Raw genomic sequence first — 44634 nt, 5'->3', positions numbered from 1 at the left:
TTTATTTGTTTTCCAAAGCTCCGTTTTTCGGATCAGCGAAAAACTCCACAATGGCAAACAGGGCTTTGCCCTAACAACAAAAAGTGAGGCAGGCATATGGAAGAAATTCTATATGCCTGCCTCACTTTTTTATAGATTCGTTTATTCTTTTACTCTTCTGTACTGTCCGTTTCCTGAGAATCTGTATTCTCCTCTTCGGATGTATCAGAATCGTTTGTTATGCCGGCTGTTTCAGATGTACTGTCATCGGACTCTTCTATGCTCTCACCTGGCATATCTGTTGAATCTGATTTAGTATCATCTGTTGTTGCTTCGTCTGAATCTGTCTTATCTGAACTATCTTCTTCTGTTCCAACAACTGATTCAAATGCTGTGAACAGTTCTTTTACATTCATCTTATTTACGAGATATACTTTATTATCCACCACTGCTGCATAATAGTTTGTATCGTAGCTATAGTATGCAACTTCCTGTATATCACCGTCTTCTTCTGTAAATGTAGCTGTCAGTTCTGCATCACCGTCAGGTTCATATTTATCTGTCAGACGTTTCTGAGCCGTCATGTTGATCAGTTTATTGTAGAATGTTGTAAATGTTGTTTCATCCAGATCAGAACCATTCAGTTTATAGGTAACTGTTTCTGTATCGTTTCCATCATCATCTGTGGATGTTTCACGTGAAACATTTACTTTATAATCACTGCCCTGATAATTTACTTTGAGGCTTCCGAGGCTGTTTAAAGATACATAACTTACTGTCATATCCCAGAAGTCTTCTTCTGATTTATCAGTGAGCGCGGACAGAGTATCCGTTGACATCGTATAGACTTCATTGCTGTCATTTACCATGACATATCTGCTGCTGTCATCTGTTTCATTTCCAACAAGAATTGTAAGCTGCTTATCTGCCATCTTAGTTTCTTCTTCCGAAGAATCCTCATTGTCTGATGCACTGTCTGAGTTTTCTGATGTTTCATCTTCTGCTTCTTCACCGTCAGTATCTTCAGCCTCAGATGTTTCATCCGTAGTTTCACTTACACTTTCGTCTGATTCTGTATCCTGTTCAGCATCGTCACTGTTTTCTTCCACAGATGAAGCATCTTCATCTGCCGCCTCACCGGAAGCTGTCGTATCATCTTGTGTGTCTCCATCAGTGTCATCATCAGCAACTTCTTCCTGATAATCTACTGTGATTGTTGCATATGGTTTATCCAGACCATATTTGCTCTTGTCGTCGCATTTATAATCTGCAAGTGAACTATATGCCATGCTTCCGAATGAGGATACCAGAGAACTTACGGTAGCTGAGTCTGCTTTTTCTTCATCCTCGCTGCCTTTTACTGACCAGGTACTTGTATCTTCGTCTTTTGATAATTCATAGGAATTATCGCCGTCTACAGAAATTTTTGTAATGGTATCTGTATTGGAAATTGCAGGGAAATCTTCCATCTGCGCATAATCATTCAATGATTTGGTAAACGGCTCTACGCAGGAAGAATCTATCAGGTATACTGTCTTCTCATCATCATCTTTTCTTACATAATACTGACTGGTGGAGGAATTTTCATCTCCCACATACAGTGTAGTTGTTATGTCATCGCCATCTTCCTCATCAGATTTTGTTACAATCTTAATCGTGTTTGACGGAGAGTCCAGACCATATTCTGAAAGATCATCTACGTCCTCCAGAACTCTGTCTGAATCGACAGATGCAATAGCAGATGCTGCACTGTCCAGAGTAGTCTGATTTACCGGAAAATCTGTTTCGTCTTTCTTTACCCAGCTGTCATCATCTTTTTCAAATGTTGTCTCTGTATCATCAACCATAAAATCCAGAGATTTAATGTTATCTGTTGATGCAGTAAATACAGTTGTGCTTTCTTCAGAATCTTCTTCGGATTCTTTCTGCTCCTGATGGGCTACGTAGGTTTTTACACCTGCGTAAGCCCCGCAGCAGACACCAAGAACTACAACTGCAAGAACCATTTTTACAGTTTTATTCTTCATTTAAGCTTTTCTCCTCTTCATCCAGACTGCAAACCCTACAACAAGGAAGAATCCAGGAATCAGACCGATGGTGCAGATCTTCCAGAATGCAGCATCATAGTCTGTAAGTGTCAGATAAGATACAGACAGGCTCTTGGATGGGATAGATACGGTTGCACTGTCTTCTGTGTCTGTCATCCACTTCAGGGATTCGATGATCAGCTTCTCATTTCCGCCGGATACCATCTGGTTTACCTGTGATTCCATCAGATTGGATGTTGAATAGTATACGATCTGCGTTTCTTTGTCATCATCCAGAGTCTCTGTGATGCTTACTCCCAGATCAAATGGGCCAGCTTCGTCTCCGTCTTCTTTCTCCAGAGTATCACTGTTCAGATCTGTCTTGGAATATGCCTGGTCTGATGTGGTGAGGATACTGTTGATCGTTACGGTATCTCTTACATCATCCATTTTTTTGATTCCCTGTGCATATGGTACAAGTACATAATATCCTCCGGAAACAGTCTCAGAGCTTGCATCTGTGCTGTTTATAGTCGGAACCAGATAATATGGCATCTGCATTGCATAATGCTGATTATCACCTTCAAATACGATTCCAGCTTCTCTCTGAACACCATAGTTTTCCAGAACTGCATCAAAGTTTGGCAGGTCTTCTGTTGTATAATCAGAGAAAATCATCGCCTTTCCGCCATTTTCAAGATAATCAATAATAGCAGTCTTTTCATCTTCTGAAATATCTGTGGACGGGGAATCAATGAACAGGCAGTCTGCATCATCCGGAACACTTCCCTCTGTAAGAAGATTCAGAGACTGAATATCCATGTTTGCCTTCTCGATGTCTTCTTTGATAGTAGAATCCATCTCCTTCTCACCATGTCCCTCGAGTGTATAAAGAATCGGGAGATCTTCGGATGTTACATATCCAATCGCACTTGTGATCTGACCTTCACCGTCGAAACCAGTGGTCTGAGAGCTGTAGGTCTGATAGTCCATTGTACTCTCATAAATATTGTTGTAATCAATGACTTTGTTTCTGTCACCGCATACAACGATCAGACTGTTTGCAGAAAGATCATCACTTGTATATTCTGTTACAAATTTAGGATTTACTACAGGATCCTTCTGCTCTACTTTAATATGCTTGGATTCATCTTCATATTTCTTAAGCAGATTGGTAATATTCTCATCTTCAGAACCGCTCTGTGCAATCTGATAAATTGTTACGTCCTTGTCCAGATCTTTCAGCATTGCTTTTGTATCATCACCAATACTGTAGAGTTTCTGGCTGCTGATATCAATTTCTGAATATTTGGACGGAATCGCATTTACGATCATGTTGAGCACTACAACTACTGCAATAAATATCACTGACATAACCATTGTGTAAGAGCCGTTTTTGATATGCTTCTTACTGATGGTGCCAATCAGTTTCTTTTTGTCAAATTTTTTATGCTTATTATTTTTCATCTTTTCTTTCAGTTTCATTTTCTTTCACCTCCCCACTAATTCCAGCGTCTCTTCAAAATAGACTGTGTTGTAAGGAACAGGCATACTGCGATCACAGAAAGAAAATATACAATTCCTTTTATATCAAAGATGTTACTTGTAAAATTATCAAAGTGTCCGCTCAGATTAAACACATCCAGGACTTTCTGAATACCGCCCTCAAAAATACTGGATTTTACTACATAAATAATAATCAGTGCCACTTCTCCGATCACACCGATCACTGCTGAGATCAGAATATTCTTGATCATGGTATAGATAATGATGGCTGCTGCCAGGATCAATAACCCAAATGTCACGCATGTCGACATAGATGTCTGAGAGAAGAATGAAGAAATACCATTCATCATGTAAAATGCAAATAAGAAAACAAATGTGAGTACCGCTGCAATTACCTGGCTCTCAGTTAATGCTGACATAAATACACCGATTGCAATATTTGCACATCCCAGGAGAAAGAATCCCAGGACTGCTGTATATGCAGATGCAAACTCTACTGTGCCAAACCTGGACATAATCAGCGGATAAGTACACATAACTGCCATCGGAACAGCAAATACAGTTACCAGTGCAAGATATTTACCTATTACAATACCGCTCACAGAAACCGGTGCTGTCAGAAGCAGCTGATCTGTTTTCTGTTTTCTTTCCTCTGCAAGTACACGCATAGTCAAAATCGGTACTCCGATCAGGAATGCAAAGGTAATTGCACTTAAGGTGTATTCAAATTTCGGATATGCTGCTGAAAGCTGATATGCTGAAAAATAAATACCTGTCAGTACAAGAATGAAAAAGATAAATAAATATCCTACCATGGATGTCAGGTAACTTTTCAGCTCTCTTTTATATATAGCTGTCATGGTTATTTCTCTCCCCCTTTATCATTATTCTGTTCTTCCGGTATTTCTGCTGATGTCTGTTTTACGTTTGTCTCGTTTGATTTACCGGCATCAGTATCTTTATCTTCAGGTGTATTTGGGACTTCGTCTGCAGATATTGGTTTATCGGATGCAGTAAGTTCAAGGAAGATTTCCTCCAGTGATACTTTCCTGGACTTCATCTCATAGATTGGGCTGTTAATCTCCGACATTTTGTAGAATACTTTTTCCCGAATGTCATTCTGCTCCTCTGTTGAAACTTTCACACTCCAGAGATTCTGTTTCTCATCTTTTTCCATTGTTACGCTGTTGACTCCCTCGATTCCCTCGAGAGCCTGCCTGATCTGTATTTTTTCACCTTTAATAAGCATCTCCAGAGTATTAGATCCCTCTGCAAGTTTTCCAAGATTCTCAGGAGTATCGCTTGCTACCAGTTTTCCATGAGAAATGATCAGCACGTAATCGCATACCGCACTTACTTCAGAAAGTATATGCGAGCTGAGAATAACGGTATGTTTCTTTTTTAATTCTTTAATTAAGGTTCGGATTTCAATAATCTGTTTAGGGTCAAGACCTACTGTCGGCTCATCCAGGATGATCACCTCCGGATACCCCATAATCGCCTCAGCAAGACCAACTCTCTGTCTGTAACCTTTTGACAGGTTCTTTATCAGACGGTTTCTCATGTCTGAAATCTTTACCATATCCATGACTTCTTCGATCATGTTTGCTTTTTTATCTTTTGGGATTTTCTTGAGATCTGCCACAAATTTCATGTATTCCAGGACAGTCATATCAAAATAGACCGGCGGCTGTTCAGGCAGATAACCGATACATTTCTTTGCCGCTTCCGGTTCTTCGAGGATATCGTGTCCGTCAATTTTGACGGTTCCTTCGGTGGATGCGATGTATCCGGTTATCATATTCATTGTAGTGGATTTTCCTGCACCGTTTGGTCCCAGAAATCCATAGATTTTGCCTTTCTCTATTTTAAAGGAAAGGTGGTCAACTGCCGTATGGTTACCATATCGTTTAACCAGATTGTTTACTTCAATCAATGTGTTCTCCTCCTCTTAATTTTTGCCAAAATAAAATATAGAAAATGTCCCCAGGTGAAACAGAGAATGGGGGAACCCGAGGACATCTCTATAAAAATAGTTTATGATGAAGTTGTGATGAAATTAGGATAAAAGTGTGATTATTCTGTGATGTTTGTTTGAAAAAAATAGCTGTCCCGAAATCTCGGCATTTTTTGCCAGAAGATTTCATGAGACAACTATACATAGATTTATTATGACAATGGTTCTTTTAATGGTGTTCCTGCTTTACGCGGATACTTTCCAGGTGTAGATTTTTTCTTATTTATAATGACAAGGGATCGGTCAATCTCAGAGTCCGGCAATTTAAAGTATGTGATGTCTTTCACCTGACCACCGAGGATATTGATTGCTTTCTCTGCTTCTTCTGCCTCTTCCTGTACAGTTCCTGATTTATAGGAAATGAAAGTTCCTCCTGTCTTTACATAAGGAAGACAATATTCTGACAGAGTTGCAAGGTTTGATACTGCCCTGGATACACAGAGATCATATTTCTCACGATACTCTTTATTTTTTGCATACTCTTCTGCTCTTCCATGAATCGCCTTAATCCCTTCTAATCCAAGAAGCTCAAAACTTTCCTCAAGGAAGTTTACCCTCTTTTTCAGAGAATCCAGCAGACATGCCTCCAGATGTGGAAAAGCAATTTTCAAAGGCACACCTGGAAATCCGGCACCTGTACCGATGTCCATAATTGTTTTTACTTTTGTCATATCAATGGCTTTTACACATGCAAGACTGTCAAGAAAGTGCTTTGTAAGTACTTCCTCAAACTCAGTAATACCTGTCAGATTCATAACCTTATTTTTTTCTACCAGAAATTCATAAAACTGGATAAACTGATTTTTCTGCTTCTGGCTCAGCTCTATACTCAGTTCTCTGCATCCATTTTCCAATGTCGTCAGATTATACGGCATGTATTATTCTCCTTTTTCTATCTTTATTATTTTCGCACACCTTACAGGGTTATTTTATGTGCTTTTATGTTTTTATTCGTCATTTAAAGTCCGTCATTCTGTTCTTTCGTATGTTCTTTTGTACTATTTTAATATTTTTCCAATTTTCCGTTTTTATAAGTACATTAAAACGTATTCTATTAATCATTTCGTACTGGAAAGATACACCAGTAAAACTGATATATCAGCAGGAGAAACTCCTGAAATTCGGGAAGCCTGTCCGATTGAAATCGGTCTGTATGCTTCCAGTTTCTGACGTGCTTCGATTCTCAGGCTTCCAACTTTCTCATAATCAAGATCTGTCGGGATTTTCTTTGATTCCAGTTTCTTAAACTGTTCTACCTGTTTTAACTGTCTGCGGATATATCCATCATACTTGATGTTAATGTCAACCTGTTCCTGTACATCCCATGGCAGTTCCGGACGTTCTTTATCAAGTGGTTTGATTGCTTCATAAGAAAGTTCCGGACGGCGGATCAGTTCTGCCAGAGTAGTTCCGGATTTCAGCGGTGTGCTGTTATAGCTTTCCAGAAGGGTCTGAACCTCTTTGTTTGCTCCGATATTTGTATGTTCTACTCTGCTGATCTCTGTTTTTATCTGTTCTTCTTTCGTAAGGATTTTCTGATAATCCTCTTCACTGATGAGCCCTGCCTGATATCCCTTTTTACGAAGTCTCAGATCCGCATTGTCCTGTCGGAGAAGTAATCTGTACTCCGCTCTGCTGGTCATCATTCTGTATGGCTCATGGTTTTCTTTTGTTACCAGATCATCAATAAGAACACCAATATAAGCCTCAGAACGGTCAAGAATCAGCTGTTCCTGACCTTTAACTTCCAGAGCAGCATTAATTCCTGCGATCAGTCCCTGCGCCGCTGCTTCTTCATACCCTGAACTTCCGTTAAACTGACCACCGCTGAACAGTCCTTTGATTTTCTTAAATTCCAGTGTAGGATATAACTGACGTGGATTAATACAGTCATATTCAATGGCATATGCATTTTTTACGATTTTTGCATGTTCCAGTCCCGGTACGGAATGATACATTTCTTCCTGCACATCTTCCGGCAGAGAGCTGGACATTCCACCAATATACATCTCATTTGTATAGAGACCTTCCGGCTCAATAAATACCTGATGACGATTCTTATCTGCAAAACGGACTACTTTATCTTCAATTGACGGGCAATAACGCGGACCGGTTCCTTCGATCATACCGGAATACAATGGAGAACGGTCAAGGTTTGCACGAATGATCTCATGAGTTTTCTCATTTGTATATGTCAGCCAGCAGGATTTCTGCTCTATCTGAACATCTTCCGGATTAGTTGAGAATGAAAATGGTACAACTCTCTCATCTCCAAACTGTTCCTCCATTTTACTGTAGTCAATTGTATTTCCGGCAATACGGGCAGGTGTTCCTGTTTTAAAACGGAACATTTCAATTCCCAGCTCTTTCAGAGAATCAGTCAGGTAGTTGGCTGCCTGCAGTCCGTTTGGTCCTGTATAATTACTTACATCACCGTAAATACATCTTGCTTTTAAATAAGTTCCTGTACAGAGGACCACTGCTTTACAGTTATAAGTTGCACCGGAATATGTTTTTACCCCTGTAATCTTTCCGTCCTCGACCAGAAGTTTTGTTACTTCTCCCTGTTTAATAGTCAGATTAGGTGTATTTTCAAGCGTTTTTCTCATTTCATTGCTGTATGCCTGTTTGTCAGCCTGCGCACGTAAGGAGTGCACTGCAGGTCCTTTGGAACAGTTAAGCATTTTGGACTGGATAAAGGTCTTGTCAATATTTTTTCCCATTTCACCGCCCAGGGCATCAAGCTCTCTTACCAGATGGCCTTTAGAACTGCCGCCTACGTTCGGGTTACATGGCATTAATGCGATACTGTCTACACTTACAGTAAACATCACTGTATTCAGGCCCAGGCGCGCGCCCGCAAGTGCTGCTTCACATCCGGCATGACCGGCACCGACTACAACAATATCATAATCTTCTACTAACGTTCTCATTTTGTCTCCTTTTATTTTACAACTGCTCATCCTATTCTTTCAAAAATCGCCGAAGGCGATTTTTTGATTTTTATTTACCCATGCAAAACTTGCTGAATATCTCATTTACCAGATCTTCACCAACAGACTCTCCGAGGATTTTACCCAGATTTTCATATGCATTCATAAGATCTATAGAAAAGAAATCTTCCGGCATTCCCATTTCGATACTGTTTCTAACCAGATCAAGGCTTCTGTCAGCCTCTTCCAGTGCTGCTTTATGACGGGCATTTGTAATATATACCTCATCATTAAAGGAAATCTCTCCTCCAAAAAACATTTCTTTAATCTGTTCTTCCAGTTCTGTAATGCCTTTTTCTTCTTTTGCAGAAATCGGAATTACAGGATGTCCTGTTTTTTCTTTCAGGATTTCCGGCTGGATTTCCGGCTGAAGATCAGTTTTATTATACAGGATAATCGCCTTTTTTCCAGTAAGCATTTCCATGATTTCTTCATCATTTTCGTCAAGCGGAACAGAAGAATCCACTACATAAAGAATCAGATCTGCTTTCTGTGCCATTTCTCTGGCTCTGTCTACCCCTATTTTTTCCACAATATCCTTTGTTTCCCGGATTCCGGCTGTATCAATAATCTTCAGAGATATTCCATGAAGTGTGACATATTCCTCCAGAATGTCTCTGGTCGTTCCTGCAATATCTGTCACAATAGCCCTGTTTTCTCCGATCAGAAGATTTAACAGTGAGGATTTTCCGGCATTTGGTTTTCCGAGGATAACTGTCTGGATTCCCTCCTGGATCATCTTTCCGTCAGAAGAAGTTTTCAACAGGCGCTTCACTTCTTTCTGTTCATTATCCACAACTTCCAGAAGTTCCTGGGGATATCCATCCAGACTGATATGTTCCGGATCATCCAGTGCCGATTCTATATATGCAATGTGATAAATCAGCTTTTCTCTGATATCTCGGATTGCTTTCTGCACAGAACCTCTTAACTGATCCATGGAACTGCGAAGCGCATATTCATTTTTCGCCTGTATAACATCCATAACAGCCTCTGCCTGGGACAGATCCATCCGTCCGTTCAGGAAGGCACGTTTGGTAAATTCTCCTGGTTCTGCAATTTCGGCACCATTTTTCAGCACTGTATCCAAAACCCTCTGCATAGCATATACACCACCATGACAGTCTATTTCTACTGTATCTTCTCCTGTAAAAGTCCTCGGTGCATGCATGATCATTACCAGAACCTCATCAATCAGTTCCTCTCCATCATAAATATATCCATAATGAATGGTATGAGTCGGAACTTCTTTTATTTTTTTCTTCCCGCCTTTTGATCTGTAGATACGGGAAATCACATCCATGGCATTCTCGCCGCTGATACGGATGATTCCGATTCCGGACGCACTCATGGCTGTGGAAATTGCTGCGATTGTTGTTTCCATTTTTTTCTCCTCACTTGCCTGTTCTATAATAGTTCCGCCCCTGCGGAACAGTAGACTGTTACAATAATTCTGTCATCTTATATACATAACAGGAAAATCACACTGACTACTGTTATTTTTTTCTGCAAGTGTGTAATCTCTCTAGTATATATACAAGACTTTCCGTAAAATAAAAATGTTACTCCAGGCAAAAGTACACACGCAAAGTTACGTGTTATTCACGCTTTCACCTAGAATAACATTCTTTTTTCATATCTGCAATGAAGCAGTCATATTATTAATTTCTTTTTAATTTTACCACTACATGACGGTAAGGCTCTTCACCCTCACTGACTGTCTCAACGAATTTATTTCCCTGAAGAGCAGAATGGATAATTCTTCTCTCATAAGGATTCATTGGCTCAAGAATAACCGGCTTGCGGGTTTTTCTTACTTTATAAGCAATACCTCTTGCAAGGTTCTCAAGAGTTTCTTTACGGCGCTTGCGGTAATCTTCTGTATCAAGTTTTACACGAATGTAATTTGATTTACCTTTATTTACCACAAGACTCGTCAGATACTGAAGAGAATCCAGAGTCTGGCCTCTCTTGCCGATAAGGATTCCCATATCTTCACCTTCAAAGTCAACTTCCAGACTTCCGTCCGTTGTGTTATATTCAGATGTAATCTCTACTTCTCCAAGATTCATGGACGCAAATACATCACGAAGGAATACCTTTGCTCTGTTTTCTACTTCTTTAATCTCTTCCGGATCTGTAAGGATCTCAACAGGCTTTGCCGGTTTTACCGGTTTAGCCGTCTTTTCTCTGATTTGTTTCTCTTTTGGCTCTCTGAATTCTCTCGGCTGTTTTTCTTTTGCAGCCCTTTCCTTTACAGGTTTTGGCTGTCTTGGTTTCTCAGAAACAGCTTTCGGCTCTTTGATTTCTTTCTTTACCGGTTTTATAGCTTCCGTTTTCTTTTCTTCCTGAACCGGGGTTTCCTCTTTGAAGGAATCGAGTTTCACTGTCTCTACGATCTCCTTCATTTCTTCTTCCTCAGAAACCGGCTCAATCTTACGAACCTTAATTACTGCAGGCTTGCTTCCGATTCCGAAAAATCCGTTGCTGCCTTCACTTATTACCTGAATCTCAAGCTGGTCACTGGATACGCCAAGCTCGATACATGCTTTTGTAATTGCTTCACTCTTTGTTTTCGCTGAAAACTGGATATAATCCTCCATGCCAACCCCTCCGTTCCTGACTACTTCTTCTTATTACGCTCATCAAATGCTTTTACCAGATTGGCCTTTGCAGTAATGCTGCCAGGTTTTGCATTCGCAGCGTCTTTGTAAGCTTCTTCAACCTTCTTGGCTCTTGTCTCAACATTTGTATTGCTGCTGCCTTTTTCAATCTTATTGATATTCTTGGCGCTCTGATGGGCCTGATTTGTAATCTTCTGAGGTGGAAGTCCCGCTTTCTCACGCTTCTTTTCCATCTTCTTCATATTCTCACTGATCAGGTCTTCAATCTGGATCTTATCCATCTTTTTATTGATAACAACCTGCTGCACACTTCTTACTGCAGCACTTGCTACCCAGTAAATACCAAGACCTACAGGGAATGTGAAACAGAATACTGCTGACATCAACGGCATTACCATATTCATTGTCTTCATGGAGTTCATCATTGCATCCTGCTGTGAATCGCCGCTCTGCTGTGCTGCCTGAGGCATCAGTTTTAAGTTGATCATCTGTGTAGCCCACGCAAGAATCGGGATAAGAATCGCAACGATAGCAAGAAGAACAGATCCACCTACAAAAGCTGCTTTAATATAAGTCAGTGGCTGATCAGCGATATTCAGACCAAAGAAATTCTGCACATGCGAAATCTCTTTTGCAGTGCTGTTCAGTGTATCAGTAAATCCTGCAAACTGGCTTGTCTCAGCAAGTGTTTTCCACTGAGAAGGTGATAATGCATACAAAAAGTCTGTGACTGAATTACTTGTAGCTTTACTTCCATCCATAATAAGCTGAACTCTTGTCATCTTATTATCTGTGATAAACTGCTGAAGGATATCTGTATATCCGTTTACACCTGTAATACTGGTAACTGCAGATGCAAGGATATCCCTTACACTTCCTACATATGCCGGAATTTTATAAATTACCTGATATAAGGCCATCAAAATAGGGAACTGGATTGCAAGCTGTACACAGCTTCCTGTAGGAGATACGCCGTATTTCTGATATACAGCCTGTGTTTCCTCCTGCATTTTCTGCATTGCAGCAGTATCGTTGTTTTTTCCCTTGTACTTCTTTTGAATTTTCTGAAGTTCCGGCTGCATGATCGCACTCAGCTTAGAGAATTTCTGCTGTTTAATCTGCAGTGGGGTCATAAGAGCATAAATAAGGATACTGAAGATGACAATACAAATACCGATATTCTGAATTCCAAAGATATTCAGCAATCTGTAAATACCATCCATGATCCATCCCATAACGGTCGCAAGCTGACCAATGATAGGAGTGCTGCTCTTTGTCGCTAAAATCATTTCCAAGTTCATTTCCTCCTAGAATCCATAAATGACAGGAGGTTCCTTCGATCGATCAATATTCAATTTTCAAGTACATTCCTGTCTTTACGGTACAGGGTCATAGCCTCCGTGGGAAAAAGGATTACAGCGAAGTATCCTCCATACCGCAAGAAGACCGCCCTTTAATGCACCATATTTTTCGATTGCTTCTAAACCATATTGAGAACATGTGGGAATATAAGGACATTTTGTTCTCTTCATCGGTGATATATACTTTTGATAGAGTTTAATTATTCTGATCAGAAACTTCTTTATCATTGTTCTTACCTGCTATGCAGTGCTTTCCCGCCAGATGCATCAGCGCACTCTCTATCTCTTGATAGGTCCTGTCCTTTGCCTGTGGGCGTGCAACTACTACAATGTCCAAACTGTTTTCAAATTCCGCTTCATTCAACCGATAACTTTCTCTTATCAATCTGGTGAGTCTGTGGCGAACCACACTATTCCCTACTTTTTTACTTACTGATATTCCCAGACGATTCTTCATGTACTGATTTTTCAGTACGTACATCACCAGATACCGATTACCTTTTGATGTTCCATTTCTGTATACTTTTTGAAAATCTTGATTTTTTTTTAAGGACTCTGATCTTTGCATAGAATCCCCTTTCCTGATCTCTTTTTTAAGAGAAGAAAAGACCACATAATTGCGGTCTTATTCTTAGGCTGATAAATGCTTTCTTCCTTTTAATCTTCTGGCAGCTAATACTTTACGACCACCCTTTGTGCTCATACGAGCTCTGAAACCATGAACTTTTGCTCTGGATCTCTTTTTTGGCTGAAATGTCATTTTCATAGGTAAAGCACCTCCTTTATCTATTATCCATGTTAAATTTTGTAACTTTTTAAGTATGACAGACACCGGATTCTACAGCTCTCCTGCCCGCCAACTTTACTTATTAGAACATCATTTCAATTATATTCATAAAGGGTGGATTCGTCAAGTATTATTTACACAAAGATTTAAATGGTTTTTTATGCCATTGTGGATTACATAATTGGTTTACGTAATATTATCCACATTTTGTGGATAACTTGTGGATAACTTGTGGAATACCTATATATCTTTCCACTTTCTCCTGTCTATTTTACACATATCTTCAAAAAAATGCTTTTATTTCTACTTTTCTTACTGTGCATAAAATTATCCCCATTTTTTATCGTTTTTAAAAGAATAACGTCACATTATGGTAACCGGAATTGGCTTTTCCACTGTTATCCACACTAATCCACATAAAAAGTGGGGATAACTTTTTTCCACATTTCCCTCAAATATACATTGCGAAAACAGGCATTTTATTATAATATATATAAGGATATTTATGTCTTTTTTAAGAATACGGTCAGAGTTTGTGGAAAACTCAATATTATCAATACACACTTAATATAGAAGTAATACGAACCGGGAGAACCAGAAAATGAACAAAGTTGTGGAAAAATGGGACGAAATCCTGCAAATCGTCAAGACAGAACATGATCTGTCCGATGTTTCTTTTAATACCTGGCTAAAACCACTTACTGTTTACGAAGTAGTTGACAATGTTGTCACTATTATCGTGCCTTCAGAGCAGGTAGGTCTCAATTATATAAGTAAAAAATACAAACTTCCACTTCAGGTAACGATCAGTGAAGTTACCGGAATGGAAAACTGTGACATCAATTTCATATTGCCGGAAGATGTTCCGAAAAAAGAGGAAGTTTCTCCAAAAGCGCAGTCTCAGGATGCACGCTGCGAGGAAGCTCATTTGAATCCAAAATACACTTTTGATACCTTTGTAGTCGGAAGCAATAATAAATTTGCCCAGGCAGCAGCTCTTGCAGTTGCCGAATCCCCGGGTGATACCTACAATCCGCTCTTTATCTATGGCGGTGCAGGTCTGGGAAAAACTCATCTGATGCATTCTATTGCTCATTTCATTATTGATCATGATGAAAACAGCAAAGTACTTTACGTTACCAGTGAAGAGTTTACCAACGAACTGATCGAAACAATCCGTAATGGAAATAACTCGGCAATGACCAAGTTTCGTGAAAAATACAGAAACATTGATGTTCTTCTTGTCGACGATATTCAGTTTATTATAGGAAAGGAATCTACACAGGAAGAATTTTTCCATACCTTTAACAGCCTGCACAGTGCCAAAAAACAGATTATTATTTCGTCAGATAAACCTCCAAAAGATATGGAAATCCTGGAAGAACGTTTCCGTTCACGATTTGAATGGGGCCTGATCGCAGATATCACACTGCCGGATTACGAAACCCGAATGGCAATTCTTCATAAGAAGGAAGAAATGGATGGATATGATATTAACGAGGAAGTAATCAAATACATTGCAAACAATATTAAATCCAATATCCGCGAACTGGAAGGCGCGATCAACAAGGTGATGGCTTTTGCCAAACTTGAAAAAAAGGAAGTTACACTTGAACTTGCCGAACAGGCGTTAAAGGATATTATTTCCCCTGATGAAAAGAAAGTCATCACGCCGGATTATATTATTTCCATGGTTGCTGAACATTTTGATGTTACAGTGGATGACCTCTGTGGAAATAAGCGTAACTCCAAAATTGTAACCCCCCGCCAGATTGCCATGTATTTATGCAGAGAAATCATCTCAACTCCGCTGAAATCTATCGGAAAATGTCTTGGAAATCGTGATCATACTACCATTATGCACGGCATCGACAAAATTGAAAAAGAAATCAACAACGATGAAAACCTTAAAAACACCATTGAAACTTTAAAGAAAAAAATTAATCCACAGGGATGAGGATAACTGACTGTATAACATGTGTATAAGATGTTGATTGAATGTGTATAAGTGTGTATAACTTTTCGCCGCTTTTTGGGCGCTTCGGTTATACACAAGTTATACACATACTTTAAGCACACCTTTACACGAAGTTATCCATATCCGAACTCCTTGAAAAATCAACCTTCAATGGAGTTTTTCACATATTCACATCCCCTACGGCGGCGACGACGGATTCCTTTTATATATTTATCTATAAAAAACCACATCACCCAAGAAAGGAAGTTATACACATTATGAAAATCATTTGCCAGAAAATCAACTTGCTCAAAAGTGTAAACATCTCACTGAAAGCAGTTCCCTCTAAAACAACAATGCCAATTCTAGAATGTATTCTGATTGATGCTACTACAAACCAGATCAAATTTACTACTAATGATATGGAACTCGGTATAGAAACAATTGTTGATGGAATCATTGAAGAAAAAGGAATCATTGCGCTGGATGCAAAAATTTTCTATGAAATCATTCGTCGACTGCCAGACAATACGGTAACTATTAAAACAGATGAGAAACTTACTGCCACCATTACCTGTGAGAAAGCAAAATTCACGATACCTGGTAAATCCGGAGAAGATTTTGCATATCTCCCACTGATTGAGAAAGAAGAAAGTCTTACTATCTCTCAATTCACATTAAAAGAGATGATTAGACAGACTATTTTCTCAATTGCCTCCAATGAAACCAATAAGCTGATGACCGGTGAACTTTTTGAAATCAAAAATAACTACCTGAAAATAGTATCTCTCGATGGACATCGTATTGCGATCAGACGTATGGAACTGAAAAAAGATTATGCTGACCGCAAAGTGGTGGTACCTGGCAAAACACTTAATGAGATCAGTAAGATTTTATCCGGTGAAATTGATGATATTGTAAATATTTATTTCTCAAAAAATCATATTTTATTTGAGTTTGACCAGACTATTGTTGTTTCCAGATTAATCGATGGAGAATATTTCCGTATTGATCAGATGCTTTCCAGCGATTACGAAACTAAAATTAAAATTAATAAAAAAGAATTTCTGGACTGTATCGACAGAGCCACTCTGTTGGTAAGAGAGGGAGAAAAGAAACCGATCATTATTGAAATTACAGATAATTCTATGGAATTACGTATTGATTCTGCAATGGGTTCCATGAATGAAAATATTGATATTGATAAAGAGGGCAAAGATATCCTTATTGGCTTTAATCCAAGATTTCTGATCGATGCACTCAAAGTAATTGATGATGAAACAATCAGTATCTACCTCGTAAATCCAAAAGCACCATGTTTTATCAGGGATGACGAGGAAAATTACACATATTTGATTCTGCCTGTAAATATCAACCAGAATCAGGCAAGATAGGGAGTAAATGAAAATGGAAGAAATTAAAATCAGAGATGAATTTATAAAACTGGGGCAGTTACTGAAACTTGCAGATATGGTTCAGGACGGGGTTGAAGCGAAATATGTGATCACTGACGGACTGGTAAAAGTAAACGGAGAGGTAGATGACCGTCGTGGCCGAAAGGTTTATGAAGGTGACATCGTTTCTTATGATGGAAAAGAAATTAAAGTGATCAGGTGAATAAATGTATATTGAATCTGTTCAGTTAAAAAATTTCAGAAATTATGATTCTCTGGAACTCGATCTGGCACAGGGGACGAATATATTTTACGGCAATAACGCTCAGGGAAAGACCAATATCCTGGAGGCACTTTATCTTTGCGGAACTACAAAATCGCATAAAGGAAGCAGAGATAAGGATATGATTCAGTTTGGAAAGGATGAATCTCATATCAGGATGATGGTAAAAAGAGATGAGCTTTCCTACAGGATTGATATGCATCTTAAAAAGAATAAAGCAAAAGGCGTTGCGATCAATGGTCTTCCTATCCGGAAGGCCAGTGAGCTTTTCGGAGTAGTTAATCTGGTGTTTTTTTCTCCTGAGGATCTGAATATTATAAAAAATGGTCCGGGTGAGAGAAGGAGATTTCTTGATCTGGAACTGTGCCAGTTAGATAAAATATATCTTACAGATCTGGCTTCATATAACCATATTGTAAATCAGAGAAATAAATTGCTGAAGGATCTCAGTGTTCAGCCTTCACTTAAAGATACACTGGATATCTGGGATATACAGATGGCTGAATATGGACGGAAGATTATTGACAAGCGCAGTGAATTTATTAAAGAACTAAATGAAACGGTTCGAAAAATACATGGTAATCTTACAGGGGGATTGGAAGAACTGAACGTTATTTATGAACCGGACTGTACAGCAGAGAAACTGGAAAGTACCATTTGTGCCAACAGAGAAAGAGATATGAGGATGAGACTGACATCCGCAGGCCCACACAGAGATGACCTGTGTGTAATGGCAAATGGGATTGATATCAGGAAATACGGTTCTCAGGGACAGCAGAGGACAGCGGCACTTTCACTTAAATTATCAGAAATATATATAGTAAAGAGAAAAATAAAAGACACACCGGTTCTGCTTTTGGATGATGTTCTGTCCGAGCTGGACAGCAGCAGGCAGAATTATCTTCTGGACAGTATCAGTGATATCCAGACATTGATAACATGTACAGGGCTGGATGATTTTATCAGTCATCAGTTTCAGATAAATAAGGTATTTCAGGTAGTTCAGGGAACAGTATCACAGCCTGTGTAAGAAGAAACAATCTTTTGACAAGGGTACGGGCTTATGATACACTGAGCGTAATTATGGAAAGTTGGTGAATGCATTGGATAAAGAAGAATTTCGGATAAAACTTGAAGAGATTAATAAGCTGGTTCAGGACAAAGATTATAAAGGTGCCATGAACATTGTAGACAGCATAGACTGGAGACGCGTCAAAAATGTCCGCACCTTATGTGTTGTCGGTGAAATATATGCAGCAAACGGAAGATATGAGGACAGTAAGGAGATTTTCCTTCTTGCATATCATAAGGCATCTATTGGAAAAAATATTCTTTACCGTCTGATTGAGATCTCTCTGCGAATGGATGATATCAATGAAGCAGAAGAATTTTTTGAAGAATATAAGCAGGTGGCTTCGAATGACAGTACACAATATATTCTGCAGTACAAGATTGCAAGGGCAAAAAATTCTTCATTAAATGAGCAGATCAGAATCCTGGAAGAGTATAAAGAACAGGAATTTACAGAGAAATGGTCATATGAACTGGCAGCCCTGTATTACAAAGCAGGAGAAAAACAGAAATGTCTGGATTTATGCAATGAAATCATTCTCTGGTTCAGTGAAGGCAAATATGTTATGAAAGCCTATGATCTTAAAATGAGAATGGGTGAGCTGACAGGTGCTGAGAAAGCAAAATTTGAGAAACAGTTTGTTCCGAAACTTCTTACACCAGAGCAGGCGAAAGAACTGGAGAAGAAAAAAACGGAAACAGAAGTAAAAGCGCAGGAAGAGCCTGAAGCTGAAGAAGTGGAAGAAACGACAGAAAACAATGAGCCGGAAGTTCAGGTCAGCATGGAAGGCATTCAGGAAAAGATTTCAAAGGGGATCAGGGATGTCTTTGGAGGTAAGACTCAGGAAGAGAAAGAAGAGTTTCCGGAAGAATCCATGGATATGGTTAACGAGGCCGGTATCACTAGGGAAGATGAGATTCCGGAAGAAATCATAAAGAGTGATGCGTCACAGAAAGAACCTGAAAATGTTCCGGAATTGGAGGCAGAACCTGAAAAACCGGGGGCAGAACCCATGGCTGCAATTAAGATGCCTGAATTAAATATTCCGGAATCCATGAAAAATATGGAACTGAGCAAACCGCCGAAAGTTGAGGAAGTTGCTGAGACGAAACTGAATATGGATTCTTTTGATCTGGAAGGGAAAGAGTTGAATCTGGAGGATACGATCCTTGCTGCTGCCAGTGCGCAGGGAATTGAGATTCCGAAGGAAGAAGAGTCAAAAACAGAAGAAGTACAGGAAGAAAGTTCAGAAACTGATGTTGATGATAAAGAAATAAAAGCCCATGATATTTCAGAGGAACTGGAAGAACCGGATTTCCTCAGCGGAGATATACAAGATATAAAGGTTGCTGATCCAAAGCCGGATGAAGAACCGAAAAAGGAAATACCGGTGCAGCCGGAAATAGAAGAAGCTGAAGAAGAAGATGAGGTTACAGAAGAAGATCTCAGAAGAGCTGAAGAGGAATTTCTCCATGGACCGATGGGGAATACAGATCTGAATCCGGAAGATGATACAGAGGGAACGGAAGAAGCCCAACCCCTGACAGAAGAAGAGGAGCTGGAACGTTTTATAGAATCTATCCAGCCGGAAAATGGAGCAGATCCAAGGGATATCGTACCAAGAGAAAAAGAACTTACAGATGATGAGAAGCAGTTATTTACATATTTTGTAAAGGTTCCGGGTATGAAAGAGCAGCTTGTGGATACTTTATATGATGTACAGATGGCTGCAGCAGACAAGACTTCTAAAACTGGAAATATTATTGTGATGGGCGGTAAGGAATGCGGAAAGACCAGACTGATCTCAGGCCTGATTCCGGCAATCTGTAAAGAACTGAATCTGGAAGCGTCAAAAGTAGCATATGTTTTTGCAGATCAGATCAACGGAAAAAATATTTATAAGATTTTTTCAAAGCTGGCAGGTGGCTTTCTTGTGATCGAAAATGCAAATCAGCTGACACCGGAAACAGTAGAGATGCTTGACAAAGCCATGGAAGTTAACACAGACGGACTTACAGTAATCGTGGAAGATGAGAAGATTGGTATGCGAAAACTGATTGCCAGATATCCGAAATTCGCAAAGAAGTTTACTTCAATGATCAATATTCCTGTGTTTACCAATGATGAACTTGTCAATTTTGCAAGGGTTTATACAAAAGAGAATGGTTATGCTATTGATCAGATGGGAATGCTTGCGCTGTATAATCTGATTGGAATTAACCAGAAAGAGGATTCTCCTATGAATGTTGGCGCAGTAAAAGAACTGATAGATGCTGCGATTGCAAAATCACAGGGAGGAATCCGTAAATTTAAACGAAATGTATCTAAGAAACGTATAGACAGAGATGGATATATTGTTCTGTACGAGAAAGATTTTACTAAATAATGCGTATTTGTACAGTTACAGGTAATAAAGAAAAAGGAGTAAAGATTATGCCCAGACCGTATCTAGGAGATCCAAAGTATACCATAGAAGTGCTTCAGAAGTATAATTTTGCATTCCAGAAAAGGTTTGGTCAGAACTTTCTGATCGATACTCATGTTCTGGATAAGATTATAGATTCTGCACAGATCACAAAGGATGATTTTGTATTGGAGATTGGACCGGGAATCGGAACCATGACACAGTATCTGGCTGAAGCAGCAAGGGAAGTGGCAGCAGTTGAGATTGATAAAACACTGCTTCCTATTCTGGACGACACTCTGAAAGATTGGGATAATGTGACAGTCATCAACAACGACATCCTCAAAGTAGACATCCGCCAGCTTGCACTGGAAAAAAATCAGGGGCGTCCGATCAAGGTTGTTGCCAATCTGCCATATTACATTACTACCCCGATCATCATGGGATTGTTTGAGAATCAGGTTCCTGTTGATTCTATTACTATTATGGTACAGAAAGAAGTTGCGGACAGAATGCAGGTAGGACCCGGAACAAAAGATTACGGGGCGCTTTCACTGGCTGTGCAATATTATGCGAAACCAAAGATCGTGGCAAATGTACCGCCCAACTGTTTTATGCCAAGACCTAAAGTGGGAAGTGCGGTAATCAGACTGGAACGATATGAAAAACCGCCGGTTGAGGTAAAGAATGAGAAGCTGATGTTTCGTATTATCAGAGCATCTTTTAACCAGAGAAGGAAGACACTGGTGAATGGTCTGAAGAATTCACAGGAGATACCATTTTCTAAAGAACAGATTGAGCAGGCGTTGGGGATGTGTGGACTTTCCCTGAGTGTCAGAGGAGAAGCACTGACACTGGCACAGTTTGCACAGCTGGCAAATGCATTTACAGAAATTTCATAAAAAGATAAATATAAAAAGCATCCGGTGGCTAAGCGGATGCTTTTTATATTACGTTCAAATTTATTTTTTAAAAGGAAGGAGAGTTAATTGCCTCTTCCGGCAATCAACATATGAAAAAGAAATTTTATAAAAATAACGTTGGCTTTATTATTTTTATGGCTTTAGTATATCTTGCAATTATGAGAAAATCGTGTTTAAGATGTGAAAAAAATTTGAACAAATGTCGAAGGAATTATGAAGACAGAAATTGGGATATTTATTTTACAGAAGGCATAAGATTTCTGATATAATGAGCCGGTAAATGAAAATGCCTGTTCATTGTCTGTAATCTGCTGACAGTGAAAAGACAGAGACTTATTATTGACTGGCAAAAGTATGGAGGTAATTAAATCATGAGAATAAAAAAAGCAGGAATATTTATTATTGCGGCAGCAATTACATGTACGACACCGGCAGTACCGGCGATGGCAGCAGATACTTCGGAATCTGTACAGGAGATTATTTCTGATAATGAGATTGATTCTCTTGTATCAGATCCGGACAAAGTAGTTGATATCATTATGTATGTGAAAAATGAGGCAGCAAAACAGGATATTTCAGATGATCAGATCAGATCGCTGATCCAGACTGCGGAGAGTACTGCAGGAGTTAGCCTTTCGGAGGAAGAAGAGAACAGAATCATAAAGATCGTTAAACAGATCAAGGATTCTGATATTGATGAGGAACAGCTCAGGAGTGCTGTGACGAAGGCATATGATAAACTGGAAGAAATGGGGATTGGTAAAGAAGAGGTAAAAGGAATCCTGCATAAACTGGCTGATTTTGCAAAGAGTCTTTTTGAGTAAAATCTGCTCATTCTCAAATCGTAACTGTGAAAAGACAAAATAGTTATGGAAGATTATGGGAGATATACAAGATAGACAAGCATAAAATAAAACAAGAACTATAAATATGTGGTAATTCTATAAAAAAATATTAAAAAATATAAAATAATTGTGCAAATAAACGAAAAGTTAACTGCGAGTTCATAATTTATTCATAAATGATTGCTACTATATAGATAGTTCGAAAGAACCTACGAAAGACGTTGTAATGTGTTATCATTACACATAAATTTTTTTCATAATAATAGCCCCGGTAAACCACTGCCGGGGCACTCCTCGTTTTACGGGGATTTTTTATTTTTTATCTGATAATTTTCCATATTTCTGGATTTCATTATTGAGTTCTTCCATGCGGGTATCCAGTTCTGCTACATATCGCGCACATTCTCTTAATTCTTTTGTGATATAGTCAGGTCCGTCTCCCTCAAATTTGTAATGCATCTTATGCTCCAGAGTCGCCCAGAAATCCTGTGCAACTGTGCGGATCTGAATCTCTACTTTGGTATCAATGATACTGTCGGAGAGAAAGACCGGTGTGGTAACCAGCATATGATAACTGCGGTAACCGCTCTTTTTAGGATTTTTCATATAATCACGTCTTGCAAGGATCGTCAGGTCATTTTGTTTGGAAATCATATCTGCGATCAGATAGATATCAGATGTAAAGGAACAGCTGATACGGATTCCTGCGATGTCATTTACATAGCGTACCATGTTCTCGATACTGGATTCATATCCATGTCGTTTCAGTTTTTTTACAATGCTTTCCGGAGTTTTGATTCTGGATTTTACATGTTCGATCGGATTGTATTTATGTCTGTGCTGAAATTCACCGTTTAGAATATCAATCTTTGTTTCTACCTGTTTAAGGGCAGACTGATAGACAAAAATAACTGTCTCCCAGTCATTCAGTTCTTTAAAATCCCTCAAGGGGACAGAATCATAATTCATGTATAATAATATCCTTTCCTGATACAGGCAGTTCCCCGTTGATTTTTGTAATCTCACAGGGGACTTGTTTATAGATTTGCTATAGTTGGTTGATGATATTATTGTAACATATAAATATCCGTTTGTGTGAACTATCTGTATGAAAATTCAGATTTCCATTATTAAAGTGATTGTGTTATAATGTTTGAAAATAGCTGACATGATATACTTTATTTGTAACTGTTCAGTATCCTGTAACAGATGGAGAAGAGTTACATTTATTCCAGGCAAAGGAGAAAACAGATAATGGCTGAATCAATGAAAGATTACGAAACAGAACTGGAAGCCTCTTTTAAGAAAATTGAAGAAGGGGATATTCTTACAGGAACTGTCATCAGTGTAGATGAAAAAGAAGTTGTGGTAGATCTGAAGTATTATGCGGAAGGCATTATTCCGGCAGAGGATTACAGCAGAGAACCGGGATTTTCTTTAAAGGAACAGGTGAATGTGGGAGATGAAGTTTCTGCGACTGTTGTGAGTAAAGACGATGGAAATGGAAATATTCTGTTGTCCAGAACAGAAGCAGCAGATGTGCTTGCATGGGATAAGCTGAAAGAATTAAAGGATTCAAAAGAAGTAATTGATGTGGTGGTAAAAGGCATTGTAAATGGCGGCGTAATCGCCTATGTAGAAGGTGTACGTGGATTTATTCCCGCCTCAAAGCTTGCCCTGAATTATGTGGAGGATACAAACGAATATCTGAACAAACCAATCCAGGTTCAGGTTTTCGATATTGATAAAGAAAAAGGAAGATTAATTCTCTCTGCAAAGGAAATATTAAGAGAAAAAGCAGAAGAGGAGAGAAAAACAAAAATCTCCAATGTGCAGGTCGGACTTGTAACAGAAGGTGTTGTTGAGAGCTTACAGCCATATGGTGCATTCGTAGATCTGGGAAATGGTCTGTCAGGTCTGGTTCATATTTCACAGATCTGTGAGAAGAGAATTAAGAAACCGTCAGAAGTTCTGACAGTTGGAGATAAAGTAAAGGTAAAAGTAACTGCTGTCAAAGATGGAAAATTAAGTCTGAGCATCAAAGAGGCAACAGATATGATGGCTAAGGAAATTGAGGAGGAAGTGATCGAGCTTCCGGATTCAAAGGAAGAGGCTTCCACATCTCTTGGCGCACTTTTTGCAAACATTAAATTAGATAATTGAGGTTAGAATCTGTATGAGAAATCAGGAAAAAATATTTGTAATAGGTCATAAGAATCCGGATACGGATTCCATCTGTTCAGCAATTGCCTATGCGGACATCAAAAACAGGACTTCTCAGAAGGTGAAATACATTCCAAAGCGTGCAGGACAGATCAATGAAGAGACAGAATATGTGTTAAATCGTTTCGGTATGCAGCCGCCGGGATATCTGTCTAACATTGGAACACAGATAAAAGATATGGATATCCGTATGAGTCCGGAAGCTGATAAGAGTATGTCCCTGAAAAATGCATGGGATCTGATGATGGAGAAAAGTATCGTATCTCTTCCGATCAGAGACAGAGAAGGACAGCTGGAAGGTCTGATCACAATCGGTGATATTGCTAAGACTTATATGGATACAACGGACAGTTATCTGCTGTCAAGAGCGAAGACACAGTACAGAAGAATTGCCGAGACAATTGCAGGTACCGTAGTAGAGGGAAATGAGCATGGATATTTTACAAAAGGAAAAGTTCTGGTGGGAACTGCAAATCCGGAAATGCTCAAAGCCTATATTGAACCGGATGACCTGATAATCATGGGAGACAGAGAAGAGGATCATCTTCAGGCGATTGCGCAGAATGTTAGCTGTATTATCGTTGGTATGGGAATTGAAGTCAGCGAAAAGGTGATAAAGCTTGCTCATGAGAGAGAAATTGTAATTATTATGTCTCCGTATGATACATTTACGATCGCAAGACTGATCAACCAGAGTATTCCTGTACGGTATATTATGAAAACAGATAATCTGGTTACTTTTAATACAGAGGATTTTACGGATGATATTCAGAATGAGATGATCAAACACCGTCATCGTGCGTTCCCTGTAATTAACAAAAAGGGAAAATGTATCGGAACAATTTCCCGAAGAAATTTTCTGGATATGCACAGGAAAAAAGTAGCACTTGTGGACCATAATGAGAAAGATCAGGCAGTTGACAATATCGATAAAGCTGAAATCGTGGAGATTATTGACCATCATAAACTGGGTTCTCTGGAAACTATGGTACCGATTTCTTTCAGAAATCAGCCGGTCGGATGTACAGCAACGATTCTGTATGAAATGTATGGGGAGCAGAAACTTGAGATTTCACCGAGTATTGCGGGGCTTCTCTGTGCTGCGATTATTTCAGATACACTGATGTTTCGTTCACCTACCTGCACATTATCTGACAAGATGGCGGCAGGTGCGCTGGCACTTATTGCAGGAATCAATATTGAGCAGTTTGCAAAAGAGATGTTTAAAGCAGGAAGTAACCTGAAAGACAAATCACCGGAAGAAATTTTCTATCAGGATTATAAGAAATTTATTGCTGAGGATGAGATCAACTTTGGTGTTGGACAGATCAGTTCTATGGACAGCGATGAGCTGGCAGAAATCAAAGAGCGTCTGGTTCCGTTTATGGTCAGCGAGTGTGGCCGTCATGGTGTTACCCGCGTATTCTTTATGCTTACCAATATTATTGAGGAATCTACAGAGCTTCTCTATTATGGTGAGGGAAGTGAGGAAATGGCACGTATTGCTTTCCATATGGAGCCAAAGGATGGTGTATTTGATCTGAAAGGCGTTGTTTCACGTAAGAAACAGCTGATTCCGGCACTTATGGAAGCTGCACAGGCCGGATAGAACGATTACAACTGATGGCAGCAGACAGAATAGCTGAGGATAATAAGAAATGGAAAAAGAAACCTGGAAAGCAGGAAATATGCTTTATCCACTTCCGGCAGTTATGGTAAGTGTTTCTGACGGAGAGGGGAATGACAATATTATTACAGTTGCATGGGCAGGAACTGTCTGCACGAATCCGTCGATGGTGTCTATTTCTGTGCGACCATCCCGTTTTTCCTATGATATGCTCAGAAAGACGGGAGAATTTGTAATAAATCTGACAACAGAGAAACTGGCATATGCAACGGATTACTGTGGAGTCCGTTCCGGCAGGGATGTTGATAAATTTAAAGAAATGAAGCTTACCAAAGAGAAGGCGGATTTTGTGAAAGTTCCCATGATCGCAGAATCTCCGGTGAGTATTGAATGCAAAGTAAGGCAGGTTCTGGAATTGGGTTCCCACCATATGTTTCTGGCGGATGTGCTTGCAGTTCATGCTGATCCGCAGTATATGGACGAGAAGAAGAAATTTCATCTGAATGATGCGAAACCTCTGGTGTATTCTCATGGTGAATATCTGGGAATTGGTAAAAAACTGGGAACATTTGGATACAGCGTTAAAAAAAAGAAGAAAAAATCCGGAAAAAAGAAACAGTAACCCGCAATTTGCAGACGCAGACAATGTATGATAAAATGAAAGGACATAAACATGAATAATGTGACATTAATAGGAATGCCCGGTTCAGGGAAAAGTACAATAGGAGTTATTCTTGCAAAAGCATTGAGATATGAATTTCTGGATTCTGATCTTCTGATACAGAAACAGGAGAAAAGAAAGCTTTCAGAGATCATAGAGCAGGACGGACCGGAAAAATTTAAGGAAATTGAAAATCAGGTTAATGCAGACATTCATGTGACAGATACGGTCATTGCACCCGGCGGAAGTGTTATTTACTGTGATGAGGCAATGGAACATCTGAAGTCCATAGGTAAGGTTATATATCTTAAATTATCACTGGAATCTTTATCCAAAAGACTGGGAAATCTGAAAGGCCGCGGAGTTCTGTTAAAGGACGGTCAGAGCCTGAAAGATCTGTATGAGGAACGTGTACCTCTGTACGAGAAATATGCAGATATTACCATTGATGAAGAGGGGAAAGATTTGGATGAAAGTCTTCGGGCAATTCTGGAGATAATACATATCAAAGAGCAGGGAAAGTGATTATTACAGCTCGGGAAAAGGACAGTGGTAAATAATTTTTGTTTACAAATGATAAATATATGATATAATATACAACTGACTTTAAAATAGGATGATCGTTTAGTATAAACATATATGCATTTGAAACAGAAGTTACATGTTCGCAGAAAACGAAAAACAGAGTGAACAGTGACCATTAATTCTGCTCATGGAGTGAAAATAAATAAGAGGTGTGATATGGAACAGTATGTTATAAAAGGAGGCAACCCTTTAGTCGGTGAAGTTGAGATTGCCGGTGCCAAGAATGCGGCACTTGCTATTCTTGCAGCAGCCATAATGACTGATGAGACGATTCTGATAGAGAATTTGCCGGATGTAAGGGATATCAATGTATTGCTTGAAGCGATCGCTGGTATTGGAGCACAGGTAGACCGTATTGATAAATCTACTGTGAAGATTAACGGATCTACAATTGGAGATGTAAGTGTTGATTATGAATATATCAAGAAGATCAGAGCTTCCTACTATCTGCTGGGAGCACTTCTTGGTAAGTATAAACATGCAGAGGTACCGCTTCCAGGTGGATGCAACATCGGAAGCCGTCCGATCGACCAGCATCTGAAGGGATTCAGAGCGCTTGGTGCAGATGTAGATATCATGCATGGAGCAATTGTTGCGAAAGCAGATGAACTTCATGGAAGCCATATTTTCCTTGACGTTGTCTCTGTAGGTGCAACGATTAATATTATGATGGCAGCCTCATTGGCTCCGGGACGTACTATTTTGGAAAATGCCGCAAGAGAACCGCATGTAGTTGACGTTGCCAACTTCCTGAACAGTATGGGGGCAAATATTAAAGGTGCAGGTACAGATGTGATCCGTATTAAAGGTGTGGAGAAGCTCCACCGTACAGAGTATTCTATTATTCCGGATCAGATCGAGGCAGGTACATTTATGTTTGCTGCGGCAGCAACAGGCGGAGATGTAACAGTTAAGAATGTAATTCCGAAGCATCTGGAAGCAACTACGGCTAAACTTGAAGAAATTGGATGTGAGGTTGAGGAATTTGATGATGCAGTTCGTGTACGTGCACCAAAGAGACTTCACCGTACTCATGTAAAGACTCTTCCATATCCCGGATATCCTACAGATATGCAGCCACAGATTGCTGTAACTCTGGCACTTGCAGAGGGAACCAGTATTGTAACAGAGAGTATTTTTGAGAACAGATTCAAGTATGCGGACGAACTTTCACGTATGGGAGCAAACATCAAAGTTGAGGGAAATTCAGCAATTATTGATGGTGTGAAGAAGCTTACAGGTGCGAGAGTAAGTGCACCGGATCTGCGTGCAGGTGCAGCCCTGGTGATCGCAGGTCTTGCAGCAGATGGAATCACAGTTGTTGATGATATCGTATATATCCAGAGAGGATACGAGAATTTTGAAGATAAGCTGAGATCTCTCGGTGCTGAGATTGAGAGAGTATCCAATGAGAAAGAAATCCAGAAATTCCGTCTCAGGGTGGGATGATAAAAAATACCAAAAAATTACTTGACATTTGTGAGGGTTAAGTATATTGTATGGTATGCAGCAATCTTAATTAATGCAAGTTAATAATTAGTAATAGCCTTTTATTCAGAGTGGTGGAGATACAAAGGATCTGCGAAGCCACGGCAACCCCTGTTTGTGTAGGAAGGTGCCAACCTGAGCGAGTGATCGAACAATAAGAGGATTGTTGAGATAATCAGACAGTCCGATTACTTCGGGCTGTTTCTTTTTGTTAACGGAAAAGTATCAGCGGAGAGAAATAATCTGTTGATACAGTACATAAATGGCTGCGGGTTATTCTGTGGTCGGGAAACAATTGTAAATGAATAAAAAAGGAGAACACAATGGAGAAAATTTTATTTACTTCTGAATCTGTAACTGAAGGCCATCCGGATAAAATGTGTGATGCTATTTCCGATGCTATTCTTGACGCTCTTATGGAAAAAGATCCTATGAGTCGTGTTGCATGTGAAACTGCTACAACTACAGGTCTTGTACTTGTTATGGGTGAGATTACAACAAATGCATATGTTGATATCCAGAAAATCGTAAGAGATACTATCCGTGAAATCGGATATACACGTGGAAAATATGGATTTGATGCTGATACATGTGCAGTTATCACAGCAATCGATGAACAGTCTGCTGATATCGCTCTTGGCGTAGATAAAGCTCTTGAAGCAAAAATGGGTGAAGATGAAATTGATGCCATCGGAGCAGGTGACCAGGGTATCCAGTTTGGTTATGCTTCCAATGAGACAGAAGAGTATATGCCATATGCCATCAACATGGCACACAAACTTGCACGTCAGTTAACGAAAATCCGTAAAGACGGTACATTAAAATATTTAAGACCGGATGGAAAAACACAGGTTACTGTAGAATATGATGAAGCCGGAAAACCAAGCCGTATCGATGCAGTAGTATGCTCTACACAGCATGATCCGGATGTAACTCAGGAGCAGATCCATGAGGACATTAAGAAATATGTTTTCGATGAGATCATTCCGGCAGATATGGTAGATGAGAACACAAAATACTTCATCAACCCAACAGGACGTTTCGTGATCGGCGGACCTCATGGTGACAGCGGACTTACCGGACGTAAGATCATCGTTGATACTTACGGTGGAACCGGACGTCATGGCGGCGGTGCTTTCTCCGGTAAAGACTGTACAAAGGTAGACCGTTCCGCAGCGTATGCTGCACGTTATGTTGCAAAAAATATTGTTGCAGCAGGTCTTGCAGATAAATGTGAGATTCAGCTTTCCTATGCGATCGGTGTTGCTCATCCGACATCTATCCACGTAGAAACATTCGGAACCGGTAAACTTTCTGATACAAAGCTGGTTGAGATCATTCGTGAGAACTTTGACCTTCGCCCGGCGGGAATTATCAAGATGCTTGATCTGAGAAGACCGATTTACAGACAGACAGCTGCTTATGGACATTTCGGACGTACGGATGTAGACCTTCCATGGGAGCATCTGGATAAAGTTGATGACCTTAAAAAATACCTTGCTTAAATAAGAAAATCGTAACTGTTCAGTATTTGCACAGACAGTGGAATGCTGAATAATTACAGAATATCACAAAAATTGCAGTGCAATGGGATAAAACAGGAATTATCTGAAAGAACAGGACAGATGATTCCTGTTCTTTTTATAGAAAATTTAGATATGTAAAACAGACTTTATGATATAATGCTTGCAGAGGGCAAAATTATAGAAACCTTATAAATCAACAGATAAAGGATGATCGGGATGAAGTTAAAAACAAGGATTATAGTTGGATTCGGTATGAGTATTCTGGTTCCTCTGCTTTTATTTTCGGCAACTTTGTACGGATTAGGTCATACAAAGTTTGCACAGCAGACAAAGGATTCCTCGGAAGTGGTGTATGATATTTCAGTAGGGGAATCCACCCACAGCCAGACACAGGTAAGGATTATTGCAAAAGATCTGCTGTTTACTGCGACGGTAATATTAGTATTCACAGCTTTATCTATTGGATTATGGATTTACAGAAGTATTGCCACACCGCTAGTTAAATTAAAGAAAGCCACTCAGAATATCAAAGAGGGAAATCTTGATTTTGTTCTGGAAGTAGATGGTGACGATGAGTTTTCGGAACTTTGCCGGGATTTTGAGGAGATGAGAAAGCGGCTGAAGGAATCGGCAGAAGAGAAAGTTCTTATGGATAAAGAAAATAAAGAACTTATCAGCAATATTTCTCATGATCTTAAGACGCCGATCACAGCGGTAAAGGGATATGTAGAGGGGATTATGGACGGCGTAGCGGATACGCCGGAGAAAATAGACCGTTATGTGAAGACTATTTATAATAAGACGAATGAGATGGATCATCTGATCAATGAACTGACTTTTTATTCAAAGATTGATACCAACAGAATTCCATATACTTTCAGTAAACTGAATGTAGAAGATTATTTCAGTGATTGCGCAGAAGAAGTAGGACTGGAACTGGAAACGAGAGGAATTGAACTGGTATATGCCAATTATGTTGAGGATAATGTGCAGGTGATCGCAGATGGAGAACAGATTCGGCGTGTTATTCATAACATTATCAGCAATGCTATCAAATATATGGATAAACCCAAAGGTATCATCCAGATTCGCATAAAGGATGTGGGAGATTTTATTCAGGTTGAAATTGAAGATAATGGAAAGGGAATTGCAGCAAAGGATCTGCCGTCTATTTTTGATCGTTTTTACAGAACAGACGTGTCGAGAAATTCATCCAAGGGAGGAAGCGGAATCGGTCTTTCCATTGTAAAAAAGATCCTGGAGGATCATGGAGGAAAGGTCTGGGCAACCAGCAGGCTTGGAATCGGCACAATCATGTATTTTGTACTTAGAAAGTATCAGGAGGTACCAATGAAATGAGCAGAATTTTAATTATAGAAGATGAAGAGGCAATTGCAGATCTGGAGAAGGATTATCTGGAGCTTTCCGGATTTGAAGTTGAAATCTGCAACAGAGGAGACACCGGACTGACGCGTGCGCTGAATGAGGAGTTTGACCTGATTATTCTGGATCTGATGCTTCCGGAAGTGGATGGCTTTGATATCTGCAGGCAGGTAAGACAGGAAAAAAATACTCCTATCATCATGGTATCTGCAAAGAAAGATGACATAGATAAAATCAGAGGTCTGGGACTGGGGGCAGATGATTACATGACAAAACCATTCAGTCCAAGTGAACTGGTAGCCAGAGTCAAGGCACATATGGACAGATATAATCGTCTGATCGGTTCCAATGTACGCAAAAATGATATTGTGGAGATCCGCGGGATCAAGATTGATAAGACTGCACGCCGCGTATGGGTAAACGGAGAGGAGAAAACATTTACTTCCAAGGAATATGATCTGCTTACCTTCCTTGCAGAGAATCCGAACAGAGTGTTTACCAAGGAAGAGTTGTTCCGGGAAATCTGGGATATGGAATCTGTGGGAGATATTGCAACAGTCACTGTCCATATCAAGAAGATCCGGGAGAAAATTGAATTTAATACTGCAAAACCTCAGTATATTGAAACAATCTGGGGCGTAGGATACAGATTTAAAGTTTAACTGAATCAGGGAAGTTCCATATTTCAGGCACGAAAAGGCAATAATCAGTGGGAAATTTGGAACGAGTATTGGAAATTATAGCAATATGCATTATTTATGAGGATTGCTATAGTATAAAAAGGAAAAAAATGGAAAGATTATATAAAAAATTAGAAAGCTATGGGCAGTCTGACTATTATCCGTTTCACATGCCGGGGCATAAGAGAAACCGGGCATCTTCAGCAGATGATTTTCTTTTTGAGAGAGATATTACAGAGATTTCAGGATTTGACAATCTTCATCATGCGGAAGGAATTTTGAAAGAAGCACAGGAATATGCAGCTCAGATTTATGGGACAAAGAAATGTTTCTTCAGTGTAAATGGAAGTACGGCGGCTCTTCTGGCAGCAGTCAGTGCAAGTGTAAATAAAGGTGGGAAGATACTTGTCGCGAGGAACTGTCACAAGGCTGTTTACCATGCATTGTATTTACGTGAGCTTCAGCCGGTCTATATTTATCCACATGAAGACCAGAGACTGGGGATAAACGGAGGAATTTCCCCTGAACGTGTGGAAAGATATCTGGAAGAAAATACGGATGTGCAGGCTTTTCTGCTTACTTCGCCTACCTATGACGGCGTTGTGTCTGATATAAAGACAATTGCAGAAGTTGTACACAGACATAAGATTCCTCTTATTGTGGATGAAGCACATGGTGCACATCTTCATTATTCTAAATATTTTCCGGTGTCTGCTGCTGATCTGGGAGCTGACATTGTAATACAGAGTTTCCATAAAACGCTGCCATCTATGACTCAGACGGCGGTGCTTCATATATGCAGTGATATGGCAGATGTGGAAAAGATAAAGAGATTTATGGGGATTTACCAGACCAGCAGTCCGTCGTATATTCTGATGGCGAGTATGGATGCATGTATGGATAAACTGAGAAAAGACGGGCAGCAAATGTTTCGTGAATTTACCTTCAATCTGGAGAAGGCCAGACAGCGTCTTTCAAAGTGTGAAAAAATAAAACTGATCGAAGGTTCTATGATCGAAGGCAGTGGAATCTATGATTTTGACAGATCCAAGCTGTTGTTCTCCACAGTCGGAACTTCTGTTAACGGACACCTTCTCCATCAGATACTTCGTGACAGATATCACATTGAAATGGAAATGGCGGCTGAGAAATATGTTCTTGGAATTGCAGCAGTGGGAGATACAGAAGAGGGATTTGAGAGACTGTGTACTGCAATTGAAGAGATTGATGCAGAGATACAGCAAACAGATGAGTCGGAGGAATCGCAGTATCATACTTCTCATGCGAGAATGACACAGCTTATGACAATTTCTCAGGCAGTGGATGCGCAGCAAAGGCGATATTCTCTGAAAGAAAGTGTTGGCAAAGTCAGTGCAGAGTTTGCTTATCTGTATCCGCCCGGAATTCCGATTATTGTGCCGGGAGAGCAGATAACTGGACAATTTGTAAGAAATGTGAGAAGATACATGGAACAGGGGCTGGAAGTACAGGGACTCAGTGATACATCTGCTGAAACAATCTGCGTAGCTGCCCGAAATGAAATTGGACAGGAAAAATACAGTCCGGCAAAGGAATAACATAACAGATATGGGAAAGATTTTTTACATCATGGGAAAGAGTGCATCCGGAAAAGACAGAATCTATTCACTTCTGGCCGCACATAAAGAATTGAATCTGAAAACACTTATTCTGTATACAACCCGCCCGATCAGGGCAGGAGAGCAGGATGGAAAAAATTATTATTTTGTAGATGACGGAAAACTGGAAGAATTCAGAAAAAACGGAAATCTTATCGAGGAGAGAGCATATCATACGGTTTATGGGATATGGACTTATTTCACTGCAGATGATGGTCAGGTGAACCTTGCAGATTCCGATTATCTGGGAATCGGTACTCTGGAGTCATTTAAAAAGATGCGTAAATACTATGGGGAAGATGCAGTCTGTCCTGTTTATGTCCAGGTAGAAGATGGAGAAAGACTGAGTCGTGCTCTTAATAGAGAGAGAGAACAGGAAAATCCAAGATATGAGGAAATGTGCAGAAGATTTATTGCAGATCAGTCGGATTTTTCAGAGGAAAATATTCTGAACGCAGGGATAGAGAAACGTTTTCAGAATATAAATCTTGATGACTGTGTGAAAGAAATCGCAAATTATATAAAGTCTGTGCAATAGTTCTTCTTTTATGGTATAATATCTTACAAAACGGACTGGTGAGGTGATTCTTATGATGGGATTTAACAATATTATCGGACACGAAGAGATTATCGGACATTTAAAAAATGCAATAGAATCAGGAAAAATATCGCATTCTTATATTTTTACCGGCGAACCAGGTTCTGGTAAAAAGCTCCTCGCAGGGACTTTTGCGTCAACACTTCAGTGTGAGGCCGGAGGTACAGAACCCTGCCAGAAATGCGACTCCTGCAAAAAGGCGATGGGTAAGAATCATCCGGACATTATTATGGTCAGTCATGAGAAACCCGGAACGATCACAATTGACGAGATCAGAGATCAGGTGATCAATGATATAGATATCAGACCATATTACAGTCCTTACAAGATTTATATTATTGCAGATGCAGATCTTATGACACCACAGGCACAGAATGCTCTTCTTAAAACAATTGAAGAGCCGCCGGAATATGCAGTGATTCTTTTGCTGACTAATAATATCGGGGGACTGCTGCCGACTATTCAGTCAAGATGTGTTCGTCTTGATCTGAAGGTAGTGGATGACGGTCTTGTAAAGAAATATCTGATGGAGCATCTTCATGTTCCAGATTACCAGGCGGAGATTGACGCATCCTTTGCACAGGGCAGTATTGGAAGGGCAAAAGAAGCAGCTACTTCTCAGGAGTTTGCAGAGATGACTCAGAATGCACTGAGGATTCTTAAATATGCAAACACCATGGAAGTTTATGAACTGTCAGATGCGATTAAGAGTCTTTCTGAGGACAAACAGAATATCAACGATTATCTGGATATTTTCCAGTTCTGGTTCAGAGATGTCCTGATGTTTAAGGCAACACAGGAGATTGACAATCTGGTATTTAAACAGGAAATTAATTTTATCAGAGAACAGGCAAAGCAGCGTTCCTACGAGAATCTGGAGAACATTCTGGATTCTATTCAGAAGACAAAGGTACGTCTGAAAGCAAATGTTAATTTTGATCTGGCATTTGAATTGCTGTTCCTGACGATCAGGGAGAAATAGAATGACAAAAGTAGTAGGCGTGAGATTTCGTAATGTAGGCAAGATTTATTATTTCAGTCCTAAAGATTATGAAATTAAAACAGGCGATCACGTGATCGTGGAGACAGCCCGGGGAATTGAATACGGGAAAGTCGTACTTGCACCAAGAGAAGTAGGTGAGGAAGATGTTGTTCACCCTCTCAAAGAAGTTCTTCGTGTGGCAACAAAGGAGGACGACGAGAGAGAGGCACAAAACAGAGTCAGAGAGAGAGAGGCATTTAAAATCTGTCAGAAGAAGATTCGTGAACATGGTCTGGAAATGAAACTGATAGATGCAGAGTATACATTTGATAATAATAAAGTGCTGTTTTATTTCACTGCTGACGGCAGAATTGATTTCCGCCAATTGGTAAAAGATCTGGCAGCAATTTTTAAAACGCGTATCGAACTTCGCCAGATTGGTGTTCGCGATGAGACAAAGATTCTGGGAGGAATCGGTATCTGCGGAAGATGTCTGTGCTGCCACACATATCTGTCTGAGTTTGCACCGGTATCCATAAAGATGGCAAAAGAGCAGAATCTGTCCCTTAACCAGACAAAGATTTCCGGTGTGTGCGGAAGACTGATGTGCTGCCTGAAGAACGAGCAGGAAACATATGAAGAGCTGAATAAAAAGCTTCCGGGACTGGGAGATACAGTTACAACTCCGGATGGGCTTACCGGAACTGTACACAGTGTAAACGTGCTTCGTCAACGTGTAAAGGTAATTGTAGAGATCAATGACGAGAAAGAAATTCAGGAATTTCCGGTAGATGACCTGAAATTCAGACCGAGAAAGAAGAAAGTCAAAGTCTCTGAAAAAGAATTAAAAGAACTTGGAAATCTGGAAGATAAAAAAGGAGATTCCAAATTAAATGATTGATCAGCTGGTAAAAGATAATGAACGTATAGATGATCTTCAGAACGGATATTATGTGATACAGGATCCGGATAAATTCTGTTTTGGGATGGATGCAGTTCTTCTTTCCGGCTTTGCAAAAGTAAAAAAGGGTGAGACTGCTCTGGATCTGGGAACAGGAACGGGAATTATCCCGATCCTGCTTAAAACCAAAACAAATGGGAAACACTTTACAGGTCTTGAGATTCAGAAAGAGTGTGCAGATATGGCCGGACGCAGTGTCAGATATAATCATCTGGAGGACGATGTTGAGATCGTACGGGGTGATATTAAGGAGGCTGCTGATATTTTTGGGGCAGCTTCTTTTGATGTAGTGACAAGTAATCCGCCTTATATGATCGGACAGCATGGGCTTCGCAATCCGGATATGCCAAAAGCAATTGCCAGACATGAAGTACTCTGTAATCTGGAGGATGTGGTGAGCCAGGCATCAAAGGTTCTGAAAGAACGTGGAAGATTTTATATGGTTCACAGACCGTTCAGACTGGCTGAGATTATGAATGTTCTCACAAAGTATCGTCTGGAACCGAAAAGGATGCAGCTTGTATATCCATACATAGACAGAGAACCAAACATGGTTCTGATCGAGGCATTAAAGGGAGGAAATTCCAGAGTTACAGTGGAACCTCCTCTGATCGTATATAAAGAGCCGGGAGTCTATACAGAAAATATACTGAAGATTTATGATATGATTTAACCGAATTTTATTTGCAAAGTAATATGAGAGGAAACAAATTATGAGTGGTAAATTGTATTTATGTGCAACACCCATAGGAAATCTGGAGGATATTACACTCCGGGTACTTCGAACATTGAAAGAAGTGGATCTTATTGCAGCAGAGGATACCAGAAACAGTATTAAACTGCTGAACCATTTTGATATAAAAACACCTATGACCAGTTATCATGAGTACAACAAAATTGATAAGGCATATGTTCTGATCAGTAAAATGCAGGAAGGGCAGAATATTGCACTGATCACAGATGCGGGAACTCCGGGGATCTCAGATCCGGGAGAGGAGCTTGCGGCAATGTGTTATGAAGCGGGGATTGAAGTAACTTCTCTTCCGGGACCTGCTGCCTGTATCACTGCCCTGACTCTGTCCGGACTTCCAACCAGAAGATTCGCTTTTGAAGCATTTCTTCCGGCAGATAAAAAAGAAAGAAAACTGATTCTGGAAGAACTGAAGAATGAAACGAGAACTATCATTCTCTATGAGGCTCCTCACAGACTGGTAAGAACTCTGGAGGAATTGAAGGAAACTCTCGGAAATCGCAGAATGACTCTTTGCAGGGAACTGACGAAAAGACATGAGACTGCATTCCATACGACTATCGAGGAGCTGATCCTCTATTATCAGACAGAGAAGCCGCTTGGAGAGTGTGTGCTTGTGATTGAAGGCAGAAGCAGACAGGAGATGGAAGAGGAACAGAAGGCATCCTGGGAAAAAATTACCATAGAAGAACACATGGAAATCTATGAAAATCAGGGACATTCAAGAAAAGAGGCTATGAAAATGGTAGCAAATGACAGAGGAATGACGAAGAGAGATGTCTATCAGTACCTCATCAATAAAACCGAAGAATAAGATTAACATACAGAAGAATTCCCGTTTTCGGGGATTCTTTTTTATTCAGGCTGTGGAAAGGAACGGGCTTTTGTGCTATAATAAATTTGTATTATTATGTCCAGATACCAGAATATATTTGAAAACCTGTCTATAATTTTCACGCAGGGGTTTTCAGATATATTCTGGTGATAAGTATATATAACAGGAGGAAAGAAATGGGCGGAGAAAATACAGAATACGGAGCGGATCAAATCCAGATTCTGGAAGGTTTGGAAGCCGTACGAAAGAGACCAGGTATGTATATCGGAAGTACATCCGGCAGAGGTCTTCATCATCTGGTTTATGAGATTGTAGATAATGCGGTTGATGAAGCACTGGCAGGATTTTGTACAGAGATTCAGGTAGTCATTAATCCGGACAACTCTATCACAGTTGTAGATAACGGACGTGGTATTCCGGTAGGAATCAATCATAAAGCAGGGATTCCTGCTGTAGAAGTAGTATTTACCATTCTTCATGCCGGCGGTAAATTTGGAGGCGGAGGGTACAAGGTATCCGGTGGTCTTCACGGAGTAGGTGCGTCTGTAGTAAATGCACTTTCCACATGGCTTGAAGTAAGGATCTATCATGAAGGTAAGATTTATCAGCAGAGATATGAACGCGGTAAAACTATGTATCCTCTGAAGGTTGTGGGAGACTGCCAACCGGATAAGACCGGAACAACAGTTGTCTTCCTTCCGGATAAAGAAATATTTGAGGAAACAGTATATGATTATGACATTCTGAAACAGCGTTTGAGAGAGATGGCATTCCTGACAAAGGGATTGAAGATTTCTCTTAAAGATACCAGAGAAGGAATGGAAAGAGAGAAAATTTTCCATTATGAAGGTGGTATCCGTGAATTTGTAAGCTATCTGAACAGAAGCAAGGAAGCGCTTTACCCGGAAATCATTTACTGCGAAGGACAGCAGAACGGTGTGTCTGTAGAGGTTGCCATGCAGCACAATGACTCTTATACAGAGAACTGCTATGGATTTGTAAATAATATTAATACACCTGAGGGTGGTACTCATATTGTAGGTTTCAGAAATGCCCTGACAAAGACGTTCAATGATTATGCCAGAAAGAACAAGCTGCTTAAAGACAGTGAACCCAATTTGAGTGGCGATGATATCCGCGAAGGTCTGACTGCAATCGTCAGTGTTAAGATTGAGAATCCCCAGTTTGAAGGTCAGACAAAACAGAAGCTTGGAAACAGTGAAGCAAGAGGGGCTGTTGACAGCGTAGTGAGCAAGCAGCTTGAGATTTTCCTTGAGCAGAATCCAACAGTAGCGAAAACTACAGTAGAGAAATCAGTTCTTGCACAGAGAGCACGTGAGGCTGCACGTAAGGCTCGTGATCTGACCAGAAGAAAATCAGCACTTGATAATATGTCACTTCCTGGAAAGCTTGCAGACTGTTCAGATAAGAATCCTGAGAACTGTGAAATCTACATTGTAGAGGGAGATTCCGCCGGTGGCTCTGCAAAAACAGCCAGAAATCGTGTAACACAGGCTATCCTTCCACTGAGAGGTAAGATCCTGAATGTAGAGAAAGCACGTCTGGATAAGATTTATGCAAATGCAGAGATCAAAGCTATGATCACAGCTTTCGGAACAGGAATTCATGAAGATTTTGATATCAGTAAACTTCGTTATCATAAGATTATTATTATGACTGATGCCGATGTCGATGGTGCGCACATCGCAACCCTTCTGCTGACTTTCCTGTATCGTTTTATGCCTGAGCTTATCAAACAGGGATATGTGTATCTTGCACAGCCGCCATTATACAAGGTGGAGAAGAACAAGAAAGTATGGTATGCATACGACGATGATGAACTGAATCAGATTCTGACAGAAATCGGACGTGACGGAAATAACAAGATCCAGCGTTATAAAGGTCTTGGAGAGATGGATGCAGACCAGCTTTGGGAGACGACAATGGATCCTGAGAAACGAATCCTGCTTAAGGTTACCATGGATGAGGCTGCGACTTCTGAGATTGACCTTACATTTACTACACTGATGGGTGACAAGGTAGAGCCGAGACGTGAATTTATTGAAGAGAATGCAAGATTTGTAAAGAATCTGGATATCTGATAATAGGGAGAATAGATAAATGGAAGATAATATTTTTGACAAAGTCCACGAGGTGGATCTGGAAAAGACCATGAAGGACTCTTATATTGACTATGCCATGAGCGTTATCGCTTCCAGAGCACTGCCTGATGTAAGAGATGGTCTGAAACCGGTTCAGCGACGTGTATTGTATTCCATGATAGAACTGAATAATGGTCCTGACAAACCGCATCGTAAATGTGCGCGTATTGTCGGTGATACAATGGGTAAATATCATCCACATGGTGACAGTTCTATTTATGGAGCACTTGTAAATATGGCACAGGAATGGTCTACCAGATATCCGCTGGTAGACGGACATGGAAACTTTGGTTCCGTAGATGGTGACGGGGCAGCGGCCATGCGATACACTGAGGCACGTCTGAGTAAGATTTCCATGGAAATGCTGGCAGATATTAACAAAGATACTGTTGACTTCCAGCCAAACTTTGATGAAACAGAGAGAGAGCCGGTTGTACTGCCGTCCCGTTATCCGAATCTTCTGGTGAACGGAACTTCAGGTATTGCAGTAGGTATGGCTACCAATATCCCTCCTCATAATCTGAGAGAGGTTGTGGATGCTGTTGTCAAGATTATAGACAATATCATTGAAGAACAACGCGAAACGACTATGGAAGAGATTCTGGATATTGTAAAAGGTCCTGATTTTCCTACAGGTGCGACGATTCTTGGAAGAAGAGGGATTGAAGAAGCATACAGAACAGGTCGTGGTAAGATTCGTGTACGTGCAGTGACAAATATTGAGACTCTTCCAAACGGAAAGTCCAGAATTATTGTCACAGAGCTTCCGTATCTGGTAAATAAAGCGCGTCTGATCTCAAAGATTGCAGAACTTGTAAGAGATAAAAAGATTGACGGAATCACAGACCTGAATGACCATTCCAGTCGTGAGGGAATGAGAATCTGTATTGATCTGCGCAAGGATGCAAATGCAAATGTAGTTTTGAATTTACTGTATAAGCATACGCAGTTACAGGATACTTTTGGCGTAAATATGCTTTCACTTATTCCGAATAACGGAAGTCTGGAACCGAAGGTATTAAACCTGAAACAGATGCTGGAATATTATCTGGCTCATCAGGAAGATGTAGTGACCAGAAGAACGAAATATGACCTGAATAAAGCAAGAGAGCGAGCTCACATTTTAGAAGGTCTGCTGAAAGCACTGGACAATATTGATGAGGTGATCCGTATTATCAGAGCTTCGCAGAATGTGCAGATCGCAAAACAGGAGTTAATGGATCGCTTTGAACTGACAGATGTTCAGGCACAGGCAATCGTAGATATGCGTCTGCGTGCTCTGACAGGTCTGGAAAGAGAGAAGCTGGAAGCAGAGTATGCTGATTTAATGGAAAAAATCCGTAAATACGAGGCTATCCTTGCGGACAGAAGTCTTCTTCTTCGCGTGATTCGGGAAGAAATTCTTGCAATTGCAGAGAAATACGGAGACGACAGAAAGACTTCTATCGGATATGATGTATACGATATTTCTACAGAGGATCTGATTCCGAGAGAGAATACAGTGATCACAATGACCAAACTTGGATATATTAAGAGAATGACAGTAGATAATTTCAGAAGCCAGAACAGAGGTGGAAGAGGAATCAAGGGAATGCAGACTCTTGAGGATGACTACATTGAAGAACTTCTGATGACAACTACCCATCATTATCTGATGTTCTTTACAAATACAGGAAGGGTATATCGTCTGAAGGCATATGAGATTCCGGAGGCAGGACGTACTGCAAGAGGAACTGCGATTATTAATCTGTTACAGCTTATGCCGGGGGAATGCATCACTGCAGTAATCCCGCTCCGCAAATTTGAAGATGGTCATTATCTGATGATGGCTACGAAGAATGGCCTGATAAAGAAAACACCGATTAAAGAATATGCGAATGTGCGTAAAAACGGACTGGCAGCTATCACATTGCGTGATGATGATGAACTGATCGAGGTTAAGCTTACAGATGATAAGAAGGATATAATACTTGTTACAAAAGATGGTATGTGTATCCGTTTTAAAGAAACAGATGTAAGAAGTACAGGCAGAACTTCTATGGGCGTACGCGGTATGAATATCGATGATGGAGACGAAGTGGTAGCAATGCAGCTGAATTCTCAGGGAGATTGCCTGCTGATAGTTTCTGCAAATGGTATGGGTAAACGTACTTCTATGGGTGAATTTACCTGTCAGAATCGTGGCGGTAAAGGTGTAAAATGTTATAAGATTACCGAGAAAACCGGTGATGTAATCGGAGCAAGAGCTGTAAATGAAGATAATGAAGTAATGCTGATCACTACGGAAGGTATTATCATCAGAATCGCCTGCGCTGATATTTCCATTCTTGGAAGAATTACATCGGGTGTAAAACTGATCAATCTTACAGAGGGTGTCACTGTAGCCAGTGTAGCTAAAGTGAGAGATAAAGAAGAAAAAGATACAAATGCACAGCAGGCAGCAGTGGAAATTACGGACAGTGCAGAAACAGAAGAATCTGATCAGCCGACAGATCAGGAGATACAGGATGAGAACAGAGGGGAAGAGGAATAACCATGAAGAAATGGTACAGATATCTTGCAGCCGGAGTGTTGGTATTACTGACACTCTGTGTGGCAGGATGCGGGGGAGTGAGTCATAAATCACCGGAAAAAGTAACAGAGGAATTGATTCAGTCCTATACTGACGGGAAAGAAAAGAAAGTGAAGGAGTGCTATAACCAGGCAGATAATACAGAAGCAGATCTTCAGGCAGAGATTACAGCAACACTCAAATATTTTGCGGCACATAATCCTAAGAAAGTATCTGTTCAGGATTGTGAGATCCTTTCTGAAAATGACAAGTACAGTTATGTATACATAACCTACAATCTGATCCTGGAGGATGATCAGGAATATCCATGTGTTGGAACTTATATGGTTGGTAAACAGGATAAAACTTATTATATCATGGCACCATCACAGATCACAGATGATATGAAAACTCAGGCGGCTACAGCATATGTCCAATTTATGAAGACAGATGCTTACAAGACGTATACCAAAGCATATGAAACATTTATCAAGAAGAATCCGGGATATGAAGACAAAATTTCGGAAAAAGCAGGAGTGTAATATATCGAGGGCAAAAAAATGAAAAGAATATTACTGATGGTATTTAGAAATCTCTTTTTTGTTCCATATGGATGGTTTAAGTTATGCTGGTATGCATCGCATGCAGAACGTTACAGTGAAGAACAGAGATATCAGCTTCTTAAATATGTAGATAACAGAGCAGTGAAAGGCGGTAATCTGGTAATTGACGGTCATGGTATGGAAAATATTCCAAAAGAAAATGGGTTTATTTTCTTTCCCAATCATCAGGGATTATTTGATGTACTTGCAATCATACAGGTGTGTCCGGTACCTTTCTCGGTAGTGGCAAAAAAAGAGCTGACAAACGTACCATTTCTGAAGCAGGTATTTGCATGCATGAAAGCGTTTATGATTGACCGTGATGATGTCAAACAATCTATGCAGGTAATCATTAATGTTATCAAAGAAGTAAAGGCAGGAAGAAACTATCTGATTTTTGCCGAGGGAACCAGAAGCAAAGACGGCAATCATCCGCAGGAATTTAAAGGTGGAAGTTTTAAAGCTGCAACGAAATCAAAATGTCCGATCGTACCCGTAGCACTGATTGATTCTTATAAAGCGTTTGATACGGGATCTGTCAAAAAACTTACAGTGCAGGTACATTTTCTGGAACCCATATACTATGATGAGTATAAAGATATGAAAACAACAGAGATTGCAGCAGAGGTAAAAAAACGTATCGAAGCGACAATAACACAGTATACTTCTTGATGGAAGTATGAAATTTGCAAGTCCTGAAACCGGATTTTAGGGTAAAAATAAAAAATATGAAAAAAAGTAAAAAAACCTGTTGACAAAACAGGTTTTTTTACATATAATTACAAATGCGCTTCGGGAGATTCCAAAGTGCATTCGAATTTAATATTGAACTATTAGTTCGGAGTCTGGAGAAGTACTCAAGAGGCCGAAGAGGTGCCCCTGCTAAGGGTATAGGTCGCTAACGCGGCGCGAGGGTTCAAATCCCTCCTTCTCCGTTTTTATTTTTTGGAAAACAAAAAATAAATAAAAAAAGATGTTGACAAACACTTGAAACTATGATAAAGTAAACAAGCTGTCAACAAACAGTAAATCGGTTGAAAAAGATTTGAAAAAACTTAAAAAAGTTCTTGACAAATCAAAAACAACATGATAAAATAAACAAGCTGTCGCAAGACAGACAACCTTGATAACTAAACAGTGAAACACATACGATTCTCGAAAATTCTTTACATTTTTAAGAACGGTTTGAAAAACCAAAAACAGTAAAACG

The 44634-nt window shown here is 39.9% G+C and carries 38 protein-coding genes, 1 tRNA gene and 1 riboswitch; of the genes, 26 read left to right on the top strand and 13 right to left on the bottom strand.

Annotated elements, in window-relative coordinates:
- Window positions 1-149: 149 nt before the first annotated feature.
- The 12 genes from I4V44_RS14550 to rpmH form a co-directional block, all read right to left on the bottom strand.
- Window positions 150-2006, bottom strand: a complete 1857-nt coding sequence (locus tag I4V44_RS14550) for a DUF4340 domain-containing protein (protein WP_243097796.1) — start codon at window positions 2004-2006, stop codon at window positions 150-152.
- The gene (locus tag I4V44_RS14545; RefSeq protein WP_055200605.1) at window positions 2007-3491 is read right to left on the bottom strand and encodes a GldG family protein; all 1485 of its coding nucleotides are present in this window, start codon (window positions 3489-3491) and stop codon (window positions 2007-2009) included.
- A gap of 17 nt (window positions 3492-3508) precedes the next feature.
- Window positions 3509-4372: an ABC transporter permease subunit gene (locus tag I4V44_RS14540; RefSeq protein ID WP_025578455.1), complete on the bottom strand. Its 864-nt coding sequence runs from the start codon at window positions 4370-4372 to the stop codon at window positions 3509-3511.
- Between the two features lie 2 nt (window positions 4373-4374).
- Window positions 4375-5448 (bottom strand): ABC transporter ATP-binding protein, encoded by a 1074-nt coding sequence (locus tag I4V44_RS14535; protein ID WP_118587942.1) that lies wholly within the window; start codon window positions 5446-5448, stop codon window positions 4375-4377.
- 233 nt (window positions 5449-5681) lie between these two features.
- Complete coding sequence (gene rsmG / locus I4V44_RS14530) at window positions 5682-6404, bottom strand: 16S rRNA (guanine(527)-N(7))-methyltransferase RsmG (protein ID WP_118569594.1); 723 nt, start codon at window positions 6402-6404, stop codon at window positions 5682-5684.
- A gap of 183 nt (window positions 6405-6587) precedes the next feature.
- Window positions 6588-8462, bottom strand: coding sequence for a tRNA uridine-5-carboxymethylaminomethyl(34) synthesis enzyme MnmG (gene mnmG, locus I4V44_RS14525; RefSeq protein ID WP_120062270.1), 1875 nt, complete (start codon window positions 8460-8462; stop codon window positions 6588-6590).
- Between the two features lie 70 nt (window positions 8463-8532).
- Entirely contained in the window at window positions 8533-9906 is a 1374-nt protein-coding gene (gene mnmE / locus I4V44_RS14520; RefSeq protein ID WP_196002874.1) for a tRNA uridine-5-carboxymethylaminomethyl(34) synthesis GTPase MnmE, read from the bottom strand.
- A 277-nt stretch (window positions 9907-10183) separates the two neighbouring features.
- A complete protein-coding gene (gene jag / locus I4V44_RS14515; protein WP_118610384.1) occupies window positions 10184-11125 on the bottom strand; it encodes an RNA-binding cell elongation regulator Jag/EloR in 942 nt (313 codons plus the stop codon).
- Window positions 11126-11145: 20 nt separating this feature from the next.
- Complete coding sequence (locus I4V44_RS14510; RefSeq protein WP_118593311.1) at window positions 11146-12435, bottom strand: YidC/Oxa1 family membrane protein insertase; 1290 nt, start codon at window positions 12433-12435, stop codon at window positions 11146-11148.
- Between the two features lie 87 nt (window positions 12436-12522).
- The gene (gene yidD / locus I4V44_RS14505) at window positions 12523-12735 is read right to left on the bottom strand and encodes a membrane protein insertion efficiency factor YidD (RefSeq protein ID WP_008708006.1); all 213 of its coding nucleotides are present in this window, start codon (window positions 12733-12735) and stop codon (window positions 12523-12525) included.
- Window positions 12704-13075: a ribonuclease P protein component gene (gene rnpA / locus I4V44_RS14500; protein WP_008708005.1), complete on the bottom strand. Its 372-nt coding sequence runs from the start codon at window positions 13073-13075 to the stop codon at window positions 12704-12706. Before rnpA ends, yidD begins: the two co-directional genes overlap by 32 nt.
- A 63-nt stretch (window positions 13076-13138) precedes the next feature.
- A complete protein-coding gene (rpmH, locus tag I4V44_RS14495; RefSeq protein ID WP_008708004.1) occupies window positions 13139-13273 on the bottom strand; it encodes a 50S ribosomal protein L34 in 135 nt (44 codons plus the stop codon).
- A gap of 622 nt (window positions 13274-13895) precedes the next feature.
- Between rpmH and dnaA the strand changes: the two genes are divergently transcribed.
- The 7 genes from dnaA to I4V44_RS14460 all read left to right on the top strand — a co-directional run bounded on the left by dnaA (window position 13896) and on the right by I4V44_RS14460 (window position 22151).
- Entirely contained in the window at window positions 13896-15251 is a 1356-nt protein-coding gene (gene dnaA / locus I4V44_RS14490; RefSeq protein WP_008708003.1) for a chromosomal replication initiator protein DnaA, read from the top strand.
- Window positions 15252-15529: 278 nt separating this feature from the next.
- On the top strand, window positions 15530-16645 hold the full coding sequence (dnaN, locus tag I4V44_RS14485; protein WP_008708002.1) for a DNA polymerase III subunit beta: 1116 nt from the start codon (window positions 15530-15532) through the stop codon (window positions 16643-16645).
- Window positions 16646-16658: 13 nt separating this feature from the next.
- Complete coding sequence (locus tag I4V44_RS14480; protein WP_008708001.1) at window positions 16659-16868, top strand: RNA-binding S4 domain-containing protein; 210 nt, start codon at window positions 16659-16661, stop codon at window positions 16866-16868.
- A 4-nt stretch (window positions 16869-16872) separates the two neighbouring features.
- A complete protein-coding gene (gene recF / locus I4V44_RS14475) occupies window positions 16873-17958 on the top strand; it encodes a DNA replication/repair protein RecF (RefSeq protein ID WP_008708000.1) in 1086 nt (361 codons plus the stop codon).
- 73 nt (window positions 17959-18031) lie between these two features.
- A complete protein-coding gene (locus I4V44_RS14470) occupies window positions 18032-20386 on the top strand; it encodes a tetratricopeptide repeat protein (protein ID WP_243280288.1) in 2355 nt (784 codons plus the stop codon).
- Between the two features lie 47 nt (window positions 20387-20433).
- Window positions 20434-21306 (top strand): 16S rRNA (adenine(1518)-N(6)/adenine(1519)-N(6))-dimethyltransferase RsmA, encoded by an 873-nt coding sequence (gene rsmA / locus I4V44_RS14465; protein WP_008707998.1) that lies wholly within the window; start codon window positions 20434-20436, stop codon window positions 21304-21306.
- A 392-nt stretch (window positions 21307-21698) separates the two neighbouring features.
- The gene (locus tag I4V44_RS14460; protein WP_118574739.1) at window positions 21699-22151 is read left to right on the top strand and encodes a DUF1002 domain-containing protein; all 453 of its coding nucleotides are present in this window, start codon (window positions 21699-21701) and stop codon (window positions 22149-22151) included.
- Between the two features lie 333 nt (window positions 22152-22484).
- Here I4V44_RS14460 and I4V44_RS14455 read toward each other — a convergent pair whose 3' ends face one another.
- Entirely contained in the window at window positions 22485-23141 is a 657-nt protein-coding gene (locus I4V44_RS14455; RefSeq protein ID WP_020993340.1) for a GTP pyrophosphokinase, read from the bottom strand.
- A 285-nt stretch (window positions 23142-23426) separates the two neighbouring features.
- Here I4V44_RS14455 and I4V44_RS14450 point away from each other — a divergent pair, with 285 nt between their 5' ends.
- The 19 genes from I4V44_RS14450 to I4V44_RS14360 all read left to right on the top strand — a co-directional run bounded on the left by I4V44_RS14450 (window position 23427) and on the right by I4V44_RS14360 (window position 44359).
- Window positions 23427-24335, top strand: coding sequence for a S1 RNA-binding domain-containing protein (locus I4V44_RS14450; protein WP_022380403.1), 909 nt, complete (start codon window positions 23427-23429; stop codon window positions 24333-24335).
- Between the two features lie 13 nt (window positions 24336-24348).
- Complete coding sequence (locus tag I4V44_RS14445) at window positions 24349-26004, top strand: putative manganese-dependent inorganic diphosphatase (RefSeq protein WP_196002873.1); 1656 nt, start codon at window positions 24349-24351, stop codon at window positions 26002-26004.
- A 49-nt stretch (window positions 26005-26053) separates the two neighbouring features.
- Complete coding sequence (locus I4V44_RS14440; protein ID WP_196002872.1) at window positions 26054-26644, top strand: flavin reductase family protein; 591 nt, start codon at window positions 26054-26056, stop codon at window positions 26642-26644.
- A gap of 51 nt (window positions 26645-26695) precedes the next feature.
- On the top strand, window positions 26696-27208 hold the full coding sequence (locus tag I4V44_RS14435; RefSeq protein ID WP_022380404.1) for a shikimate kinase: 513 nt from the start codon (window positions 26696-26698) through the stop codon (window positions 27206-27208).
- 216 nt (window positions 27209-27424) lie between these two features.
- On the top strand, window positions 27425-28717 hold the full coding sequence (locus tag I4V44_RS14430; RefSeq protein ID WP_008707990.1) for a UDP-N-acetylglucosamine 1-carboxyvinyltransferase: 1293 nt from the start codon (window positions 27425-27427) through the stop codon (window positions 28715-28717).
- 98 nt (window positions 28718-28815) lie between these two features.
- Window positions 28816-28917, top strand: a riboswitch (SAM riboswitch).
- A gap of 162 nt (window positions 28918-29079) precedes the next feature.
- The gene (gene metK, locus I4V44_RS14425) at window positions 29080-30261 is read left to right on the top strand and encodes a methionine adenosyltransferase (protein ID WP_008707987.1); all 1182 of its coding nucleotides are present in this window, start codon (window positions 29080-29082) and stop codon (window positions 30259-30261) included.
- Between the two features lie 237 nt (window positions 30262-30498).
- Entirely contained in the window at window positions 30499-31641 is a 1143-nt protein-coding gene (locus I4V44_RS14420) for a sensor histidine kinase (protein ID WP_020993339.1), read from the top strand.
- On the top strand, window positions 31638-32327 hold the full coding sequence (locus I4V44_RS14415; RefSeq protein ID WP_020993338.1) for a response regulator transcription factor: 690 nt from the start codon (window positions 31638-31640) through the stop codon (window positions 32325-32327). Before I4V44_RS14420 ends, I4V44_RS14415 begins: the two co-directional genes overlap by 4 nt.
- 128 nt (window positions 32328-32455) lie before the next feature.
- On the top strand, window positions 32456-33922 hold the full coding sequence (locus I4V44_RS14410) for an aminotransferase class I/II-fold pyridoxal phosphate-dependent enzyme (protein ID WP_118633643.1): 1467 nt from the start codon (window positions 32456-32458) through the stop codon (window positions 33920-33922).
- 10 nt (window positions 33923-33932) lie between these two features.
- A complete protein-coding gene (locus I4V44_RS14405; protein WP_008707981.1) occupies window positions 33933-34520 on the top strand; it encodes a guanylate kinase in 588 nt (195 codons plus the stop codon).
- Window positions 34521-34572: 52 nt separating this feature from the next.
- Entirely contained in the window at window positions 34573-35562 is a 990-nt protein-coding gene (holB, locus tag I4V44_RS14400) for a DNA polymerase III subunit delta' (protein WP_008707979.1), read from the top strand.
- A gap of 1 nt (window position 35563) precedes the next feature.
- The gene (locus I4V44_RS14395) at window positions 35564-36463 is read left to right on the top strand and encodes a PSP1 domain-containing protein (protein WP_025578483.1); all 900 of its coding nucleotides are present in this window, start codon (window positions 35564-35566) and stop codon (window positions 36461-36463) included.
- The gene (locus I4V44_RS14390; RefSeq protein WP_118409410.1) at window positions 36456-37196 is read left to right on the top strand and encodes a tRNA1(Val) (adenine(37)-N6)-methyltransferase; all 741 of its coding nucleotides are present in this window, start codon (window positions 36456-36458) and stop codon (window positions 37194-37196) included. The genes I4V44_RS14395 and I4V44_RS14390 overlap by 8 nt, the downstream gene beginning before the upstream one ends.
- A gap of 40 nt (window positions 37197-37236) precedes the next feature.
- Window positions 37237-38088, top strand: a complete 852-nt coding sequence (rsmI, locus tag I4V44_RS14385; RefSeq protein WP_008707974.1) for a 16S rRNA (cytidine(1402)-2'-O)-methyltransferase — start codon at window positions 37237-37239, stop codon at window positions 38086-38088.
- Between the two features lie 197 nt (window positions 38089-38285).
- Window positions 38286-40211 (top strand): DNA topoisomerase (ATP-hydrolyzing) subunit B, encoded by a 1926-nt coding sequence (gene gyrB, locus I4V44_RS14380; protein WP_118331274.1) that lies wholly within the window; start codon window positions 38286-38288, stop codon window positions 40209-40211.
- A 19-nt stretch (window positions 40212-40230) separates the two neighbouring features.
- Window positions 40231-42804, top strand: coding sequence for a DNA gyrase subunit A (gene gyrA, locus I4V44_RS14375; protein ID WP_196002871.1), 2574 nt, complete (start codon window positions 40231-40233; stop codon window positions 42802-42804).
- Window positions 42805-42806: 2 nt separating this feature from the next.
- Complete coding sequence (locus I4V44_RS14370) at window positions 42807-43364, top strand: hypothetical protein (RefSeq protein ID WP_008707971.1); 558 nt, start codon at window positions 42807-42809, stop codon at window positions 43362-43364.
- 18 nt (window positions 43365-43382) lie between these two features.
- Window positions 43383-44096: a lysophospholipid acyltransferase family protein gene (locus I4V44_RS14365; protein ID WP_008707970.1), complete on the top strand. Its 714-nt coding sequence runs from the start codon at window positions 43383-43385 to the stop codon at window positions 44094-44096.
- Between the two features lie 175 nt (window positions 44097-44271).
- A tRNA-Ser gene (locus I4V44_RS14360) sits at window positions 44272-44359 on the top strand.
- The last annotated feature ends 275 nt before the right edge of the window (window positions 44360-44634 follow it).

Origin of the sequence: Blautia sp. 1001283B150304_161114_C9, from assembly GCF_015668165.1 — a bacterium.
GTDB lineage: Bacteria > Bacillota > Clostridia > Lachnospirales > Lachnospiraceae > Blautia_A > Blautia_A wexlerae.
This window is presented reverse-complemented; position numbering and strand designations above follow the sequence as displayed.

Bases quoted from the DNA above. Each gene is read 5' to 3' on its own strand.
- I4V44_RS14550 (WP_243097796.1), bottom strand. From the start codon at position 2,006: ATGAAGAATAAAACTGTAAAAATGGTTCTTGCAGTTGTAGTTCTTGGT.
- I4V44_RS14480 (WP_008708001.1), top strand. From the start codon at position 16,659: ATGGAAGAAATTAAAATCAGAGATGAATTTATAAAACTGGGGCAGTTA.
- mnmE (WP_196002874.1), bottom strand. From the start codon at position 9,906: ATGGAAACAACAATCGCAGCAATTTCCACAGCCATGAGTGCGTCCGGA.
- I4V44_RS14370 (WP_008707971.1), top strand. From the start codon at position 42,807: ATGAAGAAATGGTACAGATATCTTGCAGCCGGAGTGTTGGTATTACTG.
- dnaA (WP_008708003.1), top strand. From the start codon at position 13,896: ATGAACAAAGTTGTGGAAAAATGGGACGAAATCCTGCAAATCGTCAAG.
- I4V44_RS14445 (WP_196002873.1), top strand. From the start codon at position 24,349: ATGAGAAATCAGGAAAAAATATTTGTAATAGGTCATAAGAATCCGGAT.
- I4V44_RS14455 (WP_020993340.1), bottom strand. From the start codon at position 23,141: ATGAATTATGATTCTGTCCCCTTGAGGGATTTTAAAGAACTGAATGAC.
- I4V44_RS14435 (WP_022380404.1), top strand. From the start codon at position 26,696: ATGAATAATGTGACATTAATAGGAATGCCCGGTTCAGGGAAAAGTACA.
- rsmI (WP_008707974.1), top strand. From the start codon at position 37,237: ATGAGTGGTAAATTGTATTTATGTGCAACACCCATAGGAAATCTGGAG.
- rsmG (WP_118569594.1), bottom strand. From the start codon at position 6,404: ATGCCGTATAATCTGACGACATTGGAAAATGGATGCAGAGAACTGAGT.
- I4V44_RS14450 (WP_022380403.1), top strand. From the start codon at position 23,427: ATGGCTGAATCAATGAAAGATTACGAAACAGAACTGGAAGCCTCTTTT.
- I4V44_RS14440 (WP_196002872.1), top strand. From the start codon at position 26,054: ATGGAAAAAGAAACCTGGAAAGCAGGAAATATGCTTTATCCACTTCCG.
- I4V44_RS14430 (WP_008707990.1), top strand. From the start codon at position 27,425: ATGGAACAGTATGTTATAAAAGGAGGCAACCCTTTAGTCGGTGAAGTT.
- I4V44_RS14510 (WP_118593311.1), bottom strand. From the start codon at position 12,435: ATGATTTTAGCGACAAAGAGCAGCACTCCTATCATTGGTCAGCTTGCG.
- metK (WP_008707987.1), top strand. From the start codon at position 29,080: ATGGAGAAAATTTTATTTACTTCTGAATCTGTAACTGAAGGCCATCCG.
- recF (WP_008708000.1), top strand. From the start codon at position 16,873: ATGTATATTGAATCTGTTCAGTTAAAAAATTTCAGAAATTATGATTCT.
- mnmG (WP_120062270.1), bottom strand. From the start codon at position 8,462: ATGAGAACGTTAGTAGAAGATTATGATATTGTTGTAGTCGGTGCCGGT.
- I4V44_RS14545 (WP_055200605.1), bottom strand. From the start codon at position 3,491: ATGAAACTGAAAGAAAAGATGAAAAATAATAAGCATAAAAAATTTGAC.
- rsmA (WP_008707998.1), top strand. From the start codon at position 20,434: ATGCCCAGACCGTATCTAGGAGATCCAAAGTATACCATAGAAGTGCTT.
- I4V44_RS14405 (WP_008707981.1), top strand. From the start codon at position 33,933: ATGGGAAAGATTTTTTACATCATGGGAAAGAGTGCATCCGGAAAAGAC.
- I4V44_RS14540 (WP_025578455.1), bottom strand. From the start codon at position 4,372: ATGACAGCTATATATAAAAGAGAGCTGAAAAGTTACCTGACATCCATG.
- dnaN (WP_008708002.1), top strand. From the start codon at position 15,530: ATGAAAATCATTTGCCAGAAAATCAACTTGCTCAAAAGTGTAAACATC.
- holB (WP_008707979.1), top strand. From the start codon at position 34,573: ATGATGGGATTTAACAATATTATCGGACACGAAGAGATTATCGGACAT.
- I4V44_RS14410 (WP_118633643.1), top strand. From the start codon at position 32,456: ATGGAAAGATTATATAAAAAATTAGAAAGCTATGGGCAGTCTGACTAT.
- rpmH (WP_008708004.1), bottom strand. From the start codon at position 13,273: ATGAAAATGACATTTCAGCCAAAAAAGAGATCCAGAGCAAAAGTTCAT.
- I4V44_RS14365 (WP_008707970.1), top strand. From the start codon at position 43,383: ATGAAAAGAATATTACTGATGGTATTTAGAAATCTCTTTTTTGTTCCA.
- I4V44_RS14460 (WP_118574739.1), top strand. From the start codon at position 21,699: ATGAGAATAAAAAAAGCAGGAATATTTATTATTGCGGCAGCAATTACA.
- I4V44_RS14415 (WP_020993338.1), top strand. From the start codon at position 31,638: ATGAGCAGAATTTTAATTATAGAAGATGAAGAGGCAATTGCAGATCTG.
- yidD (WP_008708006.1), bottom strand. From the start codon at position 12,735: ATGATAAAGAAGTTTCTGATCAGAATAATTAAACTCTATCAAAAGTAT.
- I4V44_RS14420 (WP_020993339.1), top strand. From the start codon at position 30,499: ATGAAGTTAAAAACAAGGATTATAGTTGGATTCGGTATGAGTATTCTG.
- jag (WP_118610384.1), bottom strand. From the start codon at position 11,125: ATGGAGGATTATATCCAGTTTTCAGCGAAAACAAAGAGTGAAGCAATT.
- gyrB (WP_118331274.1), top strand. From the start codon at position 38,286: ATGGGCGGAGAAAATACAGAATACGGAGCGGATCAAATCCAGATTCTG.
- rnpA (WP_008708005.1), bottom strand. From the start codon at position 13,075: ATGCAAAGATCAGAGTCCTTAAAAAAAAATCAAGATTTTCAAAAAGTA.
- gyrA (WP_196002871.1), top strand. From the start codon at position 40,231: ATGGAAGATAATATTTTTGACAAAGTCCACGAGGTGGATCTGGAAAAG.
- I4V44_RS14390 (WP_118409410.1), top strand. From the start codon at position 36,456: ATGATTGATCAGCTGGTAAAAGATAATGAACGTATAGATGATCTTCAG.
- I4V44_RS14395 (WP_025578483.1), top strand. From the start codon at position 35,564: ATGACAAAAGTAGTAGGCGTGAGATTTCGTAATGTAGGCAAGATTTAT.